Genomic DNA, 57,671 nt, shown 5'->3' with positions numbered 1-57,671 from the left:
AGAAGGAGTTAAAAATGCCTCTTGAAAATCTATTTACAGATGAGGCGACTACTAACGCACCAGAAGAGCAATCCAAATTGCTTTACAGAAAGTTTGGTGTGTTGAGTAACCCTTTTCCCAGCGCTGGACAAACCAGTGGTCATCCGCATATGTCAACAGAAGCAGATAAGCAAGTTGATGCTGCGGTAAAGACATTTTATTCAGATCGCAAGTCTCATGTAATTTCAATAACTGCTAGCCAAGGAATTGGCAAGACCAACCTTCTGAATGCGTATGAAAATGCTTTGCGTGAAAAACTTTCTCCACAAGGTTTTTTTGTTATTAGATACGTTCCAGATCCAGAACCATTTTTTGATCCACTCATTAGGTCTATATTTGAAAATTTAGGAGAAGACTATTTACGTCGTTCAATTGATGCACTTGCAAAGAAGAAACAAGAAATAGATGATATTGAAAAATTATTAGAATTTGTTCGGATGAGCGAAATTAAAACAATGCTAAGAACTCTTTTAGAGGTTAAGTCAGAAGAAAAACTAAATGAGCGTATATCTCTAGCATATCAATGGCTTTTAGGATTACCTGTAAGAAAAATTCATCAAACCGAGCTGGGAGTAAATTTTCGTCTAGATACTGTAGAAGCAAAAACAAGAGCATTAAGAGATATTGTATATTTAGGTTCACAGATGAAAACTCTAGAAGGTATTTTTATTCTTCTAGATGAATTAGAAAAGCAAGACTTCAGCTTATCGAAAACTATAGTTTTAAGATATTTGTCGGCTCTCCGCGCTTTAATTGATGCACTACCTCAATATCTTTTCTTAATGGTTGCTTTAACAACAGATGCTCTTAATCGTTACCGTGAAATGCTACCAGCCATTAGAGGTCGTCTTGCTAATGAAGTTCAACTTTCACCTATAAGAAATGAAGAGGAAGCCGTCAAATTATTCCATTTCTACTTGGAACAGTCCAAAATGGAAGCCAGAAATTGTCTAGAAAATAAACAATTACAAGCAGGAAGTGAGGTACTTTTACATGAAGATTCTGCTCGACTTTTATTTCATCAATTATTGAGAGGTAGTAATATTAAAGGCGTGCGGCAGCGTGATTACCTTAATGCTCTCTATGAAAAAGCAGATGAGTCCATCAATGAATCTATGCCAGCATCCGTTTAGGTAAGTTTCTTGAAGCTCTTCCTAACTTTAAGAATTCAACAGGTGCTAATCAAGAATTAATTACAATTAAGCCGTTGCTGAGATGAAATCCAATCAATGACTTACATTTGTAAATTCTAATTTTTATTCAACGGAGAGGGGGAGATTCGAACTCCCGGAGGTTTTAGCCTCATCCGATTTCAAGTCGGACGCAATCGACCACTCTGCCACCTCTCCAGTAAATCTGTCAAACTTGTGCTGATCCTAGTTTCAGACGCTATTCAGGCGCTTTTGTTGGTTAGCACTAAACTTGACAGATCATACTATACCCTATTATCTACGCAGATTGCACTATCTGGATGCGAATGTCTACGACACAATACGCGATCGCTCGTACAAAATTTCCTCCTGTGCCACCTGAAAGTCATTACCCACCCAAATAAGGGAAACTTGCGAAACCACACCCGCCTCTAGGGTGACAATGGAAAAATTACGCAACTTCTCGCTGTCATTTTCCACAATCCTGGGGACACTAGCCGCATTTAAGTAAATTGTCCCCTCTGGACTTCTAAAGATGGGTTTGCGCTGCACCTTCTTGGTATGGCGTAAATCTCGGTGCATGTGACCAAATGTCACCAGAGGAATGGTTTTACCAGCAGTCAAGGCATGAGAAATCGCCTCGCCAAAATCTGGATCGCCAAAATCGCCGCCAATTGGGTGCCAATCTTTGCCGCAGGGGTCTTCGGGGCGATCGCCTAACCCACTAGGCCCATTGTGACCCAAAAATATAATTGTCTCGTAAGCGGCGCTTTTAACTGCTTTGAAGATGCGATCGGCGGATTCTTCTAAACTCGTCACACCGTAACGTTCTTTACAGATTTCCGCGAATTTCCACTCTGGGCCACCCCAGGTAAAGGGACGACCCCCCACTACAGTTAAATTCCAAGCGGGAAAATCCAACTTACTGTAACCAACATGGGACGGGCCTAATAAATCGAGTTGTTCCTGTACCCAGTCTTCCTTAGAGCGGTCATAAGGAGCCTTTTTGCGTCCCCATTCGGTGGCGGTGTACCAGGCATCGTGGTTGCCCATTACGGCTGCTTTGGGAATATCGAGAGAGGCGATCGCTCTGACCACTTCCACCGACTCGTTGCCAAAATCCCCGACAAACAGCACTAAGTCAACACCCAAATGCTTGAGTGCAACGCCATCTTCCACTTCCCATTGGTCGTGAATATCTCCAACTACAGCAATTTTGAGGTTTATCGATTGAGTTTTCTGACTGGTCATGCCACTTTCCTTGCCGTCTATCTCCAGGATATGAAACTCAGCCCGATTTGGACACAACCCCAAAATATCAACCGTCCACTATTTTTGGTAAAAACTACTATAATTGAATCCACAGGACATACATTTGCAACATAAAGCACCCCTAAACTGTGTTTACCACTGCACTAGCTCAACGAGAAAACACCCAACTGGGTGAATTACCACTAGATTTGTTTGCCGCGATTCAGAGTCTCAAAAAAGAACTCAACGCCGTTATCCTGGCGCATTATTATCAAGAGCCAGATATTCAGGATATTGCAGACTTTATTGGGGATTCATTACAACTGGCAAGAGCCGCCGAAAAAACCAATGCGGATGCGATCATCTTTGCTGGCGTTCACTTCATGGCAGAAACAGCAAAGATACTTAATCCCGATAAATTAGTACTTTTACCAGATTTGAATGCTGGTTGTTCTTTAGCAGACAGTTGTCCAGCAGACGAATTTGCAGCTTTTAAAGCAGCGCATCCAAATCATCTGGTGGTATCTTACATCAACTGCTCTGCTGATATCAAGGCAATGAGCGATATTATTTGCACCAGTTCCAACGCTGTGAAAATTGTGGAGCAGATACCGAAGGAACAGCCAATTATTTTTGCTCCAGATCGGAATTTGGGGCGGTATGTGATGGAACAGACTGGACGAGATTTGGTGCTATGGCAAGGTAGCTGTGTTGTCCATGAAACCTTTTCAGAAAAGAAAATTGTCCAGTTAAAAATTGTCCATCCCGAAGCAGAGGCGATCGCACATCCAGAATGTGAAAGTAGTGTATTGCGCCACGCCAGCTTTATTGGCTCCACAGCCGCTTTACTCAAATATTGTCAAAACAGCCCCACCAAAGAATTTATCGTTGCTACGGAGCCTGGAATCATTCACCAAATGCAAAAACTAGCTCCTGACAAGCATTTCATTCCTGCACCGCCGATAAACAACTGCGCTTGTAACGAATGTCCGTTTATGCGGTTAAACACCCTAGAAAAGCTTTACTGGGCAATGAAAAACCGCACTCCCGAAATTACTATGTCAGAGGATATTCGGCTGGCTGCACTGCGACCAATGCAACGAATGCTGGAGATGAGCGTGTAACCAGTATTTTTTATCCAGATGGTAGAGACGCAGTTTTGTTGCGATCTCTACCTACAAGTTATTTTTTCTAACCACTTGCTAATTATAAAAGGTGGTGCTAAGATTTTAAATCGTGAGACAAATCGGGTCGGTGTCCGAGTGGTTAATGGAGACGGACTGTAAATCCGTTGGCTAGCGCCTACGCTGGTTCAAATCCAGCCCGGCCCACCACTTACGAAGTTATAAGTTATAATGACTGGGTTAAGAGCAAAGCTCCCAGCATTGTAACTTACAACTAAAAAACCAAAGTTATATTTTGCCCGTGTGGCTCAGTGGTAGAGCACACCCTTGGTAAGGGTGAGGTCACGAGTTCAATCCTCGTCACGGGCTTTTTAAATTTATAAAACAATCAACCCAAATTTAAGGGTTTCAGCGTTATTAAGAGATTTAGATGTTCAAAAGCTAAGTTTGTTACTTGCATTTGTGGCTATTCTGACTATGATTTTGACTATCAGCTTAGAATTTGGGATATCCAGCTTGTTTTTTTGGCTATGATTTGGCTATGATTTTGTAGGCTCAGTATAAGCCACAGAGACATTTATCCTACTATTCAACAACGCCCTTATTTTCACTCTCTCCTCTAAAGTCCTTGGATCTGATTACGAATTTCATTATCAATCTGTGATTCCTTAATTACCGAAAAGTCATCCGAATCGTCATGTAATCCGTGAGAAGCGATAAATCTACTCCCATCTTCTACCTCAAACAGTAATCCAATTTCATTTGCAATATCTGCGTATAGTGCGCTGTTGTAGCTTCTTTTTAAAATAGTTATATTTGATATACGTTGCCCTACAAACCTAGCCCAAAAATTATTACTGTATACTGCATCTCTTGCATCTACTGGATAAAGCTCGTTATCTTCTTCAGCTAGTTCTTCACTTGTTTCAGCAGCCTCGTTTTTCTCAACCCAGATAGTAACTGAGTTTTTTGATGGTTGACTTCGATATCCAATAACTAGCCCTGAGTCAAAGCTCATGATAAGACAGCCAGCTGTCAGTGAAAAAACTTCTTTTGCTTCAATACCGTATTCCAGAACCGCCCTATCAGGTGGCTCCCAACTTATATCTAGTCAAATTCAGTATCGCAAGTCCCTTAAGGGAGTCTAAAACCTCACTCCGATTAGATGGAATATCTGATGTATATAAAAAAGTTTTCATTGATTTAGTTTTTTTGAGCAGACTCAATAAGTTTCAATCTTCGTCATGGATTGTTAACTGTCTTTCTACTTTTCCATAAGCTTTCTTAACCCAATACCCTCTGGGTGGCTTTTCTAACCCATAAGCCTTACACCACTTCTCTACAGCTTTGTCAGACACACCAAAATCTCTGCCAATTTGTGCGGTTGGCTTTTCCCAAACTAGTTTTTCTAGTTCTTCTTTTGATGGTCTTTCAACTTTTCTAGTGTGAATTCTAGAATCTGGGTTAACCTTTCTAGTTGTTAAGTCAACGCCAAACTCCTTGTAGGTTCGCTTAAGTGCTACTTCAGTAAAGTCTGTAAAATCCTCCCACCAGTAAAAAGGATTGGGTGATTTAGGTGGCGTTGTCCTGATACCGCAACCGCCAAACTTGATTGATGGATACACTACTTTGTTTATATCTGGCAAATAAAGACCATAGAAATCAAAGTCATCAGATTTGTACTTTTTCTCATGACAACCATTCTTGTCTGCCCAATTGCTTTTATTTTTCAGTGTGCCATCACAACTGTATTTAGCTTGAATTCTGTAACATTTGCCATCTTTGTAGGCAATCAAATCAAAGGATGCGTGTTCAGTTACTACTGGTACAAAAACCGAATATTCTTTCTCGACTAAATCTGCTATCACTTTAGCAGCTGCTAGATCGCCCTTATCTTTTGTGTGGTGCATTTATATGAACTCTCAAGCCTATTTAGTAAATTACCATGAAAAGGCTTCTTTAGGGTTCGTATTAAGTTAAAACGAGCGCGGCAGGGTTCGAACCTGCGACCAACGGATTAGAAATCCGTGGCTCTATCCACTGAGCTACGCGCCCAACATAAATTAATGGCTCCTGAAGGAGTCACCTACACTATTATATCGTCTCCACCTACCAAGAAGCAATCAAAAATTGCAGATTTACTACTAGCAAGGCTAAGATGCTAGTCGCTAGTTAGTGCAATCTACACCGAAAACGAAACAGATGGGATATTGGTTTAGATATATTGTGTTGTCAAGGGGTTATTTGCCCGTTAGCGCTAACGTCCTCTGGGCGGCTACCTTCGGGAAGGATCTGGCGATCGCTAGGCTCATTTCCACAGTATGCTAGGTAATTTCAGCCTTGGCGATGCTGCCAAATGCCATTATATATTCGATATTAAGAGTGCCCCTGTGAGGAGTTATTTGCTAGTGCCATGTTTATTCTCAAACGGCAGGATGTTGAAATATCAAGCATTCAGCACCCAAAAAAGGATCAGCAGGTGCCGATTCTCAGTTATCAAGGGCAGACTTTTCGCTTGATTAGTGTCTTCAAAGCTAGTCAAGAGGAAGAAGCTAGAGCCTTATGGAGAGAATTAACGGATAACCGGGGTAAAGCCTGTGTTTTGCTGGAGGAACCCGAACGCTTTAGCGTCTGGGGTAAAATCCGTTTAGAGCAGCTGGATAGTGACACAGGTGGTCATGGCAAAACGGCAATTTTAATCCAAGCCAGTATTTTGCTGTTGCAGGGTGTTTCTATCGACATTGAAGAGTTTTTGGGTGCTAGGCAAGCTGCATTATTTGAAAAAGATATTGCAGAAGTATTACAGCAAAAGCAATTTCCTCAAGCATCTTCCCTAGAAGCAGTTAAATATTTGGTATCTACTAATCCTTTGTCGGCAGCCAAAATACCTGATTGGCAAGAAAATCATGTAGTTATTTTGTTACAAGAACTGCATCGATTAGGAAAGGCTTATTTTGGCAATGCTAATTTTACCAAACAAGTGATTTATAAGCTAGAAGATATGCCAGAAGCCGAGCGATCGCTGTTTATCAATTGGCTAAATCAATCGCAACTGGGTAAACTATGGCAGTAGCATGGAAACTTTTTCACAAAATTCCTGCCGCTGGCACTTGCTTTTGGTGTCTGATTGTGTGTCAGTTGGCAGACACACTACTAGATATACAGTCCTTTAACTCAAAATATTGCCAGAGTGCATCTACATAGTCAAGCCCTATGAATAACTCTTACGAGAATTCGTTCCTTTCTAAATCAATTTTTACCACTCAGAACATTGTCTTAGCTAATATTGGCTGGGCCGTACTGGCACTGCTATACTTTTTGTTATTTAGTGCCAAAGTTCCCGGAGCCGATGGCATAGAAAGCCGGGCCGAGTGGTATGTGATTGGCACAAATATTTTTGAAGCTTTAGCTTATTTGGGTGCCAGTATCTTATGCTTGAGGAACTGGCTGAGTCCGCAAATCGTCAGTGGCCGGAATGTTTGGCTCTTAATTGGTTTAGGTATGCTTTCCTATTTCGTTGGGGGGATAATTTTCGGCTATACCGAAATAGTTTTAAAAGATGAACCAGATGTGTCTTTAGGCGATATATTCTTTGTACTGACTTATCTATTACTTGGCGCAGGCATGATTTTAGCTGTGGCTTCCAGGCGAATCAATCTGGAAAAATGGCAGTGGCTAATTGTGTTAGCAATTGCAGTATTCGGTAGTTTGTTGGCATGGTGGATTTCTATGCAACAGGAAACACCCTCAGAACTGCTAGTCGCTATTTTGAATTGGTTTTACGTAGTTAGCGATGTGGTTTTGTTAATTATTGCTACCACTCTACTACTAGCCTTTTGGGGGGGAAGAGTTTCCCAGTCTTGGCGAATGATTGCGGCGGCGGCCTTTTCGCTTTACATTGCAGATATGTGGTTTAAATACGCCCAAGGCCCCAGTTATCAAAGTGGGGAGATATTAGAAGTGTTTTGGGTGTTTAGTGGAGTGCTATTTGGCATGGGCGCTGTCTTAGAATATGACGCATCACTAAGACGAACGCGGCGTACCAGCGGACGGAAACGAGCTTAGTAAGGATTTTTGGTATCTACCGTGAGAAAATTAACAGACTCTGACAAGCAAGAAATTCTGAAGTTATATCGAGAGACTGCCGAAACAACCTCAACTTTGGCAGACCGCTATGGTGTGAGTAACTCGACAATTAGTCGCCTGCTAAAAAGCACTTTGCCAGAGGATGAGTATGAATACTTGGTCTCTTTAAAGCGGGCTGCGAGAACTCCTGAGGGAAGGGCACAGGTAAACTATGAGCAGTTACCGCTGCTAAGTCAACCAGAGCCGGAGATAGAAGTTCCACCCAGCGAAAGCCAACCCTTGGAGTTGCCAAAGGTTGAGCCACTACCACGTCGGGTAATTCATGTAGAGCAGGAACTTTTCTCAGAGGAAACGGCGGAGTCAATCGCCGCTAGTAGACGAGTGCGGCGACGCCCCTCGGCGTCGGAAAAACCCAAGCTCCGAGTCACAGAGAAATTAGAAACTCCAGAGCCAAAGCTGCCGGAAATAGTCAGCATTCCCATCCCACCGCTCAAGAATGAACATCCAGGAGCGGCTGTCATCGCGCACATGCTGGGCGATGATTTGCTCGACGAATCGGAGGATTTGGATGATTTAGAAGATGATGATTTAGAAGATGATGACTTTGAGGAAGAAGACTTTGATGACGATGACCTGGATGAGCAAAGACCTTTAGTTACAAAACGAAGACCAGGTGAAGCATCAGTTCAAGTTTTACCTCTGTCGATAGCCAATTTGCCCAAAACTTGCTATTTGGTCATTGACCGTTCCTCAGAATTAATTACCCGACCTCTGAAGGATTTTGGTGACTTGGGGCAAATACCCAGCCTGGAAACCCAGCAAAGAACTCTGCCGGTGTTTGATAACCATCGTGTCGCCAAGCGTTTTTCTACGAAGCGCGATCGCGTGATTAAAGTTCCTGATAGTAAAATGCTCCATAAGGCTCGGACTCATTTGCAAGCTAAGGGCATCACACGATTGCTAATTGATGGTCAGGTCTATTCCTTGTCTACGACGGTTTAGAGGTCATGGAGATACCTGTCGGCTATGGTGTGGTATTGGTGACAGCTGGCAACATACAGGAGGCAGAAGCAATTGCAAATGCTCTTGTGAAAGCTAAACTCGCTGCTTGTGTGAGTCTGTTACCAATCCACTCAATTTATACCTGGCAAGGGGAACTGCATAAAGAGCAAGAATGGCAATTACTGATTAAAACTGATTTGGCGCAATTTCCAGCAATGGAGGCCAAAATTAAGGAACTGCACTCCTATGAAGTGCCAGAAATTATTGCTTTACCAATTGTTGTCGGTTCTCAAGCCTACTTGCAGTGGATTTCTCAGCAAGTTAAAAGTAAAGAGTGAAGATTTTCATAACTCCTCACTCTTTACTCTCAACTAATAACTCTAAGCGTAAGCAGCTGCTTCAAAACGAGTTGCCAAGTTAATAATGTCCTGCTTACGAGCAATTTGGTTCATCCATTTTTGAGGAATATTTTCCACCCCGTAGTAAATTCCCGCTAACCCACCGGTGACGGCAGCGGTAGTATCGGTATCTCCGCCTAAGTTAACAGCTTTTAGTACCGCCTCAGAATAAGACGAGCTATTTAATAAACACCACAGGGATGACTCCAAGGTATCAATCACATAGCCACCAGAATTAATCTCTTCTACAGGTAACTTGGCAATCTCACCACTGAAAACTCTGCCAAAATGCGGCTTCTCTAACAAAAACTCCCGCACAGAATAAATTGTTTGGATATGTTGCAATCCTTGTAGATAAGCTGTTTGCAGGTCAGCCCCTTCCAAGAGCGCCACTGCAATACTAATATAAATGCCACAGGCCATTTGCGAACGGAGATGAGCGTGGGTAATGGAAGAAACTTGATGTACCCGTGCAATCAATTCATCCAGAGTTAAATTTTTGTGACAATAAGCCATTGGCAAGATTCTCATCAAAGAACCATTGCCATTACTATTTTCACTACTACCTCCTGCTTTCAAGGGTGGAGTTCCTTCTTTCCAGTTAACAATTGCTAAAAATGTGGTGTTACCGATATCAAATACTTCGCCTTGAGCAGTCCAGTAACTTTCGTGATACCAGCGCCAGAAGGAATTAGCAATCGCATCCAGTGAAAATCCCTCACAAAGACATTCTGCCAAGCAAAAGGTCAGCGAGCTGTCATCTGACCACGTACCAGCAGGAACATCCCAAGTTCCATAACCCAGCATTGATGTGACTGGAGATTTTACTCGTTCAGCGCGGCTGGTGAACTCCACTGGCACACCCAACGCATCACCAACACATAAACCCATCAAACCAGACAACGTTTTTGCATCGGTTAGCATTGTTCAACCAGGATGAAACTTTTCTACCACTGATTTTACTTGCGAAAAGCCGCTGATCAAACGCTTGGGATAATTTATAATTCCAAACTAGCTGTAAACAGCCCTTGCAAAACGCTCTGCCAAGTAAATAATGTCTTGTCTACGAGCAATTTGGTTCATCCATTGTTTGGGAATATTTTCCACCCCGTAGTAAATTCCTGCTAATCCACCAGTGACGGCAGCAGTAGTATCAGTATCTCCACCTAAGTTGACAGCTTTCAGTACCGCCTCAGAATAAGACGAGCTATTTAACAAACACCATAGGGATGATTCTAAGGTATCAATCACATAGCCACCAGAATTAATCTCTTCTACTGGTATCTTGGCAATCTCACCACTGAAAACTCTGCCAAAATGCGGCTTCTCTAACAAAAATTCCCTAACAGAATAAATTGTTTGGATGTCTTGTAATGCTTGTAGATAAGCTGTTTTAAGGTCAGCCCCTTCCAAGAGCGCCACTGCAATACTAATATAAATGCCACAAGCCATTTGCGATCGCGCATGAGCATGGGTAATCGCCGAAACATCATGCACCCGCGCCAGCAATTCGCCTAAAGTGAAGCTTCTGTGACAATAAGCCATCGGCAAGATTCTCATCAACGAACCATTGCCGTTACTATTTTCAACCTTACCACCCGCCTGATGGGGAACAACTCCCTGCTTCAGGCGCATAATCGCTGTGTGGGTTGTTTGACCAATATCAAAGACATCGCCACGAGGAGTCCAGTAAGCCTCCTTGTACCAGCGCCAGAAGGAATTGGCTATAGCATCCAAGGAATACCCCCTACAAAGACATTCCGCCAAGCAAAAGCTTAAGGAACTGTCATCTGACCAAGTTCCTGGTGGTTGATTCCATGTGCCATAACCCAACATCGTTGTCACTGGAGATTTTACTCGTTCAGCGCGGCTAGTAAACTCCACTGGCACACCCAACGCATCACCGACACATAAACCCATCAAACCAGACAACGTTTTTGCAGCGGTTAGCATTATTCAATCTCCACAAGAATTGCTCAAAATTAACTTTATAGATTCCCTCTATAGCTTGTTGCAACAGATGCTACAGCCTACTTTTTCATCATCTGTGAAAAGCTCGGCAAAAAATTATTAATCGGGTATTTTATTTACCAGATACTGACTCAGTTTTAGTTCCAAATATTGTGCCAGTTTTAAAAGCGTCTATTTTTGGAACAAAGAACCCGCACGAACAGACATTGAATGTAATTATAACAGTTTATTTATGATTTTCAGGGGTACTTAGCCTGCAAACATTAGGCATCAATAGCAACATTCATTTAATAAAATTTAAGAATCACTTGGAACATTATCAGTTCATTTTCGACCTGGAATATACAAGTAAAAAATACAAAATTTGGTCAAAATTATGAAGCGCTTACTCAAGTCTTTCGTGACATTTTCTGCATTGTCTTCTTTAATATTTGCTCCTTTTGTTTTATCAGCTGGTCAAGCTTCTGCTGAAACCAAAAAGGGTACTGATGCTAGTTATGTTGGTGCTGGTGTTGCAGCTGGTGTTACCAGCGGCGGACAAGGTATCAACGATGATGCTACATTTGGTGGTAATGTTACAGGTCGCGCAAAATTAGGAAATACGCCGTTTTCTGCACGCGGTAATGTCCTCTGGAGTGATAAGACAAGTGCCATAATCCCAGAACTTTCTGTGGATGTGCCTATCGCTAATAGAACTAACGCCTATTTAACTGGTGGTTATTCTTTTGTAGAAAGAGATGGCTCACCAACTCCCATAGGTAATAGAGATTCTGTAGTTGTAGGTGCTGGCGTTGAATCAGAAGTTGCTAATAACTTCCTCGTCTACACTAATGCCAAAGTAGGACTTGGTGCTTACCAAAATAGCGATGCTTCTGCTGTTAGCATCAATGGTGGTATTGGTTATCGCTTCAAATAAAAGATTATTGAGTCCTCAGTCAGTTTATACTTTACTTAGTACTCAGGACTCAGCACTAAAAACTCACTACTCCCAAAAGCTGGTTTTGCTAAGTATTACATCACTGACAAAGCCAGCTTTTGCCGTGGTAAAATTAAAATATTCCTCATTATTCCGGCCGGATTACCGGGGATAAAGTAGTCGAAGGGTGCTGATTCGGCGTCTACTAATGCTTTATTGAGAATACTATACAAGTCTAATGGTTAAATCTGCTCCTTCCCCCATCGCTAGCCGTAAGCCTTCCAAAGTAGAAGGAATCAAGGAAAATAGTAATTTTTTGCGTGAACCTGTAGCAACTGAGATCCTTCAAGACACTACCCATTTTACTGAAAATGCGGTACAGCTTTTGAAGTTTCACGGTTCTTACCAGCAGGATAACCGTGACAACCGCACCAAGGGACAGGAAAAAGATTACCAGTTTATGCTGCGGACAAAAAATCCGGGTGGTTTAGTACCGCCGCAGCTGTATCTGGCTTTAGATAAAATAGCTGATGAGTATGGCAACCACACGTTACGAGCAACTACCCGTCAAGGTTTCCAACTGCACGGTATTTTAAAGAAGAATCTTAAATCAGCAATTGCTACCATTGTCAATAATCTGGGTTCGACTTTGGGAGCTTGCGGTGACATCAACCGCAATGTGATGGCACCACCAGCCCCCTTTAAGAATCGTCCAGAGTATCAGTATGCTTGGGAATATGCCCAGAATATTGCTGACTTGCTATCAGCGCAAACAGGCGCTTATTATGAAATTTGGTTAGATGGCGAAAAAGCAATTAGTGCTGAAGAAGACCCAGAGGTGAAGGCAGCACGACAGCGCAATGGGAATGGCACAATTATCCATGACAACGAAGAACCAATTTATGGCACGCACTATATGCCCCGCAAGTTCAAAATTTGCGTGACAGTGCCAGGGGATAATTCGGTGGATTTGTATTCCCAAGACCTGACGTTGGTAGTAATTACCAATAAAAAGAAACAGTTAGAAGGATTTAATATTTTTGCTGGTGGTGGTTTAGGTAGAACCCACGGTAAAGAAGAAACTTTCGCTAGGTTAGCAGACCCCATCGGTTATGTGGCGAAAGATGACGTTTATAACGTAGTGAAAGCGATTGTTGCTACTCAGAGAGATTATGGCGATCGCACCGATCGTCGTCATGCCAGATTAAAATATTTAATCCACGATTGGGGCGTAGATAAATTCCGCACCCAAGTTGAAGAATATTTTGGTAAAGCAATTGAAGCCTTCAAACCACTACCAGAGTTTAAATATCACGACTTCCTCGGCTGGAATGAACAAGGTGATGGCAAGCTATTCTTAGGAATTTCCATTGACAATGGTCGAGTCAAGGATGAAGGTTCGTTTCAACTGAAAACCGCTTTGCGGGAAATTGTCGAACAGTTCAACTTACCCATCCGCCTGACATCGAACCAAAACGTGATTTTTTACGATATCGAACCAGATAGCAAGGAAGCTATTCAAGACATTCTCAGCCGTCACGGTGTGGGAGATGAACCCAGTAAAATCGAACCTTTAGTGCGGTATGCAATGGCTTGTCCGGCTTTACCCACTTGCGGCTTGGCAATCACGGAATCAGAACGGGCAATACCGGGTATTTTGGAGCGCATTCGCACTCTGTTGGATAAACTAGGTTTACAAAAAGAACATTTTGTGGTAAGGATGACAGGATGCCCCAATGGCTGCGCTCGTCCTTACTTGGCAGAATTGGCTTTTGTCGGTAGCGCTCCAGAATCTTACCAATTATGGTTAGGGGGTTCACCAAATCAGACTCGATTGGCACAACCTTATATAGAAAAGCTGCACCATAATGACCTAGAAAGCTTCTTAGAACCGATTTTTGTTTACTTTAAGAAATCTCGGAAATCAAAGGAAAGCTTTGGTGATTTTTGCGATCGCGTTGGTTTTGATGCCATCCGCGAATTTGCTGCTAGCTACGAACCGCAAACAGCTAATGGTGCAAACAAATCGCGCCATCGGGTCAATTTGAAAGAAGAGGTTTATAGTAAGTTGAAGGAAGTAGCAGAAAGCCAAGGTAAGCCGATGACTCAGTTGGTGACTGAAGCGCTAGAGGTTTACTTCCAGAATCTTTCGTAAGCCGAATAGATAATTAAACCGTGAATGGACACAGATGGACTTATCTGTGTCCATCTTTGATTTGATATTCTTGAAATTTCCAAATCCCATGTCTCAACTGCAAAGAATTGCGATCGCACCCTCCCAACTGCAACAAGGGCAAATTTTACTCACCAAAGAACAACAGCATTATTTGAGGCGTGTGTTGCGCTTGCATGAAGGCGATCGCTTTATTGCAATGGATGGTAAGGGAAAATGGTGGTTAGCGCAGTTAACAGGAGAACAAGCACAGGTTTTAGAACCACTTTTAGTAGAAACTGAATTACCTGTATCAATTACGCTGATGGTGGCGTTGCCCAAAGGCAATGGATTTGATGAAGTGGTACGGTGTTGTACAGAATTGGGAGTAGCTTGTATTGTACCCGTGTTGAGCGATCGCACTTTACTTCATCCTAGTCCTCAAAAGCTCGAACGCTGGCGGCGCATCGCTGCGGAAGCCGCTGAACAATCAGAGCGCTCTTTTGTGCCGACAATTTTAGAACCTGTTGCTTTTAATACTGCCGTCACCGCGAATCAGACAAGTCACCGTTACATTTGTGAGGCTCGTGGAGAGTATCCCCATTTAAGCAAGGTGCTGAGTAGCATTTCTGAGGAGATTGTCATTGCTACTGGGCCAGAAGGGGGATGGACAACACAAGAAATTGAAAATGCGAAGTCAGCCGGATTTCAACCTGTTTCCCTTGGTCGGCGCATCCTGAGAGCAGTTACAGCCCCAGTAGTAGCATTATCCTTGATTACCGCAACTTGTGAAGTATAAATGATTTATAGCTCACGCAAAATTACTTTTGCGCGAGACATCACTCCAACGTGTATTTAAAGTAAGTGATGATTGAGCAAGTTGCGATCGCCTTTGAGCATAAAGACTATCAAACAGCTGCTAAATTACTCAAACAGCTGCAAAAAGAATCACCCGAAAATCCTTGGGTGCAATATTATCTCGCTCGGCTAAATGAAGTATCTGAAAAGCACCAAGATGCAGAAAAAATTTATCGACAACTGCTGCGAGATACAAGGAATGCCAAAATAGTAACGCTCGCACGCCAAGGTTTGCGACGGCTACAAGAAATGGAACTAGAAGAAAGACAAAGAGCTATTTCTCAAGCAACGGCCCAAGCAAGTGACATTGAACTTGGCGTACTAGTCTTAGAGCCACTCAGTACCGAGATAAAAACAGAAGCGTCTCGAAAATTTGCCCAGATTATGCAGCTAGACCCCTACACTGCACGATTAATACTGCCAAGTCGTGGCTGGAGGTTGTACCGCACTGGCCAAATAGGAGAACTAAAATTTTATGGCAAACAGCTACAGCAGGCTGGTATTCCTTGCTTTTGGGCAACGATAGCGCAAATTCAGCAAATTCAAGTTTATCAAGTCAAACATTTTCAAGCATCTACCCCACAAGCTACTGTTGTTTGCCGAAACGAGGTAAATCAACTTGGTTCTCTCACTTTTGACTGGTCAGAAGTCACAGCAAGAGTAGTAGGACTTTTGCCCATTTTTGAACAAGTTGTAGATGTTGATGCCCGCCGGAAACTGGAATGGAAAACTCAAACACAAGACTATGCTCAGTTTTGTGATTTACACATATCTGGTAGACGTTCCATTCTCCGACTTTATGATAACGGCTATGAATTTCAGCAAGGTTTAGAAATCATTCCTCAAGCTAACCAAAATACAATCAGAATTAATTGGAATAGTTTATCAAGTTGGATTGACCAGCAACTACCTCAAGTCAAAATCTGGTCAGATTTCACGTCTTTTGCAGATACAACATTAGATCAAACAGAAATGTTGAGTCATATCAAGTCTCACATCGAGCTGTTTCGTAGGGAACAGACTAATTGGGATTCAGCTTTTCATTTGTATAGTGGACTGGTGTTTGTTAAATAATTCGTAATTTGTAATTCGTAAACTTTAAGAAGTAAGTTGACAAATCAAATAGGAGTTTTCTATGAATACAGTAAGTGCTAAAAATCTAAAGTTAGGCGGTTTGTACGTTCAATCCCCTCAAGGAGAACAACTAGTTTTTCCACTCAAGTATACAGAAGTTCTAGCAAAAATTGCCGGTAATTTATCACGAGTTGATGTCATCCAAAGCTTTGAAAATCCCTTCACACAGCCTTTAGAAGCAGTCTATATTTTTCCGTTACCCGATGAGGCGGCCGTTGATGACATGGAAATCAAAATAGGCGATCGCATCATCAAAGGTAATATTAAAAAACGTGAAGAAGCTGTAGCCATCTACGAAAAGGCAAAACAAGAAGGACGCACCGCCGGACTTCTAGAACAGGAACGAGACAACATTTTCACGCAATCTCTGGCTAACATCAAACCTGGCGAACAAATTGATGTCACAATTCGTTACACCGAAAGTTTAAAATTTGAGGCGGGAAACTATGAATTTGTTTTCCCGATGGTGGTGGGGCCAAGATATATTCCGGGAACGCCGATAGATGCTAGTGGTGATACAGACCAAGTTCCTGATGCTTCTCGCATCACACCGCCTGTAGTCTCAGAAGGAACGCGCTCGCGTCACAATATTAATGTCACAGTCGAAATTGATGCGGGTTTGCCAATTTCCGAAGTGCGTTCTCCTTCCCATCAATTAAAAATTGAACACTCAGGTCAAATTGTGCGGATTCAATTAGCTGGAGAAGATACAATTCCCAACAAAGATTTAATTCTCCGCTATCAAGTTTCTGGTAAAGAAACTCAATCCACAGTATTAAGCCAAACCGACGATCGCGGCGGACATTTTGCAATATACCTGATTCCAGCTTTGGAATATTCCACTGATGAGATTGTCCCCAAAGATGTCGTATTTTTGGTGGATACTTCTGGTTCCCAATCTGGCGATCCGTTGCAAAAGTGTCAGGAATTGATGCGGCGATTTATCAATGGTTTGAATCCCAACGATACTTTCACAATTATCGATTTTTCCGATAGAGTTAGGCAGTTATCGCCAACACCTCTGCCGAATACATTAGAAAATCGTACCAAAGCGATCGCTTACATTAACAATTTACAAGCTGATGGCAGCACAGAAATGCTCAGTGGCATTCGTACAGCCATAAATTTCCCCACACCAGTCGGAAGATTACGCAGCGTTGTACTTCTAACTGATGGCTATATCGGCAACGAAAATGAGATTTTAGCAGAAGTACAACAGCACCTCCAACCAGCAAATCGCCTTTATAGTTTCGGTGCTGGTAGTTCAGTTAACCGTTTTTTACTGAATCGCATCGCCGAAATTGGCCGGGGAATATCTAGAATTATTCGTCATGATGAACCCACGGAAGAGGTTGCCGAAAAGTTTTACAGGCAAATTAACAATCCTGTACTCACAAATATTCAAATTTCTTGGCAAGGTGACACAGAATCGCCTGTGATTTACCCAGCCATAGCGCCTGATTTATTTTGCGAACAACCATTAGTTTTATTTGGTCGCAAACAGGATAGAGTTAGCGGAAATCTGCAAATTTCCGGCATTGCTGCGGGCGATAAGCACTATGAAAAAACGTTTAACCTCAAATTTGAGGAAACAGGAAATCTTGCTGTAGCGCAGTTATGGGGACGTGCTTGCATCAAAGATTTGATGAATCAAATGGTGAGTTTTGAAACTAAAGCTGATGTGGAAGCGGTTACAGAAACAGCCTTAACTTATCAACTGCTTTCTCAATACACCGCTTTTGTGGCTGTCAGCGATGACGTGCGAGTTGAACCAGGAAACGAATATCTGTCTATGCAGGTACCAGTGGAAATGCCTGAAGCAGTTAGTTACCAAGGAGTGTTTGGTAATGCTCCGGCTGGTGGTTTTGCGCCTCAAATGAAATTCTCAAAGTTATCAGCGCCAGCTTCAGCAGAAGCTCCAGATTTTCTTCGGCAAAAGCGATCGCCACAATCTCCAGTACCCAAAGAAGTGGAGATATCTTTGAGCTTTGATTTAGAGGAGATGGAACAAGATGAAATATTAGACGCAGCTATCAACCATCAGTTAGAGGTCATCAGCATCACTGGCTTGGATAATACAGAAATTGCTGATCTAACCCGACACCTTCAGCAACTAAACTTTCCTTCAGGCTTCAGTGGTGAAATCGTCTTTGAGTTCACCGTCAAGAAAGGTCGGGTAGAAAGGGTAGTTTTGGATGAAGAAACCTCCACCTTAAAAGATCCAGTTGTAGTGGAGAAAATTAAGCGATCGCTCCTACTTTGGAGAGTTTCCCCATCTACAACTGGCAAAGTTATCTTAACCTTGCATCTTCACGTTTAATCTCTAGAGACCGTAATTTTACGGTCTCTATGAATTATTTAGGTGTTTTAATCTGACGTGCCATATCTAGATAAGCACTCATATTAGCTCCTGGACGACGACGACCATTAGAACTAGTAGTCGAAGGAGCAAGATATTTTGGTGCAAAGGTTGTTTCAGTAGGCTGCTCTTTGAGTACTTTGGCTGCTGCGGCTTTTGCTTTTTTGCCCGGTTCAACTTTCAGACCTTCAGCAGTCTGGACTAGTTGAACATCGGCTGGTTTGGGATTTTTAGCTGATTTTTCCTTATCCTTAGTCTTAGCCGCGGCAGTTTTTGTTCCGTTCAATGAATCTGGCTTAGATGGAGTTGGTGCTTCTGATGTAATTGTCTCTGCTACTTTCTTAGCATTCGATGCAACTGTGGATGTAACTGTCTCTGCTACTTTCTTTGCATTCGATGCTACCTCTTTAGCAGCATCTTTGGCAGCATCTTTAGCTTCGTCCAATTCTAAGAAGTAGCCGTTGCTTTTGTTCTTCCCTGGTAACAGTCCGGTAATGAAACCCAAAATACCGCCAAGGAAACCCTGAATACCCGAAATTAACTTTTTGATAAAATCCATTACAATTACTCCTGCCTTTTACCTTTTATATTTTGAACTCGACCGTAATTGTTAAAAATTACGACAAAATGTTACATTTTCTACTTGGTGTCACGCCGTTTTGGTGACAACCCTTATAGGTTTGTGCTTAATTAACATTGTAGTAAAACCACAGGGCAAATGTTCTATTGCAAGCATTTGCAACCTGTACATACCGAGAACTAATTATTAAATTTTACTGTAGCTAAGAGCAAGATTCTGAAAGCAAGCTTTACAAGAATTAACATTTCTTTGTTTGGTAAATACCCAATTGAAGTTAAGCAAGCAGCTTACTCTCAACCAGTGCAAGGAGTGTCATAGCCTATTGGCAGATGGCGAGATTAATTAGTTAAATTTTATACAAACTATTTTTGGAAGCATTTCTGTTTTGCAAAAATATCTTTTAAAGAATCCGAAAAGCAATAGCTTCAGTTTGTAGAGCAGTATGTACCTACAAAAGTGAAATACACCCGTTAATTCAGCCAGATTTTGTAAATGAACATTGAAAATCAACAACGCAATCCTGTTTTGTTAATACACGGCATTGACGACACAGAGGCAGTTTTTCATAAAATGAGGCCATACCTTATACAACAGGGTTGGTCTGTGTATAGCCTGAATCTTGTTCCTAATAATGGTGATATGGGTCTTGATGAATTGGCAAAACAAGTAGCCGATTATGTTACAGCTACCTTTGCACCAGAACAACGCCTAGATTTAATCGGCTTCAGCATGGGAGGAATTGTCAGCCGTTACTATGTCCAGCGATTGGGAGGAATTAGCCGCGTGCAGCGGTTTCTTACCATCTCTTCACCCCATTATGGAACTGTTGTTGCTTATGCTTCCCGCCGTCTTGGTTGCCTACAAATGCGCCCTGACAGCATTTTTCTCAAGGATTTAAATTCTGATGCTGTAATATTGGGGCAGCTAGATTTTACGTCTATCTGGACACCTTATGATTTAATGATTGTCCCAGCAAATAGTTCACAAATGCCGATAGGAAGCCAAGTAATAGTACCAGTTACTCTACATCCTTGGATGCTGACAGACTCCAGGAGTTTAGCAGTAGTCACAGCAGCTTTAGCAAAGCCTATTAAACTACCCTTGCTGAAGGAAAAATCCAGTCAGTAGCCAGGATGCTTATTACACTTGCATTTCTTTATTTTTAATTTTTAAGTCTTAATTCTTAAGTCCTATCCCCAATTTGTGTATGTTCGTAACTCCCAAAAATCGCCTCTGGGTGACGATAATACTTGAACTCCATGAGATTATAAAAAGGATCTTCTAAAAAGAAAGTGCGATGCTCAAGAGGAGAACCAACAAAGCGATTTTTGGTTTCTTCGCGAAAAAGTAACTGTTGTTGTTGTGCCCTTTCTAGTAAGTCTTGCCAGTCATGTTCTTGGGTAAAAATTAGCCCAAAGTGTCTGGGATAGATAGTGGGTTGCGGTGTCAAGAGTTCTTTAGTGACGTGAGCCACTAGTTGATGACCGTAGAGGTTGAGAATCAGGGCATGGTGGTTTTCACGACCAGGAATGCAGCCCAAGCCATCTACGTAATACGCTTTTGTTTGGGAAATATCAGTCACAGGAAAAGCCAGATGAAATAAAGTTTGGCTCATAGCTTGTGTGGAAAAGACTAGTAGTTGATACTATCTATAATTTATGCTGTTAAATTTTGATTGTGGTTAACTTGAACACAGTTTTTATTGACATTAACTTATATTCTTTATCCTTATAACTAAGATTGGGGACTGAGTAACACTTCAGCCGTTGTACCATGCGGCTACGGACTTTGCCTTCTGTCTACATAATTTACACTTAATTCTTTAGGTAACTACTTTGGCTTGTGTAGTTATACTAATTTAGGTTTGCATAGGCAGGTTTTTAGGAACGTAGATTTAATAACTTACAACTTTCATCGGGTGTGTTGAGAACTTAAAGCACCATAATAAAGTGCTTTGGGTGCGTTACGCACTCGAAGAGTCCACCCAACTCAATAGAAGTTTTGCATTTTGTTTAATCCACGTTCTTTAGCCAATATTGCAGTGTATATCTAAGAGATTGTTTGTAGTTTTACACTCAGCTTTCAGGGTGATGCCTACGCGATTCAGTTAATAATACAAACATATTACTTGATCTAGAGAGGTTTCAGAAATTAAGCACTAAGCATGACAAATTCGTTATTCTGTTGATATTCAGACAAAATTACTCATAATTAATTGCTGATGTCATCCTTAATTGATTCTGTAAATCCCTGGTTAGTAGCAGTAGTATTAAACACAATTTTATTGGGTTTAGCTTGGATTGCTCCGAAAAAGCTACTTACCCCTGCTGGATTATTCCACGCCTGGTTCCTGTCCATCTTAATTTGGGTAACTCTAGGCTGGCAAGGATATGCAGTAGTAATGTTCTATTTTTTGGTTGGTTCTGGCGTTACCCGCATCGGTATGGCGCAGAAAGAGGCAGAAGGAATTGCCGAAAAGCGTTCTGGGGCAAGAGGCCCAGAAAATGTTTGGGGTTCGGCCTTGACTGGAGCGTTGTGTGCTTTGGGAGTAGGGATGATCAATTCGGGATTTATTGTCCCTAGTCCCCAATTCCTAATCCCCAATCCCCAGTCCCTATTATTGTTAGCCTATGTAGCGAGTTTCAGTACCAAGCTGGCTGACACCACTGCTAGTGAAGTTGGTAAAGCTTATGGTAAAAGCACCTTTTTGATTACCACACTCCAACCAGTGCCACGGGGTACAGAAGGGGCGGTAAGCTTGGAGGGAACTTTAGCTGGTATCGTAGCTTCTGTAGCGATCGCATTTGTGGGTTGGGGAGTTGGTTTAATTGATCTATTAGGAGTTGCTTGGTGTGTAGTGGCAGCATTTATTGCCACTAACTTAGAAAGTGTAATTGGGGCAACACTGCAATCTAAGTATACCTGGCTGACCAATGAAGTGGTAAATATTTTTAATACATTAATCGGTGCGATCGCAGCTGTGCTACTTGCTTGGACATGGATAAGTTTCATTAAGTAGACTGACGAGAATAAACAATTACTCATTTAAGTGGGGCATTGAGCAAAACAATTTCGTTAGCGGATAGCTAGGGTTTAGCCCGTTCCCAGTTCCGAGTAAAGAAGTTAGATTCCCCACTCAGCACTCCTGAAGGGCATTGGGAGAAAATAAGCAATCTACCTGACTACTGCGCTACTGCTGATATTTTCAATCCTGTTTTGTCCCCGCTAGGCTGTAAAAGTGATTGGGTGAAATTATATTGTTTACTAGCTATATAATTTTTTGACTATTTAGATGTAATTAGTTCATGGAATCTTTATCATTTTTATCCATCAACGACCAGATGATTTCTATATGATTTAATTTAAAAGTCCTATAAGTGTTTAACCATTTTCACATAATTAGTTCATGGAATCTTTATCATTTTTGACAATTAATGACCAAATAATTTCTATTGAGGAAGCAGTAAAATACCTGCAAGCCTCTGGAAAATTGGGACAGTTCATTGGGGATATTCTCCGGCAGTACGTAATTGAGGCAGAAATCCGAACCCGAGACGATATTGAAATTGGCACCGCAATAACTGAACAGTCAATTATTGACTTTAGGCTGAAAAATCAACTGACTGATCCCCAAAATTTTCAAGAATGGTTAAAGACAAATAACACAGATTACGCAACCTTTCACACATCAGTTACTTTTGGTTACAAGTTAGAAAAACTGAAAGCTGTAGTGACGGAAACAAAACTCCAAGAATATTTTATTGAGCGCAAGCTTTTTTTAGATCGGGTAGTACTTTCGCGGATTGTTGTTGATAATCGAGAATTGGCAGACGAACTCCATACCCAAATTGAAGAAGGAGGTAGTTTTGAGCAACTAGCTAAAGAGTATTCCCTTTCAGATGACCGAATTGTGAACGGCATGATGGGAATCGTCAGCCGAGGCAGTATGCCGGATATATTACGGGCAGCTATTGATGTGGCCAGTCCTGGACAATTGGTAGGACCAATAGAAATCGTTGGCAAAGACTCTCCCCAGGGAGAAGGACCTTATGGTTTGTTTCGAGTAGAACAATTTCTGCCAGCGTCTTTAGAAGATACTCAACTAAAGCAAGCACTACAAAATGAGTTGTTTGAGAAATGGCTAGCAGAGAAAATTCAAAAACTGACAGTCAAGTTACAAGTGAGTTAAAAATTCTGGAAAATGAATCTTTACGATTAAAAGTGCTAGCTTCTTTGCCTTGGAATCAACCACCACTATGCTGGCTGACTCCTGAACAACAATCCCGATTGGAAAATGAGTGCCAAACCCGTCAGTATCGTCTAGGAGAAAAAATCTGGTCAAACGATGTCGGCGGTTATCAATTCTTAATTGTGGCTGGGAAAGTCCGCTTACGAGAAGAAGGGGTTGGCAAACCAATAGCCGCCCTAGATGTGGGGGATTGGTTTGGTGACTTTCAAAAGCTGTCTGCGGATTTTAAAGCTGTAGCCGCTAGTAAAGAAGTGGTAGTAGTGTGTTGGGAAACAGCGCTGTGGGCAGAATTTTCTCACCCACAAATTCGGGAGTTCTGGCAAGTGTTACCAGTGGACATGCAAGGAGAAAGGGAGACATTTTCCTTCTCTTCCACTCCTTCACTAGCGCCAGCCTCAGAAGGGACTTCCAGCCCCCACAGCCTCCAGCCCCAAAGAGGACTCCCAGCCGCCAATCTAATCATCTCAAATTATCCGTTTGTTGCTAGCTGGAACACTGCTGCTGCCTGTTTAACAATGGTGGCGCAACAGTTAGAAAATTCTGTGCAACTAGAATGGGTGCAGCGCCAACTCAGAGGACAACGCCCAAAACAGGTTGTGGAAGCAGCAGAAAAGTTAGGGTTAGTGTTGCGGCGGTTACAAGTGAGTTGGAGTGAGTTGCGACAGTTGTCATTTCCAGCTTTATTGCTGTGGAATTCTGACTCACCCCAGAGTCCTTCCTGGGTGGTAGCTTATGGAGTTAAAGGCGATCGCTTAATTATCGCTAACCCTCTAAATCCCGAACGAACTTGTGAAAGCTTGCCGCAGTCAATAGTTGAGGCGTCTTGGGATGGACGATTGTGGCAAGTAGAACTCATATCCCAGCAAGAAAAATTTAACCTCAGTTGGTTTACCCCAGCAGTTTGGAAGTATAAGGGATTGCTCACAGAAGTATTGTTAGCATCTTTTACCTTGCAGCTTTTGGGGTTAACAACACCGCTAATTACGCAAGTCGTCATTGATAAAGTGATGGTGCAAGGGAGTTTGCCGACTCTTGATGTCATGGCGATCGCACTTTTATGCGTAGCCATATTTGAGTCCATACTGGGCATTCTGCGCCTATTCATTTTTACCCATACAGCTCGTCGTCTGGATTTAAGTTTATCAGCACAGCTATTTCGCCACCTGATGCGTCTGCCTTTGGCTTATTTTGAGTCGCGGCGCGTTGGAGACACAATCGCACGAGTCCAGGAACTCGAACAAATTCGTCAGTTTCTCACAGGTACAGCATTAACTGTAATTCTAGATAGCATCTTTGCTGTGGTGTACCTGGCATTGATGTTTTACTATAACGTCCCACTCACCTTTGTCGCCTTAGCAGTACTGCCGCTATTTGCCACATTGACGATAGTTGCAACACCAATTCTGCGTAACTGGCTCAACGAAACTTTTAACCGGAGTGCCGATAGTCAATCGTTTTTAGTCGAGACAATCACCGGAATTCACTCCGTTAAAGCCCATGCAGCCGAACCAGTAGCCCGCGATCGCTGGGAAGGCTTATTTGCCCGCTTCATTCGCACAGGTTTTAAAGCCTCTACTACCTCCAATATCAGCAGCAACCTTGGTGACTTTCTCACCAATTTATCCACCATGCTGATTCTCTGGTTTGGCGCGAAGTTAGTCATCGAACAAAAGCTCACAATCGGACAGCTTGTTGCATTTCAAATGTTGTCTGGTAGAGTCACAGGCCCGCTTTTGCGCTTAGTACAGTTGTGGCAAAACCTTCAACAAGTGCTACTTTCTGTAGATCGCATTGGTGATATTCTCAACGTCTCCCCAGAAGCTGAACTGGGAACTGGTCTAGTTTTACCACCACTGAAAGGACAAGTCACCTTCGAGCAAGTATTTTTCCGCTACCGGCCAAACTTTGAAGCAATTCTGCGGGGAATCTCTTTCAATGCCGAACCAGGGCAATTTGTTGGCATTGTCGGACGCAGCGGTTCTGGTAAAAGTACTTTGTCTAAGCTATTGCAACGCCTCTATCAAATTGAATCAGGACGCATCCTTATTGATGGTTTTGATATAAAAAGTGCCGATTTAGCCTCACTGCGGCAACAAGTTAGTGTAGTTCTTCAAGAAGACTTTTTATTCAACGGTTCGATTTTGGAAAATATCACTCTCGGTACTCCTGACATTACCGCAGAGCAAGTAGTAGAGGCAGCAAGATTAGCAGTAGCCCACGACTTCATCAGTCAATTACCGTACGGTTACGAAACCAATGTTGGTGAACGCGGTACCGCTTTATCTGGCGGACAAAGACAACGTATTGCCCTCGCAAGACTATTTCTTTCCCAAGCACCGATTTTAGTTTTGGATGAAGCTACCAGCGCTTTGGATAGTGAAACTGAACAACAAGTGCTGCAAAACCTGCAAAAAATTTCCGCAAACCGTACTGTGTTCCTGATTGCTCACCGCTTTGCCCCCCTCAAACGTGCTGATTTGATTTTGGTGTTAGAGCAAGGCGTGATTGCCGAACGTGGTACTCACTCAGAGTTGTTGCAACAAAAAGGTTTGTATTGGTCACTATATCAACGCCAGCAAGCAAATATATAGTAGATTTAACTAGCTCAAAGCTTGTAGCTATATAAAAGATCAACGTCTGAAAAGCAGCTTAAGGATAGTTTTTGGCGAATGGAGTGTAACTTCATTCGCCATTTGAATTTGGTTACTTTTAGAGCCAGCGATCACAGTAGTTTTAAGAGTAGTGGAAGTAACAAGCATACTACGCAAGCGATCGCTGCTGTTCAACCAGACCTAATAATTCAAAATGCTGTCAATCCAAGTTCCGGGTCAGTGTAGACTTAAACTCTAATATCTGGAAAAATGCCAAGGAGATTGCTGGTAACAGTAAAGATCATGTAACCACATGCAGCAATAGTAAATTGTTTTTGAAAAAATCTCAGATACAAGGGTGTGTTAACGGAGCGTAGTGCATCCTACTGGTGTGATACATCTTAGGTAATGTGAAAAACTTTTGGAACTTCTAAGTTTAAACCCCGTCCATTTTGAAACCTGGAGTTTTTAAGGAGAGTGTATTATTCGGTTGTGGCTTGAATTCTGATCTGTAAACTAATTCCAAAAAACTACGGTTTTCAAGGTAGACGCGGTTTAAAAGCATAACTCAATTTTTTTTCTACCACCAATTTATACTTAAAATACTACAAATCGAAGATTTATTGGATCAATTAAGATAATAAAAATTCTCTATTTCTTATGCTTTTTAGTAGTAGAATTAGCATTTTCTTGATGGGATTACATAGTAATTATTGACAAGGAAGCTTATTCACATATTAAAATCTTTTTCTTCTAAAGGTTTTAACGCTTCAACCTGTCAAAAAACGATTGCTATCTTTGAGAAAAAACTTATGCTCATTGATGATGCTAATAACAATGTATTGTCAAATAAACGGCTCAATTTCACTTCAATCTCTTCATTAGATAGCTTTAATGGGAAGAATGATTACAGCCTCAACTTCAGTGGACGTAGTAGCTATAAGTCAGCCGATGCTGATGTGCAATTGCTAAATAATGGTGACTCCGAAAATAGCAGTAACGCTACTGCTAATGCTTTTAGCACTAAGAATTATAACTCCACTAATGGCTATGGCTTGATTAATGGAGCAGCAGCAGTGGCTAGAGCTATTGGTCAGAATACCTTTGCTGATGTTCCCGATCTTGGTGGCAATAATTGGGGAGCAGACCTTGTGAAAGCACCGGAAGTATGGGCACACGGATATACAGGTAAGGGCGTTGTTGTTGCTGTTGTAGATACTGGAGTTGACTACAACCACGAGGATTTAAAAAATAATATCTGGACAAATAGCAAGGAAATTGCGGGTAACGGTATAGATGATGATGGTAATGGCTATATTGATGATAATTACGGCTGGAACTTTGCTGATAAAAACAACAACACCTTAGATGACAACGGTCATGGTACACACGTTTCCGGCACGATCGCAGGAGAAAATAATAACTATGGTGTCACTGGTATTGCTTATGATGCCAAGATTATGCCCGTCAAAGTTTTAGATAGCTCTGGCTCTGGTTCCTATAGTTCCATATCTAAAGGTATTCGCTACGCTGTGGATAATGGAGCTAATGTGATTAACCTCAGTTTAGGAGGTGCATCTTCCAATCGCACTCTAGAGTCAGCCATTGACTATGCCAGTAGCAAAGGAGTGATTGTCGTGATGGCAGCAGGTAATGATGGTGACTCATCGCCAGACTATCCCGCCCGCTATGCATCCAAGTCGGGAATTGCAGTTGGGGCAGTAGATAGAAATAATAACATGCCTGACTTCTCTAACCGCTCTGGAACGAATCAAATTGCTTACGTCACAGCTCCAGGAGTCAAGGTTTATTCATCAGTTCCAAATAATCAATATGCAACTTATAGTGGCACTTCTATGGCTACTCCTCATGTTGCTGGTGTAGTTGCCCTAATGCTTAGTGCTAACCCCAATTTGACTGATGCCCAAGTCCGTCAGATTGTCACAGAAACCGCAGGAAATAGTACACAAACTACAGGCTCTAGTTTGAATCTTTCTAATGTCAGTTCTCTAGCGAGTCAGGTGATTGCAGACACAGCAGGAAATAATACACAAACTACAAGCTCTAGTTTTAATAGTTTCAATTTTGGTTCTCTGGCGAGTCAGGCTATGTCTGACAACAACCTGCTACGCATCTATGCACAGACCGCAAATTATCTCACATCACAACAGACAACTGCTAGTTTTAATAATTCCGATGTCGCTTCTCTGATTGGTCAGGCAATTACAGAAAACGCAAAATATCTGACGCCAGAAACCCTCGCTAGTTTTAATAATTCCGATTTTAATCCTGCGATTGCAGAAACTACAAAATATCTGACATCATCTGAAGGTGATAACGGATTAGCCAATCCAGAATTATGGTCACAATTCCAAAAATATGAGAATATTCTGGGCAGCACTAATGTGAATAGCAATGAGGATGAGAATAATCCTGATTTTGGCAAACTACTAGAGGGGATGCAAAAACAAATAGATCAGTATAGAAAATTCTTGGGTATGGCTTGAAAATTATAGGGTTTCCCGACATAGCGAAGTACACCCGTAGGGGCACGGCACTGCCCATTGGTGTCAACTTAAGCTAGAAATAGCGTACTGATTGGATGTTGTTCACCCGCCAGGGAATATAATTCCCTGACTAATTGCTCAAGTCTACTGAAGTAGACTGAAAATTTTCGCGCTATTTAGTCCTCTTCAGAGGACTTTAGTTATGAGACAGGGATTTACAATCCCTGGCGGACGTGCGGTTTCACGTTAAGTTGATACCAATGGGCACTGCCGTACTCGCGATATAATTTTGTACCGCATCTGAATGGGAACCGCTATATAGCGATTTGCAGTTGAGTTCAATACTGCTCAGTTAAGAAAATCAACCAACCCGCTCATCTATCGTGAATTAATGTAAGGGTTTAGCATTGCTAAACCCTTACGTTTTAGGCGTGCTTTTGAAGTGGTTATAAAAACAGCAGAAACTACAAACCTACCTAACGGAAAATGCCTCATTGAATCGCCGGGTCACAGGCTCAGTGATAAATGTTAAAATTGACTTTTTACGAGTGACAATTTCACCTGTAGCAGCCATACCTGGTGTAAATTCTACCTCTTGCCCCCGCACGTTAACTGCGTGTTTATTTAGCTTAATTCTCGTCGGAAAAACTAAGCCTAATTCTTTATCAATAATTGCATTCGGACTGACTTGCATGACTTCCCCATCCACAATGCCAAATTCTTGGAAGGGGAAAGTTGCCATTTTGACTTTTGCCTTCATCCCTTGGCGAATAAACCCAATATCGCGGTTGAGAACTTTTACCTCTAGGAGCATTTCTTCCCCTTCCGGCAAAATCGACAGCAATTCTTCACCCGATTGTACTGGCCCCTTAGTAGCTTTGACTCTGTAAATCGTACCTGCAACGGGAGCCTCAATAGTTTCCAAAGCTTGCTGCTTCCTCGCCTGCTCTAATTGACCTTGAACAGTTGTTAGTTCTTCTTTACGCTTATTAAACTGGGTCAAAATTTCACTTTGGCGTTCTGATGCTACACGCTGGGCCTGACTGCGTGCACCGTTGTAAGCTTGTTCTGCTTGGCGAATTTCCTGGACTTGAGCCGCAATATCTTTTTCTAATGATGTGGCTTTATCTTGAGCCTCTGTGATTCTATTCTGGGCGTTGGTGACTTCATCTTGTGCTTTGGTGATTTCTGTCTTTGCACGAGTTAATCTTTCTTGGGCATCCAGGTAATCGACACGAGGTACAGCGCCAGGAGTAATTAGAGTGCGTAAGCTTTTTTCCCTTTCTTGAGCAAGGGCTAAATTACTTTCAATTTTAATTCTGATGCTATCTGCATTGACAAGGTTGGTTTGAGCATTCGCAAAGCTGCTTTTGGCATTAACTAAGTTGTCTTGCAATCGAGTCAAGCGGACTTTGGCTTGATCGATGAGTGCTATTTGGCGATTTGCTTCTGCTTCCGCTGCTGCTTGACGCGCTTGGTAGTCTTGCAGGCGGGAGTTTAAAAGTTCATCTTGCAGTTTTGTCCCAGTAGTTTTACCTCCGGTGCGTTCTGCATCCAAACGTTGCAAATCGTCCTGAATCAATCTAGTAGATTTGGCTAGGCGGGAAACATCGGTTTTTTGCAAGTCTGGATCTTTTTGAATGAGAACTTCACCTTTAGTAACGCGATCGCCTTCTTGGACTTTGACGGCGACAATTGATCCTCCACCCAAGGATGTCACAGGCCTTACCTGTGTAGAAGCAATTAATTCCCCTGGTGCTGTTGCTACTTCATCTATTTGCGAGAAATACGCCCAAGCGATCGCTCCAAATACGATGGCGCTCATCGTTCCCGCTAATAATCTAGTGTACAGAGGTGGCAATTCCTGTACCGCTTTCCCCAACTCATAAGTAAGTTGTTCCTCCGGTTGGGCGAATCGCTCTTTTGTCTGACGTGCTTGAGCAGCATTTATCATATATTTTTGTCCTTTGTCATTTATCCTTTGTCATTTATCCTTTGTCATTTGTCATTTATCTTTTGTTATTCACTAGTGACCAATGACTAATGACCAATGACTCTTCAAACTGCTAGATAACGCCGCAAAAAACTTTCTAATGTCTCCAATTGGAAGTTAAAAATCGCTTCTAAATTGGCAATTTCATCTTTGGTACAGAAAAATTCATTTGCTAGCAATGTGCGATAAGTTCCCAAAGCTTTTTGGATTTGGGGATTAAATAAACCCAATCCACTTTGCAACCCATCAATCACAAATAGTGGTGAGTTAATTATTACTGGTTCTTTGGTGAAGATCCGACCAAAAATCCGGGGAATATCTTCTCGCAATAAAATCTCCGGCCCTCCGACGGGTAAAATCTGGTTGCGAGCGCCTTCAACTGTCACAGAATCCACCACTATCCTTGCCAAATCATCGGTACTGACAATTGAAGTACGGTTTTTGCGATCGCCAACAAGCAGATACAATCCTGTTTCCCGAAATCGTTCTACTAGTGGTAGCAAGTTAGATGCTAATCCAGCTGGGCGCAAAATAGTGTAATTTAAGCCACTAGCTGCCAAATATCGCTCTACTGCTCGTTTGGCTTTGAAAACGGGAGCGTCTTCATAACCGCGATCGGCTCCTAGTACGGAAATGAAGACAAAATGCTCTACGCCATTAGCTTTCGCCTGGTCGATGAGTTCAATATTGGCCCGGTAATCTAAAGATAGGGCATCGCTATCAGAACCGTGGGCGCTGATAATATACTTGATACCCCGACTAGCTTTCTGGATATCTTTTTCTTCTAGCAAGTCACCGATGAAAATTTCTGCACCCCGATGTTCTAACTCACTGTAGCGCGAGTTAAGGCGGACAAATGCCCGCACAGACTGTTCTCGTTGGCGTAGGAGTCGCACAACTCTGCGACCAATTCCTCCCGTTGCTCCAGTTACCAGAAACATATAAATACCTAAATTGAATAGTTACAGCGTTTATAGTTGTCAAAATGCTCGATATATAGTCACACCTTATTTATTTTAATACTCTAAAAATTATCCCCCATATCTTTGTAGATGCAGGGGATAGAGTAATGCCATTAGTTTTACTGGCTCAAAAAGTCAATAGCTTGTTCAAGCGACATCTTAGCCTTGTGCAAGTTCAGCGGGTTCTCCTGGTCGTATCGGTCAGGATAGTTCATTTTCCTGCCCTCTAAAGTTATCCGAATTAGTGCTACTTGCTCACCTGTGGGTGAATTCATCTCATCTATGCCTATAGTGGGCGTTCTGCGTCATAACTAAGAAACCCACAAAAAACCTAACCTCCTTCCCAAAGCGAGAAGGAGGGGAAAAATTCAAAATCTCTCTCCTTCTAGGAGAGAGATTTTCCAGATAGCGTGAAAAGTCAGCTTTTTAATTGTCGCTTGTAGGACAGGGAACAGACTTTTTCCCTGACCAATCTGTAAGAGTATTTTCATCTTTATAATGCCGGGGAGTTTTCAACAGCAAATACCAAGCTTCCCCAGCATCCAATAAATTAAAGCTTTCAGAATAGTGAGTTTCTAACAAATTCCTAACCATAACATAATAGTCAGAGTTCATTCCTGGAAAAATGTGATGTTCAGTGTGGTGAGAAAAATTTAAATGCAACAGGTCAAATATTTTATAAACCCGGAGAGACATACTATTAATCAGTGGATCGTTAACGCTGGTCATCCGACAAAGTAAATGATTTGTATAAATATAAAAAATTACTCCAGCATAACCAATTGCAATCGGTAAAAAGTAACCAAGTATAAGTTTTATGGGTTCAAATTGGAGATAGATTAGGATACTCAGATGAATCATGATCATCATCAATAATTCCCCTGCGATCGCTCGACGATCTTTCGCACTGACTGTAAATGAAGCGGGAACATAATCGACGGATTCATGATTGAAAAATAGCACAGATGTCAGATTGCGAAAAGTATGTACTCCCCAAGCAGAAGTCATTCCCACTATCAACCATACAGGATTGACTTCAGTTGAAGGCACGAATAAGTCCTGAATCCATTTTCCCCAGGTTGAAGATTGTTCATATAAGTAATTGCGATCTGGGTCGCTCAAATCATTAGTGTGATTATGATGTACCCGGTTATGAACTGCTTTCCATAACGTTGGTGGCATCCACAACATTGTTAGCCCTAGAAGACCAATGATATAGATTAATCGAGGATTTTTAATTACGCTACCATGCATCAAATCGTGGGTGCTAAATAGTAAGACAACGACGCTATTGCCCATAATTATGCTTAAAGGTACATAAAGCCATAAAAGGTATGGCGACCAACAATCTAACCGCGCTGCTATCATCCAACCTAGTATCAAAATTGCCAGATTAATGAACAAGATAATTAACTTACTTGGATCGGGGATAAATGCTTCAGGTGGCATCAGAGAACGTAATTCTTTCGCATATATTTTCTGATGAATCAGTTTTGGCTCGGTACTAACATTCATAAATAATTGTCAGGTAGATAATTTAATACAGTGCAGTTTTGCGGTAAATCGTAGCGTTTTTGAACTCAAACGATTCAACTCACAATAGGTAAGCTTCTCACCATAACACAAAATATTTTTGCAAAAGACATATTGCAGAATTTTGGTATTGCCTAGATGTTTGCCTCAGAATAAATTCTGCGGCTGATAGCGAAAGTCATCTGAAGTTGACTGAAATTCTTGTATTACCGCATTTCTAGTCAGAGCCTAGAAAGGAGTCTGGGAAAAGTTTTTCTAATTTTTAATCCCCCTACATCTACAAAGATGCAGGGGGAGTAATAAAATAACCCACAACTTGCTTGGATTATTGATCAATTTTTGGGTGCTATTCACTGATTAATCCCATATACCGCAGGTGCGATTGTACTATTTATATTTTGTGTAAGCAGCCCACCTCCAAACTATTCAGATGCTTTGTTATTAGCTCTATTGGCACGCGCCTCAGCTGAAGCCATCACCTCATCAAAATTTTCTAGCACTTCGCCAGGGAAGTTTTCCAAAACTCTGGTAGAAAGAGCAACCCGCCCTTTACCCTCATCCAAGTCAATAATTACAGCTTTAATTGGCTGACCAACTTGAAATACTTTTTCTAAGGATTCAATGAATTTCTGGCTTACCTGCTTGATATGAAGCAAGGCGCTCATCCCACTTAAATCGACAAACACACCAAAAGGTTTGATGCCAGTAACTTTACCTTCCACCAGTTGACCTAGTTCTAACAAGCTGAAGTTGCTAGAACGAGTTGCTAAACGCTGGGAAAGGATGAGTTTGTTAGTGTTGCGATTAATTTCCAAAAAACCCACAGTCAGATTTTGACCTTTGAGTGCTTCTAAATTATCACGCTCTGCCAAGTGCGATCGCGGAATAAATCCCCGCAAAGAAAGAATATCGACGGTGACACCACCTTTATTCACACCCATAACGCGTACTTGCACAGTCTGAGCATTCTCCTGCATTTCGGTCAGTTTTTCCCAGATGTGCTGAATTTCCAACTGCTTTCGAGAAAGAGTAACTTGCCCTTCTGCATCCTGATCTCGGATAATCAAAAACTGCATTTCCTCTTGCAATGGCAGCACCTCCGATAAATCGGTAACTGCTCTCAAAGAAGCCTCATCGCGCGGCAGAAAAGCTGACGACTTGCCACCAATATCAACATAGGCTCCATCATGGTCAAGTTGGAAAACTTTGCCATGTACAATCTGTCCCTTTTGAAATTGGTAGTCGTGTTTTTCTAGTGCTTTGGCAAAATCGTCCATTGTAAAGGGCGAATTGGCTGTTTGAGAAAGTTTCGATTCGGAATTCATGACTTTTGAAGATTAATTGTTATTTGATATGGTGCAACTGGAGTTTAAATTGTCATTGGTCATTGGTCATTTGTCCTTGTTATTCACTAATGACCAATGAGCAATAACGAACTTGGCTGTGTATGCTTCAGTTGAGTTGACTAAAGAGTTGTTGTACTTGCTCCCAAGCATCAGCCGTAGCTTTAGGATTATAACTGGCACGATGGTCACAGAAAAATCCGTGATCAGCTCCATCGTAGCGAAACACACGATGAGGAATTTTATATTTTTCTAACTCTGCTTCAATTTCATCTACTTGTTCGGCTGGGATGCTAGCATCTTCTGTGCCAAAGAAGGCATAGAGAGTACCTGTTATTTCTCTGGTGCGGGTGACAGTAGGAGCTACACCTCCCGGTGTGCGGGTGGTAATTCCAGCACCGTAGAAGGAAGCCGTAGCTTTAATATCTGGCAAGGTGGCTGCAAGATATGCGACATGACCGCCAAAGCAGAAACCAATACAACCAAAGCCATCTTTTTTCACTTGAGGCAGATTTTTAAGGTAGTCAATTGCTAGTTGAATATCGCTCAATAACTCAGATGCTTGAGTTTGCATGGCGTAGTTTCTGCCCGTTTCAATATCTTCGGGTGTATATCCAGTTTCAAAACCAGGAGCTTGACGTTGAAAAAGCGCAGGCGCGATCGCTACATACCCAAGTTTGGCAATCCGTTCTGTAACTTCCCGAATGTGAACGTTGATACCAAAAATTTCTTGTAATACTACAACTCCTGGGTAAGAACCAGATTCTTTTGGCTCTGCAAGATATGCAGACACTTGAATATTATCTTGCAAAAGATTAACCGTTGTGGTAGTTGTTGCTTGCTCTGTCATAATAATTTTTACCAGTGCTATGTGATTAGCCGTGTGTTTATTTGATATAACTATGCCAGTATGCCCAGGTTTTTTCTAAATTAAATTATCAATTACCAATAGTGAGCGCATTAGAAATTTCTCTCAGAAAAACTTTATATGTAAATAACATATTTGATCTGTAGTAAATGCAACTCATCACTACAAAGGTGCTGAGTTAAAAGTGCTGAGTATAAAAGCAACACTTAATACTCAAAACTAGCACTCAGAACTCAGCACTCATTAGCACTTAGTATTCAGGAGGTTTGGTGATGATTCAATTCCGTATTCAGCCAGACAGCGAAATTCCCGCATCAACCCAGCTGTTTAATCAAATTCGATTTGCGATCGCTTCTCGGCAATATCCCCCTGCTTACAAATTGCCAAGCACACGGGCGCTGGCAATGCAAACGGGGTTACACCGTAACACCATTAGTAAAGTTTACCGTCAACTGGAGGAAGACGGATTTGTTGAAAGTATGGCTGGTTCGGGTATTTATGTTCGCGCTCAAGGTCATGAGGGCGGTAGCAGACTACAATCACCAATTCTCAAACAAAATCCTGATGCATATCAAGTTGTCCAGCAAGCACTTGACGAGCTGCTTTCCCAAGGATGCTCACTGAATCAAGCCAGAGAGCTATTTTTAGCGGAAATTGACTGGCGCTTGCGTTGTAGTGCGCGGGTACTGGTTGCAGTTCCATCTTATGATATGGGTGCTGGTGAGTTGATGGTGTATGAATTAGAACGATCACTAAAAATTCCAGTGCAGTTGGTAGCAATGGAAGAATTAACAGCTGTGTTAGATAAAACTACCTCTGCGACAGTAGTTACAAGTCGGTATTTTATCAGTAATGTGGAAGCGATCGCAGCTCCAAAAGCTGCACGGGTGATTCCTCTAGATATATACGACTACACCAAAGAACTCAACTTCTTGAAAACCCTACCAAAAGAAAACTGTGTTGGGATAGTTAGCCTTAGTTCCGGGATTGCACGAGCAGCAGAAGTCATCCTCCACGGTTTGCGAGGTGATGAACTACTGGTGATGACTTCGCAACCAAAAGATGCTTATAAACTTCAGGCTATGGTTAAGCGGGCTGAGGTCATCATCAGCGACCAAGCCAGTTTTGCGGCAGTGCAAGCAGCTGTACACGCATCTGATGAAGATATTATTCGTCCACCAAAGCTGATTAAGGTTGAAAATTATATCGGCGCTAACTCGATTAACTTGCTAAAACGAGAACTGGGTTTAAGTTAATCTCAAGATAATTCTACCAACATCTTTGAGAGCAACTGATACAGGAGGGATGGGATAGTGCAGATTTTGATTGTGGGCGCAGGCCCAACAGGTGTAACCCTTGCCCTGCTCCTTGGCAAACGTGGTATTGCTGTAACGTTAATTGAAGCAGCAAAAGACTCTCATCGTGTATTTCGCGGTGAAGGATTAATGCCTAGTGGTTTAGATGCCCTAAAGGAAATGGGTCTATCGGCGTTGTTGGAGGATATTCCCCATCGACAACTCGACGCATGGGAATTCATTATCGGGGACAAGCAGTTGTTTCGAGTTGATGAACCAATGGGGGTAACCCAACCCTGTACACTGGTTTCACAACCACCACTGCTCAAAGCACTGATTTCGGAAGCTCAAGCCAATGATGGGTTTGAATTTATCCAGGGTGTTCCTGTCAAGGATTTGCTGTGGAGTAATCAACGTGTCGCAGGTGTAGTACTGAGCGATGGGAGAGAATTTGCTGCTGACTTAGTAATTGGGGCAGATGGTCGAAATTCCCTTGTGCGACAACGGATAGGATTGGAATTGGTGCGTCAGCCTAAAAATATTGATATTCTTTGGTTTAAACTTGCTGCCAGCCCTGAGTTTGCAGATAATAATGTGTTTCGTACAATTTTAAATGGCGATCGCGCATTTACCATCTTTCACGGAGCAGAATCAGGAAAACTGCATCTGGCTTGGATAATGTCGGCAACCGAAAATACTGACTCCAAGCAAGCCAACTGGGCAGAGATTTTTGCCTCACTATCACCCTCATGGCTAGCAGACCATTTCCGTAATCATGCAGACACTATCGAATCCCCCATTCGGCTGTCTGTTGTGGTTGGTTATTGTCCACAATGGCACGCACCAGGGGTATTGCTTTTAGGTGACGCTGCACACCCAATGTCTCCCGTCCGCGCTCAAGGAATTAATCTCGCATTGCGTGATGTGATTGTCGCCGCTAATCATCTTGTACCGTTGTTGCAAAAAGAAGCTGGACACCAGGATATTGACATGGCATTATCGCACATCCAAACGGAACGTGAGCCAGAAATTATCCGCGCCCAGCAACTCCAGTTAGAGGAAGCTAAACAAGGTGAACAACTGCGAAAAAATACACTGCTGCGTTCGCTGTTAATTCAACTTGCTCCCTTGCTCGGTAAAACAATTCAAAAGTCTTGGTTAAAGCGCCAATATAAAATGCGTCAAGGTATCACACAGGTACACTTAACTGTTTAAAAAACCACTATTCAGTTATCCCACTTGTGGTTTTGGCGTGTTAATTTGCAAAAACTCTTGTACCCGTTGCAGATAAGTTGGTACATCTTCCAACATTGGGAAATGCGCTGTGTTGGGAATCATCACAAATTCCACTTTGTCACTCAGTGCCGCTGCTTGACGCCCCATTTCGGCTGGAATAATCTTGTCATACTCCCCTGCTACGAGTAGAGTTGGCACTGTCAGCTTGGCAAACTCTTGCGGCATTACTTCAGCTTGAGCCTTACTGACTGAAGTAAAAATTGTCCCTATAGCTGCATCGTAATCTGCTTCGAGAAAATCTTGTAAAAAAGCTTGCCGCTCAGAATGTGGTATGGAACTATATAAAAATCTAGCCATAAACATCCGGTCAACAAATGGAATTTTGCTTAACCATTTGGGACGGAATTTCACTACATAGCCACCAAATTTATGAAAAGCATTAAAGGATTTTTCATCGTACTCGAAAATGCCGCTACAAGTTAAAATTCCTCGTTCCACTCGTTGGGAATAGCGGTTAAAAAATAAAGTAGCAACAGAAGCACCCATTGAATGAGCATGAATATAAACACGCTGAATATGCAACCCATCTAACAAAGCTGCCAAATCATCAGCGTATTCCTCTAACTCATAGGTTAGCTCTTTAATTGCCTCTGATTCTTCCTGCGGGGAATCAGATTCAGCAACAGCTTCACTTGCTTTGGCTATGGTTGGCTTTCCAGCAGAACGACCAAATCCGCGCAAATCGTAGAGTAAACAATCAAATTGTTCTGATAAAACATCAGCAGTATTTTGCCAATACCTAGCCGAACCAGCCCAACCGTGCATGAAAACCATCACTGGTTTTACCAGAGAACCGGATGGTTTTTTCACCCATTCGTAGTAATGCTCAACGCCACGAACATTAATATAAGGCATTAGTCATTTGTCCTTTGTCAGTTGTCATTAGTCCCTGGTATATGGTTATTATTCCTTATTTTTTGACCAATGACTAATGACCAATGACTAATGACTATTAAGCAGATTCCGGCTTCGGTAATGAAGACGGATGTATTATCAGTTCAGCAGTCGATCGCTTCTCAACCATTTCCCTTGTAACTGTACAGCGTGTCACATCCTTACGGGATGGTAACTCATACATTACATCCAACATCAATTCTTCGACAATACCACGTAATGCTCTTGCACCAGTTTTACGGCGGTAAGCTTCTTGAGCGATCGCTCGCAAAGCATCTGCTTTAAAATCTAATTGGACATTATCCATCTTCAGCAGCTTTTGGTACTGCTTCACTAAGGCGCTGCGTGGTTGAGTAAGAATCGCCATCAACGCTTCTTCATCTAGCGGATCTACTACTGCTACCATTGGCATCCGCCCAATAAACTCTGGAATCAGGCCAAATTTTACTAAATCATCCGGTTCTAGATGGCGAAGAGTGTCTGCTGCTCGTTTCTCCTTCGATTGGCCTTCTCCCGGTTGCACAAAGCCGATTGCTTTTTTGCCAACTCTCTGATCTACAATCTTGTCTAAGCCTACGAAAGCACCACCACAGACGAACAAAATATTACTTGTATCAATCTGGATGCAGTCTTGATAAGGATGCTTGCGCCCTCCTTGAGGTGGTACATTAGCGATCGTTCCCTCTAACATTTTCAGCAAGGCTTGCTGCACGCCTTCGCCAGAAACATCACGGGTAATTGACGTGTTCTCGCTCTTACGAGCAATTTTGTCAATTTCGTCAATGTAAATAATTCCTCGTTGCGCTTCCTCTATATCCAAATCTGCCACCTGCAACAGTCGCAGCAAGATATTTTCCACATCTTCTCCCACATACCCTGCTTCCGTTAGCGTCGTCGCATCGGCGACAGCAAAAGGTACATCCAAGATTTTCGCTAGAGTTTGCGCTAAGAGAGTTTTACCGCAACCAGTCGGGCCAATTAACAAGATGTTGGACTTTTGCAGTTCTATGGCATCATCTGACCCAGGTTTGCCACTGGCCTTAGATTGAATGACTGCCAGCCGCTTGTAGTGATTGTAAACAGCGACTGACAGAACTTTCTTCGCTTCGTCTTGACCAATGACGTGTTCGTCTAGATACTTTTTAATCTCTCTTGGCTTGGGTATTTGATTAAACGAAATACTAGCAGAATGAGTACGCCGTTTTTCAGGTGGCTCTGCTCTTGGTGCTGGTTGTGCTGCCGCACCATTAGTATCGAGTAACTCCTCGTCTAGTATTTCATTACACAAGTCAACGCATTCATCGCAGATGTAGACTCCCGGCCCTGCGATTAATTTACGCACCTGCTCTTGAGACTTGCCACAAAATGAACATTTTAAATGGGAGTCGTACTTAGACATACCAGCCTCTTATTTCAGAATGGTGACGTTTTCCCCTGCTACGGGAAGATTTTGCCTGGAAATGACCTGATCAATCAAACCGTAGTTTTTTGCCTCTTCAGCCGACATAAAAAAGTCGCGCTCAGTATCTGCTTCAAGTCTTTCTAAGGGTTGACCAGTATGGTGAGCCATTAACTGATTCAACTTAGCCTTAACGTAAAGAATTTCTCTGGCTTGAATTTCAATGTCAATGGCTTGACCTTGAGCGCCACCAAGTGGTTGGTGAATCATAATCCGGGAGTCGGGCAGAGACATTCGCTTACCGGCAGCTCCTGCTGTCAACAAAAATGCCCCCATGCTCGCGGCTAATCCAAAACAGATGGTAACAACATCAGGGCGAATTTGCTGTATTGTATCATAGATTGCCATCCCTGCGTAGACGGAGCCGCCAGGAGAATTAACATACAGTTGGATGTCTTTTTCTGAGTCTTCGGCGTCTAGGAATAACAACTGAGCCACAATTGAGTTGGCTACGGCATCGTCTATTGGCGTTCCTAAAAAGATAATCCGCTCTCGCAGCAGGCGGGAGTAGATGTCGAAAGCTCTTTCTCCCATACCAGATTGCTCTATCACCATCGGCACGATGTTGCTAGGGCTGCTCAACTGGGAGTTAATGTTTATTCGACTTAAGTTGCTGATTGGGGAATTTCCCGACTGCGATTCAAGCATACAAGCTTTCTTTGACGATTATTTAGGACAAATGTTTCAGCAGCGGATGCTGCCTTTTCAACGAATGGAATTTTTATAAGCTACGTGTTAACCATTATGCCTCATATAATTTCCTCTCGTGTAACACAGTATCAAGCTCAAGTGATAACAGGTGTCACTATTTGCCGAAAATTCATTAATTCTTTAATTATTTTGACTTCATCCCTGAGTTATAGGGCATTGGGCATGGGGCATGGGGCATTGGTTATTTTTCCCTTTACTTCCTCATCTCCCTTACCTTACCCATTTCACCAGTACTTTAACTCAGAACTGGTGAACTCATGGTTGTGGGATTTTTTATTATCCTTCTGTAACTTCTGTAGAAGTTTCGCTGTTTTCTTCCTCTGTCTGAAGTGCATCAGCATCAGATTCTGTGTCTTCCGTTTCTTCTGCGGGACTCAAAGAACCTTCGGGTACAAGTTCAACTGAGGAATGTTCTAAGAGCCAATCAATGATTTTTTCGGTTAACAGTTCGTTTTCCACGATTGACCGCAGTTTATCTTCATCAACGTCCTTTTCCTCCGGGTACTCTTGTAAAAGTTCTGTGACTCTGGCTGCGATTTCTTCTGGTGTTACCTCGATAGATTCGCGTTTGCCGATTTCCCGCAAGGATAAGGAACGTTTGATGCGTTCAATGGCCTCAGTACGCGATCGCTCCCGCAATTGAGGAATAATATCTTGAGTAAACAGCTTTCTCACATCCAATCCCTGCTGAGACAGCCGCATTGCTGTTTGCGTTAGCATTGCATCCACTTCTTGCTCAATCAAAGTTGCTGGTAAGTCAACTTCTACGTGCTTGAGCACTTCTGTTAACAAGGCTTCCTGTTTATTAGTTTTTGTTTTGTCATCCGCCTCTTTTTGATATCGCTCTACCAAAGAAGCGCGTAACTCCTCTAAGGTTTCAAAATCGCTGATTTCCTGGGCGAAATCGTCATTTATTTCTGGTAGTTCCTTTTCTTTGATTTCTTTGAGCGTCACAGTGAAATTTGCCGCTTTTCCAGCTAATTCTTCATTAGCATAAGGATCTGGGAACTGCGCCGCAATTTCTCTAGTTTCTTCCGGATTCATCCCTACTATTCCCGAAATAAAGCCTGGAATAAATTTATCTTCCTGCAACTCAACCTGAAAATCAGTTGCTTCGGCTCCGGGAATCGGTTCTAGTTCGGCTGTTTCATCCTCGCCCTCAACTCTGGCGAATGAACCTTTAAAATCGACTACGGCAATATCGCCGATTTGGGCTGCACGTCCTTCCACAGGAATCAATGTCGCCAATTCTTGACGTTCTTTATCCAGCGTGTTCTCCACTCGCTCTGGATCGAACTTAACTTCTTCGGCCTTGGCTTGCAAATCAGTGTACTGCACTAGATTCACTTCTGGTTCTACATCGACAGCAGCCGAAATCGTCAGGGGTTTTCCAGGTTCATAATTATTAATCAAATCCTCAAAAGAGGAGCGCAATTGCGGCTGACCAATTGCTGGAATGGCTTCTTGTTTGACTGCTTGCTCAATGCCATCTTGAATTAGTTCTTCCAGCGCCGCTGCCTTGATTCGAGTTGTACCCAGCCGTTGTAGTAATATCGGCCGAGGCACCTTGCCTTTACGAAACCCAGGAATATTGGCAGTACTCGCTAAGTTTTTAATGACCTGTTCGTAAGTTTGCTTGGTAATTTCCGGCGTAATCTCTATTTCCAGGCCAATTTGGCTGGCGGGAAGTTTTTCCTGCGTGACTTTCATGCTTCGTCTCTAGTTTTCTGGTATTTTATACTCCGAGTACACACAAGACGCAATAAAATAATTGTTTGCGTTTATGGCTTGGTGTCTCTTAGGGGCAATGGGAGTTTGCCAAAAGGTCTTGTGACATCCAAGGATGGATGTTTGTCCTGGGGCAAACATCCAGTTTACTGCCAATTATCAAGGACTTGACATTTTACCTTCATAACAATTTGGTTAATCGGGCAATGGGTATTGGGATTAGGGGAGAGCTGATAGTGAATAATCTGTACCCTATTCCCTTCTTCACTCCCCACTCACTCTAAAACTTAGGAATTAATTTTTCAGTGGGCTAACGCCGTGATATCCTGGTTCTCAAAGAGTGGTTAGTACCCCCAAATTAAAGTTATAGTATTGAGTCTAGCTATTATCTAGCTATTATTAAGTTGTGTGTGGTATGAGAGCGCATCTGTTACTTAACCGCATAGCTCAGTTTTGCGTTGTGCTAGCTTTATGCATTTAGATTCTAGTATATTCATCATCTTGGGAAGAAACTTTGCAGCTAATACATCTGTTTCTTTACAGGTAGTATGCCTGTTAAACGCCTAAGTGCAGATATCTACATTTTTCTGCTAAATGGTGGTTTATTGTATAATATATAGTTAAAAGATAGAAGAAACAATACATCACTATTGTTTTAAAATGCAACATCACTTAACTTACTAAACAACCAAAAAAATATGTATTAGATATATAAAGGATAGACTAAATTAGAGAAAATCTAACCCTATTAAAAATGTATTTCCAGACTGCGATCGCTATTTATATATAAGTAAATTGTCAATAATTCTAAAAAATCGCAAATAAATATCTTAAAGGAGGAAGGAAGTTTGTCGAAATCCTATCGTTTAGCTATTTTGGGAGCAACTGGTGCAGTCGGCACAGAGTTACTGGAATTATTAGAAAGTCGTAATTTTCCGGTTGCTGACTTGAAATTATTAGCATCAGAGCGGAGTGTCGGGCGATCACTACAATTTAAAGGGGAAAATATACCAATAGAGGCCGTGAGCGATCGCGCCTTTGAAAATGTCGATATAGTACTGGCTAGTGCAGGTGGTTCCACATCCAAAACTTGGGCAGCAGTTGCCGTTGAAAAAGGCGCAGTAGTAATTGACAATTCCAGTGCCTTTCGGATGAACCCAGAAGTTCCCTTAGTAGTGCCAGAGGTGAATCCCCAAGCCGCAGCACATCACCAAGGCATTATTGCTAACCCCAACTGTACAACGATTTTAATGGCTGTGGCAGTCTGGCCATTGCATAAAGTTAAACCAGTGCAACGCATTGTCGCTGCAACCTACCAATCTGCTAGTGGTGCGGGTGCCAGAGCGATGGCAGAAGTCAAAACCCAAACAAGCGCTATACTACAAGGACAGCCACCGATTGCCGAAATATTGCCTTACCCATTGGCATTTAATTTATTCCCGCATAACTCCCCATTAAACGATTTGGGTTATTGTGAGGAAGAAATGAAAATGGTCAACGAAACCCGAAAAATATTTGGTACGCAGCAAATCAGAATCACTGCGACCTGTATACGGGTTCCCGTACTCCGCGCTCACTCAGAAGCCATTAATTTAGAATTTGAGACTCCCTTTAGTGCGAAGGAAGCCAAAGAAATTTTAAATTCCTCCCCTGGAGTAAAATTGGTCGAAGATTGGGGAACTAATCATTTTCCGATGCCCATTGAAGCAACAGGTCAAGATGAAGTTCTAGTGGGAAGAATTCGTCAGGATATTTCTCATCCTTGTGGCTTGGAATTATGGTTGTGTGGCGACCAAATCCGCAAAGGCGCAGCATTAAATGCAGTACAAATCGCTGAATTGTTGGTAGAGAAAAATCTACTCAAACCATTAGCTATTAGTCATTAGTCATTGGTCATTGGGAAAGTGACAAAGAACAAATGACTAATGACAAAAATGACACTTGAAAGCAATTTGCAGATAGGTTATTACAATAGAAAACCACCAAGATACAAAAACATGGGTAATCAGGAGTGAAAAAGGGTGGGAGATTTTGGCAATGTTTTAACCGCTATGATTACGCCGTTTAAAGCAGATGGTAGTGTCAACTACGATGTAGCGGCAAAACTGGCGGCGCATCTAGCTAACAACGGTACAGATACATTGGTGATGTGCGGCACAACAGGAGAATCCCCAACACTAAGTTGGGATGAAGAATACCAGTTGTTTGTCGAGGTATTGCAGTCCGTGGCCGGAAAAGCCAAGGTAATCGCAGGTTGTGGATCAAATTCCACTAAAGAAGCGATCGCAGCCACCCAAAAAGCGTCTAAAATAGGAGTACATGGTTCCTTACAAGTTGTTCCTTATTACAACAAACCGCCACAGGCGGGATTGGAAGCGCATTTTAAGGCGATAGCACTAGCCTGTCCCGACCTACCATTGTTGTTATATAATGTCCCCGGTCGTACCGGACAAAACCTTCAGCCAGAAACAGTTGCCCGGTTAGCTGAAGTTAGCAATATTGTCGGGATTAAAGAATCCACTGGTAATATAGATCAGGCAAGCGAAATTCGTCGCTTGACACCAAAAGAATTCCACATCTATTCTGGTGATGATTACATGACTTTGCCCTTGTTAGCGATCGGGGCAAAGGGTGTGGTAAGTGTGGCTTCTCATCTGGTAGGAAACCAACTACAGCAGATGATCCAAGCTTTTAACGCGGGTAAAATTGAGGTAGCAAGCGACATTCATCTCCAACTCTTCCCGTTGTTTAAAGCTCTATTTCTCACTTCAAATCCCATTCCAGTGAAAAAAGCACTGAAACTTCAAGGTTGGGAGGTTGGTTCAACTCGTCCGCCGCTATGTGAAGCTGATTTAGAAGTCAGTCAAAAGTTAGAAGCGGTTCTAAAAGAACTTAGTTTAATCTAGCCACCAGCTAGTTAAGCGTTGGTAATCTACTCCTTACCAAAGATACATATAAACAATGATCATAATTGTTCATAAGTTGCAATTTAAAAACCTGTGCTAGGACTGATAGATATACTATGAATCCTTGAGTATACAGTCGATTTTATTGAATAAAAAATTGAAATCTTCAATTAAAACTTGATTGCTTTCAGACTGACTTAAGAGACAGATGATGTCTTAAATGCAAGTTCGTTAACTATCAACTTAATTAACCACAAGTAACAATCTAAGGAGAAAATGGCTAAAAACGAAGCTAATAATTCCGCCTTGAAAATTATTCCTTTGGGCGGTTTGCATGAAATTGGTAAAAATACCTGTCTTTTTGAGTATGACGATGAAATTATCTTGTTAGACGCAGGATTGGCTTTTCCCACAGAGGCGATGCATGGAGTCAATATTGTTCTGCCAGATACGACCTATCTACGGGAAAATCGCCACAAAATTAAAGGGATGATCGTTACTCATGGTCATGAAGACCATATTGGCGGGATTGCTTTTCATCTCAAGCAATTTGATATTCCGGTGATTTATGGGCCCAGACTAGCAATGGCAATGCTAGAAGGTAAATTGGAAGAAGCAGGAGTCCGCGATCGCACAGAAATTAGAACAGTTCTACCACGTGATGTGGTGCGGATTGGCAAAAACTTTTTAGTTGAATATATCCGCAACACCCACTCAATCGCTGATAGTTTCACTGTTGCTATTCATACTCCCCTGGGTGTAGTCATTCACACAGGGGATTTTAAAATTGACCATACCCCAGTGGATGGTGAAAAGTTTGACTTGCAACGCCTAGCAGAACATGGGGAAAAAGGTGTTCTTTGTTTACTGAGTGATTCCACTAACGCAGAAGTGCCAGGATTTACACCTTCGGAACGTTCAGTTTATCCCAATCTGGAGAGAGTATTTAGTCAAGCTCCAGGGCGATTATTTGTCACTACCTTTGCTTCTAGTGTCCATCGCATCAACATGATTTTGGATATCGCCAAGAAGCAGAACCGTGTAGTGACGGTTGTCGGGCGTTCGATGCTGAACTTGATTGCTCATGCCCGCAATTTAGGTTACATCAAATGTGAAGATAATTTGCTGCAACCATTGCACGCAGTCCGCAATCTACCCGATGAGAGAGTACTGGTTTTAACTACAGGTTCTCAGGGTGAATTGATGGCAGCAATGACCCGCATTGCTAACAAAGAACATCCTCACATTAAAATCCGCCAAGGAGATACGGTAGTATTCTCTGCTAACCCAATTCCCGGAAATACGATCGCAGTAGTCAACACCATTGATAAATTGATGATTCAAGGTGCGAAAGTGGTCTATGGGCGCGATAAAGGGATTCACGTCTCCGGTCACGGCTGTCAGGAAGAACAAAAGCTGATGATTGCCTTAACTCGACCCAAATTCTTTGTGCCATTCCACGGCGAACATCGGATGCTGGTGAAGCACGCAGAAACGGCTCAGAGTATGGGCATTCCTGCAGAAAACATGATCATTATTCAGAATGGTGATATTGTCGAACTGACTGAAGATGCTATTCGCGTCGCTGGTAAAGTACCATCTGGTATTGAATTGGTGGATACTACTAGTTCGGGCATGGTAAGTGCCAAAGTGCTGCAAGAACGGCAACGTATGGCTTCAGAAGGCATTATCACGATCGCAGCTGCCATTGATTGGAATGGTAAACTGTTGGCAAAACCAGAAATTCACCTACGGGGTGTAGTGACAAGTGTAGAGCGATCGCTGTTACAAACTTGGGTAAAACAACGCATTGAAGAAATCCTCACTGTGCGCTGGACAGAATTTGCTCCTGGTGGTGAAGCAGCAGATATAGACTGGGGTGGATTGCAAGGAACTTTAGAACGAGAATTGCAACGTTCCATCCGTCGGGAATTGCAATGTCAGCCATCTGTGACTTTATTGATGCAAATCCCTGATGAGCCACCTGTAAAAGTTGCCGATGGGAGAAGACGGCGGACTCGGACTGCTGCTCAGGTAGCATCATAGAGAATTTAAGGTAAAAATTTCATACAGATAGAAGTTTGAGCAGTGGTTTTCACCGCTCAAACTTCAATGAAAGCAAAGGCACAGAATTTTTCTGAACGTCTTTGCGCTTTCTTTTATCATGGGTATAGAAATTATCTATAGTTATTGGAGGCGATCTAACTTGTTAGGTTGCTCTCGCCTCAAGCAACTCCAACCAATATCTCCTCATTTTTCTCGGCTGCTGAAAGATACAAATCTCTCCACCGCTCAAAGTGGTCAAGATACCATCTTTCTCGACCTTCATCTCTTGCAAACAGTGTTTCAGGATCGATCTGTCGCAAAATGCCTGCTCCTTCACTGACTAGCTCACGGGATATAAGTCCCAATGACTCATCTGCTGACAACAGAGTTGGAGCAAGAGTTTGATCTCCGAACATGAGCTTTTCAACAATCTTATGGGCATTCGCAAACTTTCTTCTCGATAGCTCTTGCGACAATCGTTTCTCGATTTCAACAGATGATTTTTCTAGTGATGTTCTTCTATCTTCAATCCCTGGATAGGCTTGACGAGTAAGCCTTAACTCAGACCGGAATTGTGCGATTACCCGATCTGCTTCTAGTTCAGATCCAAAAGTCTCTTGGTGTGTTTCAATAACATCTTCAAGGATTTCATTAATCTCTTCAGGCTCAATCTCAAAAAAGCGGAAAATACCGCAGCCATAGGGGAAAAGAGAAACTACAAGGATGCTGAGTGCCTTTTGACTCTGAAGGCGTGCGTACAGCAGACTGTCAGGAGGAATTGCGCTGTAGAGTACAGAAACACCCATAAGCAAGCTCATCTGATGTTAACGCTTCAGACTATATCACTCTCAAATTGCCACCGCAAACCTAAGTTTTGTGAAATGCAATCGATGCTAATCGATCAAAAATCACTACTGCTAAGGCATTCAGCCAGCGATGAACAAGACACACTTATGTGAGAAAGTGGGAACACGGAAAGGAAAAATGCCTTCTAGGATATTACTGATGTTTTTACTTAGCAAAAATACTTTCCGAAAGACCTTATATTAAGTTCTGTAAATGTTACACTAAAACCTATCCAATGATGGATGTCTTTATTAAAATTTAAACTGTGTCAAGTTATGAACAAGATCGTAATATTACACTACCGATCCCCAGAAAATTGCGATTAACTTGACGTAGTAATAAATTAGGTTCTGACTTAAGTGGCTAATCAGGTATTACATTATATCGCAGTCAGAACGCGATTTTTCCGGGAAAGTTCGTTGCCACGTTGTATATATTCATCAAAAAGGTGAATAGCCTCAATAACACAGAGGGTTAACCATGAAGGTATTCGACAATACCACCAAAAAGATTTTTCTGGCTAGCTGGGTATCAATCAATCAAGCAGAGACTACTGACCATAAAGCAACCCAGCTAAACCATTCTCCTTCCAAGCCTTACTGGGATATTCTCCAACCCCTACGGCAGCGAGTAGAAAACATTCAAGTCCGCGATCGCCAACTAGCTCACCGTTTGTGTAAACTGATTCCATCTCAGTGCCCCTTTGAGCGTGATGTCAAATTATTTGGGAAGACCTTGTTTCACATCCCACCCATGTGCAAACTCAACCCCTTATATGAAGAAGTGGTTGGTTTACGTTTCCGAGCGTTGTGCTATCTAGCCGACGACTGTGGCGAAGATGTATCGCAGTACTGCTAATACTGAGATATGAACGCTGAGGAAAAAGTTAGGAGTCAGGAGTAAAAGGTCGGGGATCAATAATATAACTCCTAATTCCTAACTCCTAACCATTTTTTATTATTTTTTTACTATTTCTTTTGCCATTTTTGAATGGCATCCTGAGCATCTTCATAAGCGGCTGTTTCCTCTGGCACTAAAGCAGCGGTCGCAATTGCGGCATTTCGTTCTCCTTCGGTGGCGCGACGCTTGGCCAGGTCTAAAATTTTCTCACTCCATTTGTTGATCGATTTCTGGGCTGTATCGAAGCCTGGTTGCTCGGCTGGTACTTTCTTGGCAACTTCGATCGCCCGATTGTAGGTAGATGCCTGTTCAGACTTAATTAAGGCATTAGCTGCATCTAAAAGAGTTTTGTTACTCACATATTGCTTACCCTCTAACCGCCACAGGTTAATTGCTGCTTGTGCTTTGGCGTAGGGGGCTTCATATTTGGTAATTAGTCGAGCCGCAGCAATAGCGCTGGCATACTGTCTTTGTTTAGCACGACCCTCTGCTAAATCTAAAATCATCTGGCTCCAAATCTGAATATTCTCTTGAGCTTGTTCGTACAGTGGTTCACCCGATTGAATTTTTCGGGCTGTAGCGATCGCCATGCTCAAATCGCTCGCCTGAGTTTGTCTGAGCGACATTTTCGCCAGGTCTAATACTGCTTGATTCCGCTTTTTTGACTCGGAACTAGAGACTATTTGGGCGCTAGATTGATTTTTGAGTCTAACTGGTGGAGTGCGTAGGCGTAGCCCGTCGGAGACATCGCTTGGTAAATTCTTGATAACTTGGCGATCGCTAACAGTAGCATTGGGTGATGTCCTTGATATTTGCTTAATTCTAAAAGTTTCTTGATTACGCAGAAAAACTACGGCGATTAAACCTGCTACCAGCAAGCTGCCTCCGCCCCATAAGATAAACTGTTTCCAAAAAGGGATACTTGGCTGATTCGCAGGCAATCGCGAGACGTAGCCTTGGGAAGAATTGGGGATAAATCTTCCTCTGGTATTCACTCCCAAGGAAGTTTCCGGCATTGGCTGGGAAACTAAGCTGCCACCTGACTCCTGAACTTTTTGACCCTTCATCTGTTGCGAGGAGTTCACACTAGCTTCTCCCCATCTGCCCCGTTCTGCTGAAGTTCTAGAATAATCATCGAGGGGAGGAGCTGCAAGGGCAACGGCAAAGGATTCTTCAGGATAAATCATCGGTTCTGCTTGAAAGTCGCTTTCCACTGCCAATTTTGGCAAGATTACTTGCTGCCTTGATGGGATAATAGTGGCAGGGTTTTGGACAGGACGCCAGTGGTGGTGACATAATTTTGGCATGATCAGGCTTAAGTAGCTTTCTAAATCTGCCAAGTTGCTGCCATTCCCAGAACGTAAAGCTTCTAACAAAACTGCTGTGAAGAATCCGTGACCTAATTCGCTACTCTCATGGGAAAATTGCTCTGGTTGGCAAGAAAGAATTGTCGCGAGTTGTAGCTCTTGGGCTAGTTCTATTGTTTCTTCACCAACAGGAGCATCCGCTTGAGTGCCAAAGGCACGGTTGATATCAAGTAGTAGCAATACATTCAGATCGGCAAGTTGCAGACTTTGCATTAGCGATCGCAATTCTATGCCAGTCTCTTGCACGAGTTCGGGGTTTCCCTCTACTGGCATTAAGTAATCTTTGCCCTTGTAGTTGACTCCATAACCGCTAAAAAATAACCACAGATAGTCTTCTGGTTGCCAACTCGTCGCTGCTAAGTCCTCAAGTAGCAGCAAAATATTCTCCTTCGTCGGGTAAGTTGATCTACCCTCAATCGGCGGCGAAGTATCTGTCATTAACAGAGAGTGTTTGGGGACAAAACCTGCCTCTGTCACCAAAAAATCTTCTAGTGCCTCAGCATCCGCTTGGGCACAACTTAAAGGTTGAAATAACTGATATTGATTGATGCCAATCGCGATCGCCCAGTAATTTGCCATCCCGCTCTTTGTCAGTTATTGTTTGCTGGTCTTAAAATTGCGGTTGGCTTTGCCAAAAAAACAAAGCTAACCTATGTCTTATAGTCTAGGTGATTCAGATCGAATCTTAAGTTAGAATGTAATTTTTATTACGTTAGCTGGTCGGAAAATACCTTTTACCTAATTTCAATAACAGATCATCACTAAGGAGATAGAAGGTCATGAGCAAGATTTCTGCTCACCTACCATCATCGATCACTCCCTTTTCAGTTATTAGCCAAATTGCCAGAAGAATCCGGATAGTTCCTTTAGTAGTTTTGCTCATATCTACCGTTCCTACTTGGTTTTTAACGGAAGCGATCGCACCGCAGGTTGTGCGAGCTTACACCGCTAGAGTTGATCTAGCTATTGACCGCCTGCCGGAAGAAAACTATGAAACCGTTCTCAGGAGAGCGGAAGCGGCCGCTAGGGCAGCTGCTCAAAGGAGCTTCGATCAAGATATTTTGGTGACAGATGTTTCCATCATTGTGTCCGTACAAAATTATGGCGCGATCGCACCAGTTCTGACATTAGAAGTTAGTCGTCCAGAATGGCGATCGCGCCCTGATGCTCAAAATTGGGCCACTTACTTCAAAACTGCGCGATCGCTACTTTTCTTTGAAAATAGCTCTAATCCAGTTCCAGCAGCTAGCAGTGTGTCACCTCAAAAATGACGGGTTTAGCTTGACACGGAGAAAAGTCCAAGCCAAGGCTTGGACTTTTTTCAAGGGAGATGCAAAGAAGTCACTCTTGTAAGTCCTTCTGTCTCCACGTCTTTGCGTCAGTCTTAATCCAACTTACTTAATTCCTCACTCAACTGTTGTCCTTGGCGTCAGTGGATGGCCTAGAATAAGAAGGTTGTCAAGAATCGCGATATCTGCTGACATGGCTGTTCCTAAGAAGAAAACTTCCAAATCAAAACGAGATAAACGTCGAGCTACCTGGAGGCACAAAGCCGTCGTCGAAGCTCAGAAAGCCCTCTCTCTGGGCAAGTCGATTTTGACTGGACGTTCTACATTTGTATATCCAACTGCTGAAGAAGAGGAAGAAGAATCATAATTTCCCAGTCAGGAAAAGCATGAACAGCGCCGATAGATTTGATTGCCAAAGTCAACAATCAAACTTATTACCAATGGATAAACGCTTTTTCTTAGCTTTCCTGATTGCATTATGAATCATAGACACTCTACATAAGCTCATTAGATCGAAAAAAATTGGTAGTGAGTAATTGGGAACATCTATTACCCATTACCTATCATTCATAGGTAATGATCAAGTAATCATATAAAAAGTAAAACATCTGGTAGTGTTGGCAACTCAGCAAAAAAGCTTGTAAATACCTTGAGAAAACTTATTTTTCTCCAACTATGCTAGGAAAATTTTTTCAGAAACCAGGGAAAGAAGAGGGGGAACGTGTCCCTCCTGGTCAACACTTAGCTAAAGGTTTCCCCGTATTAACTTACGGTGCAACTCCCCAAGTTAGCACTGAGGAATGGGAGTTTCGAGTTTGGGGTTTAGTAAAACCCGCTACCTTTAGTTGGTCAGACTTTATGGCGCTACCTCAACACGAATTCACAGCGGACTTCCACTGTGTAACGCGCTGGTCTAAACTCGATGTCAAATGGACTGGCATTAAAGTTACAGATTTTATGGGTTTGATTGAGTTAGACCCCAAGGTAGCCCACATTATGGAACACTGCTATGGCGGCTACACTACCAATATTTCTGTAGAAGATTTTATGCGCGAAGAAAACTTCTTTGCCTTTAAAGTCTTTGGTGAAGACCTTTCAGCTGAACACGGTGGCCCGATGCGGCTAGTTGTTCCCCATCTCTACGCTTGGAAAAGTGCTAAATGGATTAATGGTTTAGAATTTTTAGCTGGAGAAGAACTTGGTTTTTGGGAGCGGAATGGTTACCATCGCCGTGGTGAACCTTGGGCTGAAGAGCGTTACAGCAACGCTTTTGGGTTTTAGATTTTGGATTGAAGGAAAAATTCAAAATTGGCAGGGTTAGGAGTTATAGATTTTTATTTCTCACTTATAACTCCCAACTCATAACTCCTAACTCATAACTTTTTTTAACCCAGAAGTTTCTTTATGAATGGCAATTTTCCCTGATATGGAGCGTATCGCCATTTTAAATCGAGCCAGAAGGAGTTTTGCAATACACTTTTTTTATGGGAAAAAGTGTCAAAACTAGCTTTGCCATGATAGTTGCCAATACCGCTATCTCCCACCCCACCAAATGGTAAAGACGAAACACCAACCTGCATCACTGTATCGTTAATACAGACTCCACCAGAGGAAGTTTCCTGCAAAACTCGCTTTTGCAGGTTTTTGTCTTGAGAAAATAAGTATAACGCCAAGGGTTTGGGTCTAGAGTTAATCAAAGCGATCGCTTCTGCAATATCAGTATATTCAATTACAGGTAGAATAGGGCCAAAAATCTCTTCTTGCATTACAGAATCATCTAAAGAGACATTATCAATCAGTGTTGGGGCGATATAACGCTCTGAAGGTTGATTTTCTCCACCGATGATAACTTCACCGTCTTTAAGAAAGTTAACCAACCTATCAAAGTGTTTTTCACTAATAATCCGGGCATAATCAGGACTGTTTACAGGATTCTCGCCATAAAATTCTTTTAAGGATTTTTCCAGCCCATCTATTAAATCTTTTTTGATTTTTTTATTAACTAAAAGATAATCGGGGGCGATACAAGTTTGTCCAGCATTAATAAATTTGCCCCAAGTTATTCGTCTGACAGTGTGTTCAACATTAATGTCAGTATCTACAATACAAGGACTTTTACCACCCAATTCTAAAGTCACTGGGGTGAGATATTTTGCCGCTGCTGCCATAATGATTTTGCCAACGGCTATGCCACCAGTAAAAAAGATATGGTCAAACTTTTCTGCAAGTAGTTTTTGACTTGCTTCCACGCCTCCTTCAACCACTGTAAGATAAGCAGGGTCAAAATGTTTGGCAATAATCTTAGCAATGACATCAGAAGTATGAGAAGCAATTTCTGAAGGTTTGATAATTGCACAATTACCGGCTGCGATCGCACCTATTAACGGTGAAATAATTAACTGAAATGGATAGTTCCAAGGCCCAATAATTAAGACAACCCCTAATGGTTCTGGATAAATTTTCGCTGAATATGAAAAAAAATCCCAGGAAACCGCTGCTTTCTTGGGCTTACTCCAGTTTTGAAGATGTTTTATAGTGTAATCAATATCCTTAATTACGCTGATTTCTGTAAGGTAAGTTTCTAATTCCGGTTTATGTAAATCCGCTTTTAAAGCCTCGACTATTGACTGTTCATGTTCAATGATTGCTTGCTTAAGATTTTTCAGTTTTTCAATGCGAAAAGTTACATCTTTAGTTTTGCCCGTTTGAAAAAACTCTCGCTGATTCTGGATAATATTGTCAATTTTAGATAATTCAGTGGTAATCATTATTGTGTCCTATAAAAAACTATTTAATGCTAATGCTATTATCTCAGCATATTTTATTCGTCAATTTTTAGCCTTTGATTTTCTAATTGGAATATTTACTTTAAATTCTTGGTAGATAGTAGTAAGGTTATAAATTATGAATTTTTAGGATAAAAACTATACAATTCATAATTTATAATTACTAATTTTCTCATACTTGGGTGGGTAGAAGAACAATAAATACACTACCTTTGCCCAACTCGGAATTAAGCAGAATTATGCCTTGATGTGCCTCGACAATTCGACGAGCAAGGTACAGTCCTAAGCCACTACCAGAAGTTTTGTGGCTGCCTTGGCGAAATCGTTCAAAGATGGTGGCTTGTTCTTCAGGGGGAATACCTGGGCCTGTATCTGCTATTTCAATTCTAATGTAGTCAACGGAATTGGATTTTTCAGATAACAGAGATTGATTACTTTTATCGAACTGGCGTTGAGAAGTAAGACGAATAGTCACAGAACCAGAGTCGGTAAATTTGATCGCATTGCCTATGAGGTTGGTAAATAGACGATGCAGTTCCAAGCGATCGCCCATGACTGTGTTTGATTCTTGGGTAAAATCCACACTTAGCGACAGTGCTTTGTCTTGAGCTAAGGGTGATAATTCTCCAGTTACCTCTTCTAGCAATTGGCTCAGATTAACTGGTTGAAATGCCAAACTTTTGCGACCTGCTTCAAAGCGATAAACTTCCAATAAGGTATTCACCATAGAAAGCAGGTTGATATTGCTACGGGCCATGATGGCGATTACTTCCTGCATTTGCGTTGATAATGTTCCCAACGCACCTTGCTGAAATAGCATCAACATGCGATCAGCGGCTACTAGGGGAGTACGTAAGTCGTGAGTGAGACGGGAGACAAAATCTTCTCGCTGGCGGGCAATTTCATCACGTTCATCCATACTATGCTTCAAACGTAGGAGTGATCGCACTCGTGCCAGCAATTCATCTACTGTTACAGGTTTGCGGATAAAATCATCAGCCCCCAAGTCTAATCCGTGGGCGACGTTGGGCGTATCGTGGGCAGTGATCAGCAATATGGGGATGTATTGCGTCAATTTCATCTCTCCACGAATGTGTTTAGTGACTTCGTAACCGTCCATACCTGGCATCATTAGATCCAGTAGAACCAAGTCACAAGGAGAAGCTTTCAATTCTGCCAAGGCTGAAATACCATTTTCTGCGGTGCTAACTGTGTAACCTTCTTCCTCCAAAATAGTTTTGATCAAAAACACGTTATCAGGAGAGTCATCGACAACTAGAATTTTGTCAGAGCGAGAAGATTGTGAAGTCATATAGATGCAGGGTATGGGGTAAAAGTAAATTTTTGATAAGGCTAGCTGTATTTGTAACAATTTGTCTAGCTATATGTGTTTGAATCGTTCTCTTTTGTTGGCTCAGGCAGAGACTTTAGAGATGTTTTGAGCAAAATCCAATCAAGATAGAGTATGAGAATCTGCATTTTCAGAAAGTGGTTGAGACATTGAAAGCTTTCATCCCTCAGCAGCCATGCCCAGATTTTTTTCAGCAATAGCACTAGGATAACTTCAATAGATTTCTTGAGAATCAGAGTAATTAATATTTCTAACATTGCGATCGCCTCAGTTGCTTGACTGAGTTCAATGTCGTAATTTTATTTTGTAGTTATTTATTTGACTTGTAGTGACTTAGATTGACTTGTCTTGACATCTGATGACTTGCCGTATTCTGCTTGAAACGCACGCTAAACTGAACTTGAAGCTGATTTTATAATAGGTATATGTTGTTACCAAAAGACTTCCTGACACAACTAGAGCAATACAGCGAATTGTCAAATAGAGAAAAGGCAGTTTTTGTGGAAATCTTTGGTAATAGCAAGAGCCGAGTTGAAGTTACACAAGCATTTCACATCTCTGAGAGCAATCTAAGTAGTTGCCTGACAGGGATTTACAAAAAGTTCAGTATTTGCGGCAGTGGGCCTGTGAAAGAAAGCCGCTTGCGGGAGTATCTACAAAAGCGATATTCCCAGCAGAAACCTTCTGGTAGATCAACTGCTAACGTTGCAGAGGATGATATTGAGGCTCTAGTTCAAGAAATCCGCGAACAGGTTAAACCCAACATTAAAGAAAAGTGTGGAACGATGCGTGTGCTGGATATGGATCAGCCTATTGAGTTAACTGGAGAGCGAGGCATCTATACTAACGTCAACATTCTGGAGAAAACTACAAAACGCAGGCGAATGAAAATTGGGCAACTGCTGCAAAAGTTTGATCGGGAGGACTTTGATCATTTTGGACTTCACAAACCCAGTGAGAAGCGAGTACCAGGTCTGCAAGCAGTGCAGCATCATAATAAACTAATGGTTTTAGGTAAACCGGGCGCAGGAAAGACTACATTTTTGAAGTATTTAGCGATGCACTGCATCGAAGGGCAGTTTTTGACAAACCGAGTTCCCGTATTTATCATCCTCAAGGACTTCGCACAAGACCCTAAACAACTAGATATTCTCCAGTACATTACTCAACAATTACTTATCTGTGGTATCCACGATAGCAGCGTGAAAACTGAGCACCTGTTGAGACAGGGTAAAGTTTTGGTTTTACTGGATGGTCTGGATGAAGTTAGAGAAGAAGATACAAAGCGTATTTTATGGCAAACTCGGAATATTTCCGAACAGTTCCACACCAATCAATTTGTTATAACCTGTCGGATAGCTGCCCAAAAATACACTTTTGAACAGTTTACTGAAGTGGAAGTAGCAGATTTTGACGAAGAACAGATTGCCATTTTTGCTCACAACTGGTTCCGCTTAATCTGCCAAGTGAAAGCTGAAATATTTATTGAAAAACTACAAGCAAACAAACGAATTTTTGAACTGGCAACTAATCCACTATTGCTAACCTTGCTGTGTCTGGTATTTGAGGAAAACGAAGATTTTCCAGCAAACCGTTCAGAACTTTATAAAGAAGGGTTGGATATATTACTTAAGAAATGGGACGCTAAACGGAACATTGAGCGCAATCAAGTTTATAAAAATTTATCTTTGTACTGTAAAGAAGATTTACTAAGTGAAATTGCTTTTACT

Annotated in this window: 48 protein-coding genes and 4 tRNA genes (2 of these 52 running past the window's edge); 29 read left to right on the top strand and 23 right to left on the bottom strand. The window is 42.1% G+C overall.

Annotated features, from left to right (window positions below; genetic code table 11):
* Both HWQ44_RS08970 and HWQ44_RS08965 read left to right on the top strand, forming a co-directional pair.
* Positions 1-25, top strand: the 3' end of a protein-coding gene (locus HWQ44_RS08970; protein ID WP_292717698.1) for a hypothetical protein. 2,027 nt of this gene lie to the left of the window's left edge; only the last 25 of its 2,052 coding nucleotides appear in the window; the start codon falls outside the window, past its left edge; the stop codon is at positions 23-25.
* Positions 15-1,172, top strand: coding sequence for a hypothetical protein (locus HWQ44_RS08965; protein ID WP_292717696.1), 1,158 nt, complete (start codon positions 15-17; stop codon positions 1,170-1,172). Before HWQ44_RS08970 ends, HWQ44_RS08965 begins: the two co-directional genes overlap by 11 nt.
* A gap of 131 nt (positions 1,173-1,303) precedes the next feature.
* On the opposite strand, the gene HWQ44_RS08960 is transcribed toward HWQ44_RS08965, so the two are convergent.
* Together HWQ44_RS08960 and HWQ44_RS08955 are read right to left on the bottom strand one after the other, a co-directional pair.
* A tRNA-Ser gene (locus tag HWQ44_RS08960) sits at positions 1,304-1,388 on the bottom strand.
* 132 nt (positions 1,389-1,520) lie between these two features.
* Positions 1,521-2,441 (bottom strand): TIGR04168 family protein, encoded by a 921-nt coding sequence (locus HWQ44_RS08955; protein WP_292717694.1) that lies wholly within the window; start codon positions 2,439-2,441, stop codon positions 1,521-1,523.
* Between the two features lie 149 nt (positions 2,442-2,590).
* Here HWQ44_RS08955 and nadA point away from each other — a divergent pair, with 149 nt between their 5' ends.
* From nadA to HWQ44_RS08940, 3 genes are all read left to right on the top strand, one after another.
* Positions 2,591-3,565, top strand: coding sequence for a quinolinate synthase NadA (gene nadA, locus HWQ44_RS08950; protein WP_292717692.1), 975 nt, complete (start codon positions 2,591-2,593; stop codon positions 3,563-3,565).
* A gap of 124 nt (positions 3,566-3,689) precedes the next feature.
* Positions 3,690-3,775, top strand: a tRNA-Tyr gene (locus HWQ44_RS08945).
* Positions 3,776-3,862: 87 nt separating this feature from the next.
* Positions 3,863-3,934: transfer RNA gene (locus HWQ44_RS08940), tRNA-Thr, on the top strand.
* A gap of 250 nt (positions 3,935-4,184) precedes the next feature.
* Here the strand turns inward: HWQ44_RS08940 and HWQ44_RS08935 are convergent.
* The 3 genes from HWQ44_RS08935 to HWQ44_RS08925 form a co-directional block, all read right to left on the bottom strand.
* Entirely contained in the window at positions 4,185-4,583 is a 399-nt protein-coding gene (locus HWQ44_RS08935) for a hypothetical protein (RefSeq protein ID WP_292717690.1), read from the bottom strand.
* Positions 4,584-4,797: 214 nt separating this feature from the next.
* On the bottom strand, positions 4,798-5,475 hold the full coding sequence (locus HWQ44_RS08930) for a group I intron-associated PD-(D/E)XK endonuclease (RefSeq protein WP_292717688.1): 678 nt from the start codon (positions 5,473-5,475) through the stop codon (positions 4,798-4,800).
* A gap of 72 nt (positions 5,476-5,547) precedes the next feature.
* Positions 5,548-5,620, bottom strand: a tRNA-Arg gene (locus HWQ44_RS08925).
* Between the two features lie 358 nt (positions 5,621-5,978).
* Here HWQ44_RS08925 and HWQ44_RS08920 point away from each other — a divergent pair.
* The 4 genes from HWQ44_RS08920 to cutA all read left to right on the top strand — a co-directional run bounded on the left by HWQ44_RS08920 (position 5,979) and on the right by cutA (position 8,991).
* Positions 5,979-6,638 (top strand): Npun_F0813 family protein, encoded by a 660-nt coding sequence (locus tag HWQ44_RS08920; protein ID WP_292717686.1) that lies wholly within the window; start codon positions 5,979-5,981, stop codon positions 6,636-6,638.
* 140 nt (positions 6,639-6,778) lie between these two features.
* Positions 6,779-7,630 (top strand): hypothetical protein, encoded by an 852-nt coding sequence (locus tag HWQ44_RS08915; RefSeq protein ID WP_292717684.1) that lies wholly within the window; start codon positions 6,779-6,781, stop codon positions 7,628-7,630.
* A 21-nt stretch (positions 7,631-7,651) separates the two neighbouring features.
* On the top strand, positions 7,652-8,653 hold the full coding sequence (locus HWQ44_RS08910; protein WP_292717682.1) for a transposase: 1,002 nt from the start codon (positions 7,652-7,654) through the stop codon (positions 8,651-8,653).
* A 5-nt stretch (positions 8,654-8,658) separates the two neighbouring features.
* Positions 8,659-8,991, top strand: coding sequence for a divalent-cation tolerance protein CutA (gene cutA, locus HWQ44_RS08905; RefSeq protein WP_292717680.1), 333 nt, complete (start codon positions 8,659-8,661; stop codon positions 8,989-8,991).
* A 42-nt stretch (positions 8,992-9,033) separates the two neighbouring features.
* On the opposite strand, the gene HWQ44_RS08900 is transcribed toward cutA, so the two are convergent.
* Together HWQ44_RS08900 and HWQ44_RS08895 are read right to left on the bottom strand one after the other, a co-directional pair.
* On the bottom strand, positions 9,034-9,975 hold the full coding sequence (locus tag HWQ44_RS08900) for an ADP-ribosylglycohydrolase family protein (protein WP_292717679.1): 942 nt from the start codon (positions 9,973-9,975) through the stop codon (positions 9,034-9,036).
* Positions 9,976-10,062: 87 nt separating this feature from the next.
* On the bottom strand, positions 10,063-11,004 hold the full coding sequence (locus HWQ44_RS08895; protein ID WP_292717677.1) for an ADP-ribosylglycohydrolase family protein: 942 nt from the start codon (positions 11,002-11,004) through the stop codon (positions 10,063-10,065).
* A 394-nt stretch (positions 11,005-11,398) separates the two neighbouring features.
* On the opposite strand from HWQ44_RS08895, the gene HWQ44_RS08890 reads away from it, so the two are divergent.
* The 5 genes from HWQ44_RS08890 to HWQ44_RS08870 all read left to right on the top strand — a co-directional run bounded on the left by HWQ44_RS08890 (position 11,399) and on the right by HWQ44_RS08870 (position 18,402).
* A complete protein-coding gene (locus tag HWQ44_RS08890) occupies positions 11,399-11,938 on the top strand; it encodes a hypothetical protein (protein WP_292717675.1) in 540 nt (179 codons plus the stop codon).
* 238 nt (positions 11,939-12,176) lie between these two features.
* Entirely contained in the window at positions 12,177-14,093 is a 1,917-nt protein-coding gene (gene sir / locus HWQ44_RS08885) for a sulfite reductase, ferredoxin dependent (RefSeq protein ID WP_292717673.1), read from the top strand.
* 88 nt (positions 14,094-14,181) lie between these two features.
* Positions 14,182-14,889 (top strand): 16S rRNA (uracil(1498)-N(3))-methyltransferase, encoded by a 708-nt coding sequence (locus HWQ44_RS08880; RefSeq protein ID WP_292717671.1) that lies wholly within the window; start codon positions 14,182-14,184, stop codon positions 14,887-14,889.
* A 68-nt stretch (positions 14,890-14,957) separates the two neighbouring features.
* A complete protein-coding gene (locus HWQ44_RS08875; RefSeq protein ID WP_292717670.1) occupies positions 14,958-16,022 on the top strand; it encodes a tetratricopeptide repeat protein in 1,065 nt (354 codons plus the stop codon).
* Positions 16,023-16,083: 61 nt separating this feature from the next.
* A complete protein-coding gene (locus HWQ44_RS08870) occupies positions 16,084-18,402 on the top strand; it encodes a VIT domain-containing protein (protein WP_292717668.1) in 2,319 nt (772 codons plus the stop codon).
* A gap of 34 nt (positions 18,403-18,436) precedes the next feature.
* Here the strand turns inward: HWQ44_RS08870 and HWQ44_RS08865 are convergent, their stop codons facing one another.
* The gene (locus HWQ44_RS08865; RefSeq protein WP_292717666.1) at positions 18,437-19,000 is read right to left on the bottom strand and encodes a hypothetical protein; all 564 of its coding nucleotides are present in this window, start codon (positions 18,998-19,000) and stop codon (positions 18,437-18,439) included.
* A gap of 513 nt (positions 19,001-19,513) precedes the next feature.
* Here HWQ44_RS08865 and HWQ44_RS08860 point away from each other — a divergent pair.
* On the top strand, positions 19,514-20,149 hold the full coding sequence (locus HWQ44_RS08860; RefSeq protein ID WP_292717665.1) for a triacylglycerol lipase: 636 nt from the start codon (positions 19,514-19,516) through the stop codon (positions 20,147-20,149).
* A 55-nt stretch (positions 20,150-20,204) separates the two neighbouring features.
* On the opposite strand, the gene HWQ44_RS08855 is transcribed toward HWQ44_RS08860, so the two are convergent.
* Entirely contained in the window at positions 20,205-20,636 is a 432-nt protein-coding gene (locus HWQ44_RS08855) for a VOC family protein (protein WP_292717663.1), read from the bottom strand.
* A 606-nt stretch (positions 20,637-21,242) separates the two neighbouring features.
* Here HWQ44_RS08855 and HWQ44_RS08850 point away from each other — a divergent pair.
* The 4 genes from HWQ44_RS08850 to HWQ44_RS08835 all read left to right on the top strand — a co-directional run bounded on the left by HWQ44_RS08850 (position 21,243) and on the right by HWQ44_RS08835 (position 28,368).
* Positions 21,243-22,040 carry a TIGR00297 family protein gene (locus tag HWQ44_RS08850; protein WP_292717661.1) on the top strand — a complete coding sequence of 266 codons (798 nt, stop codon included), beginning with the start codon at positions 21,243-21,245 and terminating at the stop codon, positions 22,038-22,040.
* Positions 22,041-22,427: 387 nt separating this feature from the next.
* A complete protein-coding gene (locus tag HWQ44_RS08845) occupies positions 22,428-23,210 on the top strand; it encodes a peptidylprolyl isomerase (RefSeq protein WP_292717659.1) in 783 nt (260 codons plus the stop codon).
* The gene (locus tag HWQ44_RS08840; RefSeq protein ID WP_292717657.1) at positions 23,159-25,861 is read left to right on the top strand and encodes a type I secretion system permease/ATPase; all 2,703 of its coding nucleotides are present in this window, start codon (positions 23,159-23,161) and stop codon (positions 25,859-25,861) included. Before HWQ44_RS08845 ends, HWQ44_RS08840 begins: the two co-directional genes overlap by 52 nt.
* Positions 25,862-26,673: 812 nt before the next feature.
* Complete coding sequence (locus HWQ44_RS08835; RefSeq protein WP_292717655.1) at positions 26,674-28,368, top strand: S8 family peptidase; 1,695 nt, start codon at positions 26,674-26,676, stop codon at positions 28,366-28,368.
* 472 nt (positions 28,369-28,840) lie between these two features.
* On the opposite strand, the gene HWQ44_RS08830 is transcribed toward HWQ44_RS08835, so the two are convergent.
* The 6 genes from HWQ44_RS08830 to HWQ44_RS08805 form a co-directional block, all read right to left on the bottom strand.
* A complete protein-coding gene (locus HWQ44_RS08830) occupies positions 28,841-30,322 on the bottom strand; it encodes an HlyD family efflux transporter periplasmic adaptor subunit (protein ID WP_292717653.1) in 1,482 nt (493 codons plus the stop codon).
* Positions 30,323-30,426: 104 nt separating this feature from the next.
* The gene (locus tag HWQ44_RS08825) at positions 30,427-31,302 is read right to left on the bottom strand and encodes an SDR family oxidoreductase (protein WP_292717651.1); all 876 of its coding nucleotides are present in this window, start codon (positions 31,300-31,302) and stop codon (positions 30,427-30,429) included.
* Between the two features lie 140 nt (positions 31,303-31,442).
* A complete protein-coding gene (locus HWQ44_RS08820) occupies positions 31,443-31,598 on the bottom strand; it encodes a hypothetical protein (protein WP_292717649.1) in 156 nt (51 codons plus the stop codon).
* 151 nt (positions 31,599-31,749) lie between these two features.
* Entirely contained in the window at positions 31,750-32,838 is a 1,089-nt protein-coding gene (locus HWQ44_RS08815) for a fatty acid desaturase (protein WP_292717647.1), read from the bottom strand.
* A 440-nt stretch (positions 32,839-33,278) separates the two neighbouring features.
* Positions 33,279-34,181, bottom strand: coding sequence for a S1 RNA-binding domain-containing protein (locus HWQ44_RS08810; protein WP_292717645.1), 903 nt, complete (start codon positions 34,179-34,181; stop codon positions 33,279-33,281).
* Positions 34,182-34,308: 127 nt separating this feature from the next.
* Positions 34,309-35,049 carry a dienelactone hydrolase family protein gene (locus tag HWQ44_RS08805; protein WP_292717643.1) on the bottom strand — a complete coding sequence of 247 codons (741 nt, stop codon included), beginning with the start codon at positions 35,047-35,049 and terminating at the stop codon, positions 34,309-34,311.
* A gap of 290 nt (positions 35,050-35,339) precedes the next feature.
* Here HWQ44_RS08805 and HWQ44_RS08800 point away from each other — a divergent pair, with 290 nt between their 5' ends.
* Both HWQ44_RS08800 and HWQ44_RS08795 read left to right on the top strand, forming a co-directional pair.
* Positions 35,340-36,323 carry a GntR family transcriptional regulator gene (locus HWQ44_RS08800; protein ID WP_292717641.1) on the top strand — a complete coding sequence of 328 codons (984 nt, stop codon included), beginning with the start codon at positions 35,340-35,342 and terminating at the stop codon, positions 36,321-36,323.
* Positions 36,324-36,377: 54 nt separating this feature from the next.
* Positions 36,378-37,577 (top strand): FAD-dependent monooxygenase, encoded by a 1,200-nt coding sequence (locus tag HWQ44_RS08795; protein ID WP_292717849.1) that lies wholly within the window; start codon positions 36,378-36,380, stop codon positions 37,575-37,577.
* 15 nt (positions 37,578-37,592) lie between these two features.
* Here the strand turns inward: HWQ44_RS08795 and HWQ44_RS08790 are convergent, their stop codons facing one another.
* The 4 genes from HWQ44_RS08790 to tig all read right to left on the bottom strand — a co-directional run bounded on the left by HWQ44_RS08790 (position 37,593) and on the right by tig (position 42,432).
* Positions 37,593-38,513: an alpha/beta hydrolase gene (locus HWQ44_RS08790; protein WP_292717639.1), complete on the bottom strand. Its 921-nt coding sequence runs from the start codon at positions 38,511-38,513 to the stop codon at positions 37,593-37,595.
* Positions 38,514-38,610: 97 nt separating this feature from the next.
* Positions 38,611-39,951: an ATP-dependent protease ATP-binding subunit ClpX gene (gene clpX / locus HWQ44_RS08785; protein ID WP_094348623.1), complete on the bottom strand. Its 1,341-nt coding sequence runs from the start codon at positions 39,949-39,951 to the stop codon at positions 38,611-38,613.
* 9 nt (positions 39,952-39,960) lie between these two features.
* Complete coding sequence (gene clpP / locus HWQ44_RS08780) at positions 39,961-40,659, bottom strand: ATP-dependent Clp endopeptidase proteolytic subunit ClpP (protein WP_069071412.1); 699 nt, start codon at positions 40,657-40,659, stop codon at positions 39,961-39,963.
* Between the two features lie 339 nt (positions 40,660-40,998).
* A complete protein-coding gene (gene tig / locus HWQ44_RS08775; protein ID WP_292717634.1) occupies positions 40,999-42,432 on the bottom strand; it encodes a trigger factor in 1,434 nt (477 codons plus the stop codon).
* Between the two features lie 866 nt (positions 42,433-43,298).
* On the opposite strand from tig, the gene HWQ44_RS08770 reads away from it, so the two are divergent.
* The 3 genes from HWQ44_RS08770 to HWQ44_RS08760 all read left to right on the top strand — a co-directional run bounded on the left by HWQ44_RS08770 (position 43,299) and on the right by HWQ44_RS08760 (position 47,402).
* Complete coding sequence (locus HWQ44_RS08770) at positions 43,299-44,336, top strand: aspartate-semialdehyde dehydrogenase (RefSeq protein WP_292717631.1); 1,038 nt, start codon at positions 43,299-43,301, stop codon at positions 44,334-44,336.
* Between the two features lie 135 nt (positions 44,337-44,471).
* Positions 44,472-45,356 (top strand): 4-hydroxy-tetrahydrodipicolinate synthase, encoded by an 885-nt coding sequence (gene dapA, locus HWQ44_RS08765; RefSeq protein ID WP_292717628.1) that lies wholly within the window; start codon positions 44,472-44,474, stop codon positions 45,354-45,356.
* Between the two features lie 276 nt (positions 45,357-45,632).
* Positions 45,633-47,402, top strand: coding sequence for a ribonuclease J (locus HWQ44_RS08760; protein ID WP_292717625.1), 1,770 nt, complete (start codon positions 45,633-45,635; stop codon positions 47,400-47,402).
* Between the two features lie 179 nt (positions 47,403-47,581).
* Here the strand turns inward: HWQ44_RS08760 and HWQ44_RS08755 are convergent, their stop codons facing one another.
* Positions 47,582-48,208 (bottom strand): hypothetical protein, encoded by a 627-nt coding sequence (locus HWQ44_RS08755; protein ID WP_292717622.1) that lies wholly within the window; start codon positions 48,206-48,208, stop codon positions 47,582-47,584.
* A 520-nt stretch (positions 48,209-48,728) separates the two neighbouring features.
* Here HWQ44_RS08755 and HWQ44_RS08750 point away from each other — a divergent pair.
* A complete protein-coding gene (locus HWQ44_RS08750; RefSeq protein ID WP_292717619.1) occupies positions 48,729-49,106 on the top strand; it encodes a Mo-dependent nitrogenase C-terminal domain-containing protein in 378 nt (125 codons plus the stop codon).
* A 110-nt stretch (positions 49,107-49,216) separates the two neighbouring features.
* Here the strand turns inward: HWQ44_RS08750 and HWQ44_RS08745 are convergent, their stop codons facing one another.
* Positions 49,217-51,094 carry a caspase family protein gene (locus HWQ44_RS08745; RefSeq protein WP_292717617.1) on the bottom strand — a complete coding sequence of 626 codons (1,878 nt, stop codon included), beginning with the start codon at positions 51,092-51,094 and terminating at the stop codon, positions 49,217-49,219.
* Between the two features lie 200 nt (positions 51,095-51,294).
* On the opposite strand from HWQ44_RS08745, the gene HWQ44_RS08740 reads away from it, so the two are divergent.
* From HWQ44_RS08740 to HWQ44_RS08730, 3 genes are all read left to right on the top strand, one after another.
* Positions 51,295-51,786, top strand: coding sequence for a hypothetical protein (locus HWQ44_RS08740; protein ID WP_292717614.1), 492 nt, complete (start codon positions 51,295-51,297; stop codon positions 51,784-51,786).
* Positions 51,787-51,997: 211 nt separating this feature from the next.
* Complete coding sequence (gene rpmF / locus HWQ44_RS08735) at positions 51,998-52,171, top strand: 50S ribosomal protein L32 (protein ID WP_012407602.1); 174 nt, start codon at positions 51,998-52,000, stop codon at positions 52,169-52,171.
* A 308-nt stretch (positions 52,172-52,479) separates the two neighbouring features.
* On the top strand, positions 52,480-53,085 hold the full coding sequence (locus HWQ44_RS08730; RefSeq protein ID WP_292717611.1) for a sulfite oxidase-like oxidoreductase: 606 nt from the start codon (positions 52,480-52,482) through the stop codon (positions 53,083-53,085).
* A 104-nt stretch (positions 53,086-53,189) separates the two neighbouring features.
* Here the strand turns inward: HWQ44_RS08730 and HWQ44_RS08725 are convergent, their stop codons facing one another.
* Positions 53,190-54,572 (bottom strand): aldehyde dehydrogenase, encoded by a 1,383-nt coding sequence (locus HWQ44_RS08725; protein WP_292717608.1) that lies wholly within the window; start codon positions 54,570-54,572, stop codon positions 53,190-53,192.
* A gap of 190 nt (positions 54,573-54,762) precedes the next feature.
* Positions 54,763-55,902 carry a hybrid sensor histidine kinase/response regulator gene (locus HWQ44_RS08720; RefSeq protein ID WP_292717606.1) on the bottom strand — a complete coding sequence of 380 codons (1,140 nt, stop codon included), beginning with the start codon at positions 55,900-55,902 and terminating at the stop codon, positions 54,763-54,765.
* Positions 55,903-56,366: 464 nt separating this feature from the next.
* Between HWQ44_RS08720 and HWQ44_RS08715 the strand changes: the two genes are divergently transcribed.
* A protein-coding gene (locus HWQ44_RS08715) for an NACHT domain-containing NTPase (RefSeq protein ID WP_292717603.1) crosses the window boundary here: on the top strand, positions 56,367-57,671 show its 5' portion. Its footprint extends 1,158 nt past the window's final position; 1,305 of the gene's 2,463 nt are visible here — the first part of the coding sequence; it begins with the start codon at positions 56,367-56,369; its stop codon lies off the right edge, out of view.

Origin of the sequence: Nostoc sp. JL34 (assembly GCF_017114945.1) — a bacterium.
Taxonomy (GTDB): Bacteria; Cyanobacteriota; Cyanobacteriia; order Cyanobacteriales; family Nostocaceae; genus Nostoc.
Note: the sequence above shows the minus strand (reverse complement) of the source record. Positions and strands in the feature narration are given on the sequence as shown.

Coding starts and splice junctions, on each gene's coding strand:
- HWQ44_RS08860 (WP_292717665.1), top strand. CDS start 19,514: ATGAACATTGAAAATCAACAACGCAATCCTGTTTTGTTAATACACGGC.
- HWQ44_RS08790 (WP_292717639.1), bottom strand. CDS start 38,513: ATGCCTTATATTAATGTTCGTGGCGTTGAGCATTACTACGAATGGGTG.
- HWQ44_RS08955 (WP_292717694.1), bottom strand. CDS start 2,441: ATGACCAGTCAGAAAACTCAATCGATAAACCTCAAAATTGCTGTAGTT.
- HWQ44_RS08760 (WP_292717625.1), top strand. CDS start 45,633: ATGGCTAAAAACGAAGCTAATAATTCCGCCTTGAAAATTATTCCTTTG.
- HWQ44_RS08870 (WP_292717668.1), top strand. CDS start 16,084: ATGAATACAGTAAGTGCTAAAAATCTAAAGTTAGGCGGTTTGTACGTT.
- HWQ44_RS08805 (WP_292717643.1), bottom strand. CDS start 35,049: ATGACAGAGCAAGCAACAACTACCACAACGGTTAATCTTTTGCAAGAT.
- HWQ44_RS08850 (WP_292717661.1), top strand. CDS start 21,243: ATGTCATCCTTAATTGATTCTGTAAATCCCTGGTTAGTAGCAGTAGTA.
- HWQ44_RS08900 (WP_292717679.1), bottom strand. CDS start 9,975: ATGCTAACCGATGCAAAAACGTTGTCTGGTTTGATGGGTTTATGTGTT.
- HWQ44_RS08745 (WP_292717617.1), bottom strand. CDS start 51,094: ATGGCAAATTACTGGGCGATCGCGATTGGCATCAATCAATATCAGTTA.
- HWQ44_RS08825 (WP_292717651.1), bottom strand. CDS start 31,302: ATGTTTCTGGTAACTGGAGCAACGGGAGGAATTGGTCGCAGAGTTGTG.
- HWQ44_RS08820 (WP_292717649.1), bottom strand. CDS start 31,598: ATGAATTCACCCACAGGTGAGCAAGTAGCACTAATTCGGATAACTTTA.
- HWQ44_RS08865 (WP_292717666.1), bottom strand. CDS start 19,000: ATGGATTTTATCAAAAAGTTAATTTCGGGTATTCAGGGTTTCCTTGGC.
- HWQ44_RS08740 (WP_292717614.1), top strand. CDS start 51,295: ATGAGCAAGATTTCTGCTCACCTACCATCATCGATCACTCCCTTTTCA.
- HWQ44_RS08830 (WP_292717653.1), bottom strand. CDS start 30,322: ATGATAAATGCTGCTCAAGCACGTCAGACAAAAGAGCGATTCGCCCAA.
- HWQ44_RS08720 (WP_292717606.1), bottom strand. CDS start 55,902: ATGACTTCACAATCTTCTCGCTCTGACAAAATTCTAGTTGTCGATGAC.
- HWQ44_RS08930 (WP_292717688.1), bottom strand. CDS start 5,475: ATGCACCACACAAAAGATAAGGGCGATCTAGCAGCTGCTAAAGTGATA.
- sir (WP_292717673.1), top strand. CDS start 12,177: ATGGTTAAATCTGCTCCTTCCCCCATCGCTAGCCGTAAGCCTTCCAAA.
- HWQ44_RS08890 (WP_292717675.1), top strand. CDS start 11,399: ATGAAGCGCTTACTCAAGTCTTTCGTGACATTTTCTGCATTGTCTTCT.
- HWQ44_RS08840 (WP_292717657.1), top strand. CDS start 23,159: ATGGCTAGCAGAGAAAATTCAAAAACTGACAGTCAAGTTACAAGTGAG.
- HWQ44_RS08855 (WP_292717663.1), bottom strand. CDS start 20,636: ATGAGCCAAACTTTATTTCATCTGGCTTTTCCTGTGACTGATATTTCC.
- clpX (WP_094348623.1), bottom strand. CDS start 39,951: ATGTCTAAGTACGACTCCCATTTAAAATGTTCATTTTGTGGCAAGTCT.
- HWQ44_RS08835 (WP_292717655.1), top strand. CDS start 26,674: ATGCTCATTGATGATGCTAATAACAATGTATTGTCAAATAAACGGCTC.
- HWQ44_RS08920 (WP_292717686.1), top strand. CDS start 5,979: ATGTTTATTCTCAAACGGCAGGATGTTGAAATATCAAGCATTCAGCAC.
- HWQ44_RS08880 (WP_292717671.1), top strand. CDS start 14,182: ATGTCTCAACTGCAAAGAATTGCGATCGCACCCTCCCAACTGCAACAA.
- HWQ44_RS08845 (WP_292717659.1), top strand. CDS start 22,428: ATGGAATCTTTATCATTTTTGACAATTAATGACCAAATAATTTCTATT.
- HWQ44_RS08875 (WP_292717670.1), top strand. CDS start 14,958: ATGATTGAGCAAGTTGCGATCGCCTTTGAGCATAAAGACTATCAAACA.
- HWQ44_RS08915 (WP_292717684.1), top strand. CDS start 6,779: ATGAATAACTCTTACGAGAATTCGTTCCTTTCTAAATCAATTTTTACC.
- HWQ44_RS08730 (WP_292717611.1), top strand. CDS start 52,480: ATGCTAGGAAAATTTTTTCAGAAACCAGGGAAAGAAGAGGGGGAACGT.
- HWQ44_RS08755 (WP_292717622.1), bottom strand. CDS start 48,208: ATGGGTGTTTCTGTACTCTACAGCGCAATTCCTCCTGACAGTCTGCTG.
- HWQ44_RS08815 (WP_292717647.1), bottom strand. CDS start 32,838: ATGAATGTTAGTACCGAGCCAAAACTGATTCATCAGAAAATATATGCG.
- HWQ44_RS08965 (WP_292717696.1), top strand. CDS start 15: ATGCCTCTTGAAAATCTATTTACAGATGAGGCGACTACTAACGCACCA.
- rpmF (WP_012407602.1), top strand. CDS start 51,998: ATGGCTGTTCCTAAGAAGAAAACTTCCAAATCAAAACGAGATAAACGT.
- cutA (WP_292717680.1), top strand. CDS start 8,659: ATGGAGATACCTGTCGGCTATGGTGTGGTATTGGTGACAGCTGGCAAC.
- HWQ44_RS08895 (WP_292717677.1), bottom strand. CDS start 11,004: ATGCTAACCGCTGCAAAAACGTTGTCTGGTTTGATGGGTTTATGTGTC.
- tig (WP_292717634.1), bottom strand. CDS start 42,432: ATGAAAGTCACGCAGGAAAAACTTCCCGCCAGCCAAATTGGCCTGGAA.
- HWQ44_RS08750 (WP_292717619.1), top strand. CDS start 48,729: ATGAAGGTATTCGACAATACCACCAAAAAGATTTTTCTGGCTAGCTGG.
- HWQ44_RS08725 (WP_292717608.1), bottom strand. CDS start 54,572: ATGATTACCACTGAATTATCTAAAATTGACAATATTATCCAGAATCAG.
- clpP (WP_069071412.1), bottom strand. CDS start 40,659: ATGCTTGAATCGCAGTCGGGAAATTCCCCAATCAGCAACTTAAGTCGA.
- HWQ44_RS08810 (WP_292717645.1), bottom strand. CDS start 34,181: ATGAATTCCGAATCGAAACTTTCTCAAACAGCCAATTCGCCCTTTACA.
- HWQ44_RS08935 (WP_292717690.1), bottom strand. CDS start 4,583: ATGAGCTTTGACTCAGGGCTAGTTATTGGATATCGAAGTCAACCATCA.
- HWQ44_RS08800 (WP_292717641.1), top strand. CDS start 35,340: ATGATTCAATTCCGTATTCAGCCAGACAGCGAAATTCCCGCATCAACC.